This is a genomic window from Bradyrhizobium sp. SZCCHNR1098 (assembly GCF_032489375.1).
Lineage (GTDB): Bacteria > Pseudomonadota > Alphaproteobacteria > Rhizobiales > Xanthobacteraceae > Bradyrhizobium.
Map to the genome: position 1 here is coordinate 115,344 of NZ_JAUEXY010000003.1, position 57,671 is coordinate 173,014.

General features: G+C 65.4%; 43 protein-coding genes (2 of these 43 cut by a window edge). 22 read left to right on the top strand and 21 right to left on the bottom strand.

The annotated features are described in order from the left end of the window. The 6 genes from QX135_RS08675 to QX135_RS08700 form a co-directional block, all read right to left on the bottom strand. Nucleotides 1-1,310, bottom strand: partial view of a PQQ-dependent sugar dehydrogenase gene (locus tag QX135_RS08675; RefSeq protein ID WP_316234029.1) — the 5' portion only. It extends 739 nt beyond the left edge of the window; 1,310 of the gene's 2,049 nt are visible here — the first part of the coding sequence; its start codon is at nt 1,308-1,310; its stop codon lies off the left edge, out of view. A gap of 13 nt (nt 1,311-1,323) precedes the next feature. Beyond that, nucleotides 1,324-2,607: a sodium:proton antiporter NhaD gene (gene nhaD / locus QX135_RS08680; RefSeq protein WP_316234030.1), complete on the bottom strand. Its 1,284-nt coding sequence runs from the start codon at nt 2,605-2,607 to the stop codon at nt 1,324-1,326. Between the two features lie 486 nt (nt 2,608-3,093). Further along, nucleotides 3,094-3,744: a ChrR family anti-sigma-E factor gene (locus QX135_RS08685; RefSeq protein WP_316234031.1), complete on the bottom strand. Its 651-nt coding sequence runs from the start codon at nt 3,742-3,744 to the stop codon at nt 3,094-3,096. After that, nucleotides 3,741-4,286 carry a sigma-70 family RNA polymerase sigma factor gene (locus QX135_RS08690; protein WP_315772520.1) on the bottom strand — a complete coding sequence of 182 codons (546 nt, stop codon included), beginning with the start codon at nt 4,284-4,286 and terminating at the stop codon, nt 3,741-3,743. The genes QX135_RS08685 and QX135_RS08690 overlap by 4 nt, the downstream gene beginning before the upstream one ends. A 204-nt stretch (nt 4,287-4,490) precedes the next feature. Then, nucleotides 4,491-5,111: a GTP cyclohydrolase I FolE gene (gene folE, locus QX135_RS08695; RefSeq protein WP_316162218.1), complete on the bottom strand. Its 621-nt coding sequence runs from the start codon at nt 5,109-5,111 to the stop codon at nt 4,491-4,493. An 89-nt stretch (nt 5,112-5,200) separates the two neighbouring features. Next, entirely contained in the window at nt 5,201-6,937 is a 1,737-nt protein-coding gene (locus QX135_RS08700; RefSeq protein WP_316162219.1) for a methyl-accepting chemotaxis protein, read from the bottom strand. Nucleotides 6,938-7,520: 583 nt separating this feature from the next. Between QX135_RS08700 and QX135_RS08705 the strand changes: the two genes are divergently transcribed. Further along, complete coding sequence (locus QX135_RS08705) at nt 7,521-9,107, top strand: B12-binding domain-containing radical SAM protein (RefSeq protein ID WP_315813069.1); 1,587 nt, start codon at nt 7,521-7,523, stop codon at nt 9,105-9,107. Nucleotides 9,108-9,501: 394 nt separating this feature from the next. Further along, complete coding sequence (locus QX135_RS08710; RefSeq protein ID WP_315737292.1) at nt 9,502-11,859, top strand: efflux RND transporter permease subunit; 2,358 nt, start codon at nt 9,502-9,504, stop codon at nt 11,857-11,859. Between the two features lie 306 nt (nt 11,860-12,165). Here the strand turns inward: QX135_RS08710 and QX135_RS08715 are convergent, their stop codons facing one another. Then, nucleotides 12,166-12,660, bottom strand: coding sequence for a hypothetical protein (locus tag QX135_RS08715; RefSeq protein WP_315737293.1), 495 nt, complete (start codon nt 12,658-12,660; stop codon nt 12,166-12,168). Nucleotides 12,661-13,136: 476 nt separating this feature from the next. Here QX135_RS08715 and QX135_RS08720 point away from each other — a divergent pair, with 476 nt between their 5' ends. The 5 genes from QX135_RS08720 to QX135_RS08740 all read left to right on the top strand — a co-directional run bounded on the left by QX135_RS08720 (nt 13,137) and on the right by QX135_RS08740 (nt 17,670). Then, nucleotides 13,137-13,373, top strand: coding sequence for a hypothetical protein (locus QX135_RS08720; RefSeq protein ID WP_315714894.1), 237 nt, complete (start codon nt 13,137-13,139; stop codon nt 13,371-13,373). A 223-nt stretch (nt 13,374-13,596) separates the two neighbouring features. Then, entirely contained in the window at nt 13,597-14,475 is an 879-nt protein-coding gene (hpnC, locus tag QX135_RS08725; RefSeq protein WP_315757722.1) for a squalene synthase HpnC, read from the top strand. Further along, on the top strand, nt 14,472-15,311 hold the full coding sequence (gene hpnD, locus QX135_RS08730; RefSeq protein WP_315813071.1) for a presqualene diphosphate synthase HpnD: 840 nt from the start codon (nt 14,472-14,474) through the stop codon (nt 15,309-15,311). The genes hpnC and hpnD overlap by 4 nt, the downstream gene beginning before the upstream one ends. Continuing rightward, on the top strand, nt 15,311-16,561 hold the full coding sequence (hpnE, locus tag QX135_RS08735; RefSeq protein WP_316176630.1) for a hydroxysqualene dehydroxylase HpnE: 1,251 nt from the start codon (nt 15,311-15,313) through the stop codon (nt 16,559-16,561). The genes hpnD and hpnE overlap by 1 nt, the downstream gene beginning before the upstream one ends. A gap of 344 nt (nt 16,562-16,905) precedes the next feature. Further along, nucleotides 16,906-17,670, top strand: coding sequence for a phosphorylase (locus QX135_RS08740; protein WP_409998094.1), 765 nt, complete (start codon nt 16,906-16,908; stop codon nt 17,668-17,670). A 108-nt stretch (nt 17,671-17,778) separates the two neighbouring features. Here the strand turns inward: QX135_RS08740 and hpnH are convergent, their stop codons facing one another. Together hpnH and ispH are read right to left on the bottom strand one after the other, a co-directional pair. Then, complete coding sequence (hpnH, locus tag QX135_RS08745) at nt 17,779-18,927, bottom strand: adenosyl-hopene transferase HpnH (RefSeq protein WP_316176629.1); 1,149 nt, start codon at nt 18,925-18,927, stop codon at nt 17,779-17,781. Nucleotides 18,928-18,961: 34 nt separating this feature from the next. Next, nucleotides 18,962-19,888 (bottom strand): 4-hydroxy-3-methylbut-2-enyl diphosphate reductase, encoded by a 927-nt coding sequence (gene ispH / locus QX135_RS08750; protein ID WP_316176628.1) that lies wholly within the window; start codon nt 19,886-19,888, stop codon nt 18,962-18,964. Nucleotides 19,889-20,376: 488 nt separating this feature from the next. Here ispH and QX135_RS08755 point away from each other — a divergent pair, with 488 nt between their 5' ends. Continuing rightward, nucleotides 20,377-22,977: an MMPL family transporter gene (locus tag QX135_RS08755; RefSeq protein ID WP_316176627.1), complete on the top strand. Its 2,601-nt coding sequence runs from the start codon at nt 20,377-20,379 to the stop codon at nt 22,975-22,977. 62 nt (nt 22,978-23,039) lie between these two features. Here QX135_RS08755 and QX135_RS08760 read toward each other — a convergent pair whose 3' ends face one another. Continuing rightward, nucleotides 23,040-23,666 (bottom strand): DUF2147 domain-containing protein, encoded by a 627-nt coding sequence (locus tag QX135_RS08760; protein WP_410052080.1) that lies wholly within the window; start codon nt 23,664-23,666, stop codon nt 23,040-23,042. A gap of 101 nt (nt 23,667-23,767) precedes the next feature. Here QX135_RS08760 and hpnO point away from each other — a divergent pair, with 101 nt between their 5' ends. Then, on the top strand, nt 23,768-25,159 hold the full coding sequence (gene hpnO, locus QX135_RS08765; protein ID WP_315737300.1) for an aminobacteriohopanetriol synthase HpnO: 1,392 nt from the start codon (nt 23,768-23,770) through the stop codon (nt 25,157-25,159). Nucleotides 25,160-25,269: 110 nt separating this feature from the next. Here hpnO and QX135_RS08770 read toward each other — a convergent pair whose 3' ends face one another. The 4 genes from QX135_RS08770 to QX135_RS08785 form a co-directional block, all read right to left on the bottom strand. Then, a complete protein-coding gene (locus tag QX135_RS08770) occupies nt 25,270-26,058 on the bottom strand; it encodes an anti-sigma factor (RefSeq protein WP_315798074.1) in 789 nt (262 codons plus the stop codon). Next, nucleotides 26,055-26,609, bottom strand: coding sequence for a sigma-70 family RNA polymerase sigma factor (locus QX135_RS08775; RefSeq protein WP_315798137.1), 555 nt, complete (start codon nt 26,607-26,609; stop codon nt 26,055-26,057). Before QX135_RS08775 ends, QX135_RS08770 begins: the two co-directional genes overlap by 4 nt. Nucleotides 26,610-26,706: 97 nt before the next feature. After that, nucleotides 26,707-27,024, bottom strand: a complete 318-nt coding sequence (locus tag QX135_RS08780; protein WP_315776491.1) for a cupredoxin family copper-binding protein — start codon at nt 27,022-27,024, stop codon at nt 26,707-26,709. Between the two features lie 14 nt (nt 27,025-27,038). Beyond that, a complete protein-coding gene (locus QX135_RS08785) occupies nt 27,039-27,983 on the bottom strand; it encodes a metallophosphoesterase family protein (RefSeq protein ID WP_315737303.1) in 945 nt (314 codons plus the stop codon). A gap of 202 nt (nt 27,984-28,185) precedes the next feature. Between QX135_RS08785 and QX135_RS08790 the strand changes: the two genes are divergently transcribed. Next, nucleotides 28,186-29,358, top strand: a complete 1,173-nt coding sequence (locus tag QX135_RS08790; RefSeq protein ID WP_316176626.1) for an acyltransferase — start codon at nt 28,186-28,188, stop codon at nt 29,356-29,358. A gap of 268 nt (nt 29,359-29,626) precedes the next feature. Here the strand turns inward: QX135_RS08790 and QX135_RS08795 are convergent, their stop codons facing one another. Next, entirely contained in the window at nt 29,627-31,246 is a 1,620-nt protein-coding gene (locus QX135_RS08795; RefSeq protein ID WP_315776493.1) for a GMC family oxidoreductase, read from the bottom strand. Between the two features lie 174 nt (nt 31,247-31,420). On the opposite strand from QX135_RS08795, the gene QX135_RS08800 reads away from it, so the two are divergent. From QX135_RS08800 to QX135_RS08810, 3 genes are all read left to right on the top strand, one after another. Then, the gene (locus QX135_RS08800; protein WP_316176625.1) at nt 31,421-32,590 is read left to right on the top strand and encodes a M20 aminoacylase family protein; all 1,170 of its coding nucleotides are present in this window, start codon (nt 31,421-31,423) and stop codon (nt 32,588-32,590) included. A 758-nt stretch (nt 32,591-33,348) separates the two neighbouring features. Next, nucleotides 33,349-34,269: a DUF692 family multinuclear iron-containing protein gene (locus QX135_RS08805; RefSeq protein ID WP_316176624.1), complete on the top strand. Its 921-nt coding sequence runs from the start codon at nt 33,349-33,351 to the stop codon at nt 34,267-34,269. Next, nucleotides 34,269-35,201 carry a hypothetical protein gene (locus QX135_RS08810; protein ID WP_316176623.1) on the top strand — a complete coding sequence of 311 codons (933 nt, stop codon included), beginning with the start codon at nt 34,269-34,271 and terminating at the stop codon, nt 35,199-35,201. The genes QX135_RS08805 and QX135_RS08810 overlap by 1 nt, the downstream gene beginning before the upstream one ends. 53 nt (nt 35,202-35,254) lie before the next feature. On the opposite strand, the gene QX135_RS08815 is transcribed toward QX135_RS08810, so the two are convergent. Further along, nucleotides 35,255-35,452 (bottom strand): hypothetical protein, encoded by a 198-nt coding sequence (locus QX135_RS08815; protein ID WP_316234032.1) that lies wholly within the window; start codon nt 35,450-35,452, stop codon nt 35,255-35,257. A 3-nt stretch (nt 35,453-35,455) separates the two neighbouring features. Here QX135_RS08815 and QX135_RS08820 point away from each other — a divergent pair, with 3 nt between their 5' ends. Genes QX135_RS08820 through QX135_RS08830 form a run of 3 tightly spaced genes read left to right on the top strand, consistent with a single transcriptional unit; the run spans nt 35,456 to nt 39,277 of the window. Continuing rightward, entirely contained in the window at nt 35,456-36,973 is a 1,518-nt protein-coding gene (locus tag QX135_RS08820; protein WP_316234033.1) for a class I SAM-dependent methyltransferase, read from the top strand. 38 nt (nt 36,974-37,011) lie between these two features. After that, nucleotides 37,012-38,496: a coproporphyrinogen-III oxidase family protein gene (locus tag QX135_RS08825; protein WP_315779704.1), complete on the top strand. Its 1,485-nt coding sequence runs from the start codon at nt 37,012-37,014 to the stop codon at nt 38,494-38,496. Between the two features lie 40 nt (nt 38,497-38,536). Further along, nucleotides 38,537-39,277, top strand: a complete 741-nt coding sequence (locus QX135_RS08830) for a methyltransferase domain-containing protein (RefSeq protein ID WP_315757705.1) — start codon at nt 38,537-38,539, stop codon at nt 39,275-39,277. A 19-nt stretch (nt 39,278-39,296) separates the two neighbouring features. Here the strand turns inward: QX135_RS08830 and QX135_RS08835 are convergent, their stop codons facing one another. Then, nucleotides 39,297-40,781 (bottom strand): UdgX family uracil-DNA binding protein, encoded by a 1,485-nt coding sequence (locus QX135_RS08835; RefSeq protein WP_316176621.1) that lies wholly within the window; start codon nt 40,779-40,781, stop codon nt 39,297-39,299. 93 nt (nt 40,782-40,874) lie between these two features. Further along, on the bottom strand, nt 40,875-42,113 hold the full coding sequence (locus tag QX135_RS08840; protein WP_315798068.1) for a putative DNA modification/repair radical SAM protein: 1,239 nt from the start codon (nt 42,111-42,113) through the stop codon (nt 40,875-40,877). 173 nt (nt 42,114-42,286) lie between these two features. On the opposite strand from QX135_RS08840, the gene QX135_RS08845 reads away from it, so the two are divergent. From QX135_RS08845 to QX135_RS08870, 6 genes are all read left to right on the top strand, one after another. Then, nucleotides 42,287-43,075: a DNA repair protein gene (locus QX135_RS08845; protein ID WP_315813084.1), complete on the top strand. Its 789-nt coding sequence runs from the start codon at nt 42,287-42,289 to the stop codon at nt 43,073-43,075. Further along, complete coding sequence (locus QX135_RS08850; RefSeq protein WP_316176620.1) at nt 42,975-44,558, top strand: DNA polymerase Y family protein; 1,584 nt, start codon at nt 42,975-42,977, stop codon at nt 44,556-44,558. The genes QX135_RS08845 and QX135_RS08850 overlap by 101 nt, the downstream gene beginning before the upstream one ends. Before the next feature lie 340 nt (nt 44,559-44,898). Further along, the gene (locus QX135_RS08855; RefSeq protein WP_316176619.1) at nt 44,899-48,525 is read left to right on the top strand and encodes an error-prone DNA polymerase; all 3,627 of its coding nucleotides are present in this window, start codon (nt 44,899-44,901) and stop codon (nt 48,523-48,525) included. Between the two features lie 112 nt (nt 48,526-48,637). Then, nucleotides 48,638-49,165 carry an REP-associated tyrosine transposase gene (locus QX135_RS08860; RefSeq protein ID WP_410052095.1) on the top strand — a complete coding sequence of 176 codons (528 nt, stop codon included), beginning with the start codon at nt 48,638-48,640 and terminating at the stop codon, nt 49,163-49,165. Between the two features lie 1,149 nt (nt 49,166-50,314). Next, nucleotides 50,315-51,553: an efflux RND transporter periplasmic adaptor subunit gene (locus QX135_RS08865; protein ID WP_410052026.1), complete on the top strand. Its 1,239-nt coding sequence runs from the start codon at nt 50,315-50,317 to the stop codon at nt 51,551-51,553. Between the two features lie 42 nt (nt 51,554-51,595). Next, nucleotides 51,596-54,718, top strand: coding sequence for a CusA/CzcA family heavy metal efflux RND transporter (locus QX135_RS08870; RefSeq protein WP_315779718.1), 3,123 nt, complete (start codon nt 51,596-51,598; stop codon nt 54,716-54,718). Here QX135_RS08870 and QX135_RS08875 read toward each other — a convergent pair. The 3 genes in view from QX135_RS08875 to QX135_RS08885 are tightly spaced (at most 34 nt apart) and all read right to left on the bottom strand, a layout consistent with a single transcriptional unit that may run on beyond the window. Next, nucleotides 54,715-55,416, bottom strand: a complete 702-nt coding sequence (locus tag QX135_RS08875) for an ABC transporter ATP-binding protein (RefSeq protein WP_316176616.1) — start codon at nt 55,414-55,416, stop codon at nt 54,715-54,717. The genes QX135_RS08870 and QX135_RS08875 overlap by 4 nt on opposite strands. After that, nucleotides 55,413-57,188 carry a branched-chain amino acid ABC transporter ATP-binding protein/permease gene (locus QX135_RS08880; RefSeq protein ID WP_316176615.1) on the bottom strand — a complete coding sequence of 592 codons (1,776 nt, stop codon included), beginning with the start codon at nt 57,186-57,188 and terminating at the stop codon, nt 55,413-55,415. The genes QX135_RS08875 and QX135_RS08880 overlap by 4 nt, the downstream gene beginning before the upstream one ends. Nucleotides 57,189-57,222: 34 nt before the next feature. Then, nucleotides 57,223-57,671, bottom strand: partial view of a branched-chain amino acid ABC transporter permease gene (locus tag QX135_RS08885; protein ID WP_315772549.1) — the 3' portion only. 388 nt of this gene lie beyond the right edge of the window; 449 of the gene's 837 nt are visible here — the last part of the coding sequence; its start codon lies beyond the right edge, outside the window — the gene reads right to left on this strand; it ends in the stop codon at nt 57,223-57,225.

The following is a 57,671-nucleotide window of genomic DNA, read 5'->3' on the forward strand; positions in this document are numbered from 1 at the left end:
ACGCGATGCCAGCCGGTGATGATCTCGTCGAACGCCGCGGCCGGCGCGGGACCGGCTGCGGTCTGGAAAGCGCGGGTCGGCTCGGCGGCGCAGCTCACATGATAGCGCACCGGCGCCGGGCTCACTTTCGGGAAGCCACGCTCATCGACCTCATAGGCGAGCAGCCGGCTGCCGGTCGGCCGGTAGCCGTGCAGGCCGACCAGCAGCCTGCCTTTCAACTCGTCGAAGCGATCGCCCGTGTAGTAGAGCATGCCGAGCGGCGCGCCATGCGGCGGCAGCAGCGACCAGGGCTGCTTGTAGAGCGTGGTGGTGTTGCAGAGGTTCTTGAGCGCGCCGGATTGCAACACGCGCTTGAATTCCGGGCTCGGCGTCGTCAGGTCGTAGCAATAGGGCCAGCCATAGTGGCGGCCTTGCTCGATGGCGTTGATCTCCTCGTTGGGTGCGAACACGTCCTGCAGATCGCGCGCGTTCTCGCCCTGCAGGAAGGCGGTGCCGGGATCGGGAAAACGCGGATGCAATGCCAGCGCCATCGAGTTGCGCAGGCCGCGCGCGTAGACCTCGTGTGGCGGCGACGGATCGCCGGATTTCAGCGCCGCAAAGACGCCACCGGCCGGTGGCGTGAACAGCCAGATCGCGGCGAGCGCCGAGGTGCCTTCACCGGCGGCGCAGGGCTGCGTGATCGGCGCCGGCGACAGGCAGTTGTCGCTGGGCGAGCCGATGTTGACGAACAGCCGTCCGATGCGGTCGAAGGCGAATGCCTTCAGCGGATGCGCACTTTCCGATAGGCGCGTGCCGTCGGGCAGCGTGAGGCGGCGTCCCGGCAGGTCGCGGATGATGGTCTCGATCGTTGCTTTCGGGTTGCTCGCGAGCGGATCGAAGCGGAAGATCGACGTATCGGTGGCGGCGTAGATCTTGCCGTCGGGACCGGCCGCAAGCCCGAACGGATAGGACAGCCGCGTGATCGCCTCGCGGAGGCGCTGGCCGGCCGGCGCCGCGGGATCGAGGATCAGCAGCCGGCCGTCGTCATGGCCCCAGCCGCCCATGTCCGCGATCACGAACAGCCGATGGCCGGGGATCTGCACGATGCCGCGCGGAAATCTCAGGCCATCGTCGCGGCTGGCGACGAGACCGGCGCAGAAGCCGGCCTTCATGTCGATCTGGAGGCGCGGAAAGGCGAGGGCGCCGTCGCCGCAACTGGCCGGGCCGAGCGCGTAGCCGCTGCGGACCGTCGCGTTGTCGGCGCGGCAAGCTCCGATGCCGATGAGCATGGCAGTCGCGACGGCTGCAAGACTGTGCCACGACCATCTCATGCGTTGGTCCCGATCAATGAAGCAGATTGTATTGGATGACGTAGGCGGCGGCGCCGGCAAAATAGCCAAGCAAGGCGATGCCGCTGATGCGCCGCACGTACCAGAAGAAGTGGATGTTCTCGAGCCCCATCGCGGCGACGCCGGCCGCCGAGCCGATGATCAGGATCGAGCCGCCGGTGCCGGCGCAATAGGCGACGAACTCCCACAGAAAACTGTCGGGCGGAAACTGGCTCAGGCTGTACATGCCCATCGACGCCGCGACCAGCGGCACGTTGTCGATCACGGCGCTGGCGAGCCCGAGCACGATCACGATCAGATCGAGCCGGCCGACGCTGCGGTCGAGCCATTGCGCCAGCGCCTCGAGGATGTGGGTGTGCTCGAGCGCGGCGACTGCCAGCAGGATGCCGATGAAGAACACGATCGAGGGCATGTCGATCCGGGTCAGCGCATGCACCAGGGTCAGGCGCTGCTTCTGCTCGGAGGCCTTCTCGCGATGGACGATCTCGCCGACCATCCACAAGAGGCCAAGGCCGAACAGGATGCCCATGAACGGCGGCAGGTGGGTCGCCGCCTTGAACACCGGCACGGCGACCAGGATGCCAAGGCCCATGAAGAACATCAAATTGCGCTCGAACGGCAGGATCGGGCTGATCGAGGCGAGGCCGGCGCTCGCCGGCGGCACCAGCTGCTTGCCGCGCAGGGTGAAGCTGACGACGGCGAGCGGGACCAGCAGGTTCAAGAGCGAGGGGATGAAGACCGACTTCATGATCGCGAGCGGCGTGATCTGGCCGCCGATCCACAGCATGGTGGTGGTGACGTCGCCGATCGCCGACCAGGCGCCGCCGGCATTGGCGGCGATGACGATGATCGATGCGAAGACCAGGCGGTCCTCGTCGCGGCCGGACAGCTTCTTCATCAGCGACACCATCACGATCGCGGTGGTGAGGTTGTCGAGCATGGCGCTGAGAAAGAAGGTGACGAAGCCGACCAGCCACACCAGCGTGACCTGGTTGCGGGTGCCGATCATCGAGGTCACGACCTCGAAGCCGTTATGGGCGTCGATGACCTCGACGATCGTCATCGCGCCGATCAGGAAGAAGATGATCTGGGCGGTCGAGGCCACGGACTCGTTGAGCTCGGTCGCGACCGCCGGAGCCGTCCCGCCCATGACGGCGTAGACGGTCCACATCAGGCCGGCGCCGACCAGGGCCGTGGCCGCCTTGTTGATCCGGAACGGGTGCTCCAGCGCCACCACGGCATAGGCGAGCGTGAAGACGGCGACGATGGCAGCGGTCATCGCGGGGGATTTCCGGTCATGAATCTCGGCATGGGCAGCGTGGAACCGCCCCAGATATGACCGATCGGCGGTCCGCCAGCAAGCAGGGGACCGAAACCGCGTCGGGTCCTACACCACGGCCGACGCGATCGCGTCGGCGTGGCTGCGGATGGCGCGGATCTCGTCCGCGCTGCGGCGCGCACGGTCTTCCGCATCTTCAAGATCGTTGCAGCATGGAGCTCGGCAAAAGCTTGCTCATCGTTGCGTCCGGCACGGGCCAGAAGTCTGCTGAGATGCGCAACGTAATCCTTCTGATCCGCTGATCCGCGCTTGCTGATCGCATCCTTCTCCTCCATGCGCTCTCTCTGAGCGGAAACGGGTCAGAGTCAGATGCGGATCACCCGAATGCTTGCGGTCGTCATTGCGAGGAGCGAAGCGACGAAGCAATCCAGGCCCTTCGCGTCGCCCTGGATTGCTTCGCTGCGCTCACAAGGACGGCGGAGGAATTCAGAGCCGGACGAACGGGCTGATGAGGCGGCCGAGCAGGCCGTGCATGCGCAGGTCGCCGGTCATCGCGACGAGGCAGAGGCAGGGGCCCTCGTCACCGACCACCGGACGATGGTCGACCTCGTCGTCGCCATAGTCGAAGTCGCCGGGTCCGTAATAGCCGCCGAGATGGCTGAAGCTGCCCTTCAGCACGCAGGTCAGCTCATTGCCGGAATGCGTATGCTCCAGCATCCGCGCCCCGGGCTCCGAGCGCAGCAGGAAGGCGCGCGATTTACCTGTGCCCGGTAGCAGGATCGGGCGCATGCTGATGCCGGGCGCGACGCGCCGGCGCTTGCCGATCTTGCAGCGCTTGACCATCTCGGGCAGGTCCGCGAGCTCGGGATCGTGCTCGGCGACCTCGCTCACCTGCGGCGCCGCATGCGGGCGTCGATCGATGCGTGCCATCACGGCATCGAAAGCATCTGCGCCCGTCGCGACCGGCTCGGCCGCGTCCAGCGAGGCGCCGGCGAGCTGCTCGATGGCGCGGACGAAGCGCTGGCATCGGCCGCAATCGGCGACATGGACACCGACGACCAGCCGCTCGGCCTCGTCGAGCGCACCAGTGGCGAAGTCGGCCAGCAGGTCTTCCGGCGGGTGGTGGCTGATCGTCATGTCGCGTCGTCCAACAGGTCTCTCAGGCGATTCATCGCCAATCTGATTCGTGACTTTACCGTACCAAGCGGCAGGCCGAGCACTGCCGCGATTTCCGAATGCGGTCGTTCTTCAACGAACGACAGGCGGATCACGGTGGATTGCTCCACCGATAATCTTTCGATCGCGGCCGCCACCCGTGTGGCATCTTCGACACGCGAGACGATCTGGTCGGCTGCGGGCGTCGGATCGGCTTCCTCGTCGCGCCCCACTTCTCTGCTCAGCCGGCTGTCGCGGGCGGCCTTGCGCGCGGCGTCGATCCGCTGGTTTCGCGCGATCGTGAAGATCCAGGCGGCCGCGCCGGCCGTCGATGGATCGAATTGCCCCGCCTTCGTCCACACCGCCACCATGGTGGATTGGGCGATTTCCTCAGCGTCGTCGGCGTTGCAGCCGGTCTTGATGAGGAAGCCTTTGATGCGGGGCGCAAAATGCGCGAACAGGGCCTTGAACGCCTCGCGGTCGCCGCGCGCGGCGACGCGTCCGATCAATTCAGCCCAGTCCACAGTCGCCTTCGGCCCTCTGCTCACATTCACCCTGGTACGGGCACCGAACGCCCGTGCAAATTTCTGCCGGGACGATGCCACGTTCCATTGCGCTAATCCAGCCGCTCTCATCGCGTGGTCATGGTCCCCGGCACGCATGCTTGATCCCGGATAACGTGGATCATGGACGGCTGGATCACAGCGGGCCGAGGATTTTCCGGACCCTCAATCCTTCAGGTCGGAATTGACCATCGCCAGGAACTCCTGGCGGCTCATCGGGTCGGTGCGGAAGCAGCCGAGCATGCGGCTGGTGGTGAGATCGACCCCGTGCTTCTTGACGCCGCGCGAGCTGATGCAGTGATGGGCTGCCTTGATCACGACCGCCACGCCCTGCGGCTGCAGCACCTCGTCGATGATGTTGGCGATCTCGGCGGTCATGCGCTCCTGGATCTGCAGCCGGCTGGCATAGGCTTCGACGACCCGGGCGAGCTTGGAAATCCCGACCACGCGGTTGCGCGGCACGTAGCCGACCCAGGCGCGGCCGATGATGGGCGCCATGTGGTGCTCGCAATGGCTCTGGAACGGGATGTTCCGCAACAGCACCATTTCGTCGTAGCCGGCGGTCTCCTCGAACGTCTTGCGCAGATACTCCTCGGGGTTCTGCTCATAGCCGGAAAAATAGCTCTTGTAGGCCCGCGCGACGCGGGCCGGGGTCTCGGAGAGACCCTCGCGTGACGGGTCCTCGCCGATCCAGGTCAGGATGGTGCGGATGGCGTCCTCGACGTCATCCTGGGTGACGTGGACCGGGTCGCAGGCGAACGGAAGTTTCTTGGCTGTCTGGCGCACGAGGGCTCTCCAAAAACCAAGAAACGGTTCCGATATCGGAACGGATCACGTCTTGCGGGGCGATTTCCGCGACCGATGGCTCGCCGCCGTCAGCTCGCCTTGCGCAGCCGCATCTCCGCGGAGGGACCCGAGCGCAGGTTCTGGAAGAACTTCTCGACCTCGTTGGCGAGCGTCTGCGCGGTGGCGTTGAGGTCGCCGGACGCCGACAGGACGGAGGCGGCGGCCGTCGAGGTCTCACTGATGGCGTCGCGGAGCGAGCCGATGTTCATGACCAGCGTCTGGTTGCCCTGGGCGGTCGACTGCGCGTTGGCCGAGATCTCCCGCGTCGCCTGGTCCTGCTGCTGGATCGCATTGGAGATGTTCGAGGTGATCTCGTTGATGCCGCGGACCGCCTGGCCGATCTCGCGGACCGCGTCGACCGCGGTCTTGGTCGAGGCCTGGATCAGGCCGACGTTCTGGCTGATCTCCTCGGTCGCCTTGGCCGTCTGCCCGGCCAGCGCCTTGACCTCGTGAGCGACCACGGCAAAACCACGGCCGGCCTCGCCGGCGCGGGCGGCCTCGATGGTCGCATTCAGAGCGAGGAGATTGGTTTGCTCGGCGATGGTCTGGATCAGGGTCAGCACGCCGTCGATGCGCTGGGTGGCGGCGGCAAGGCCCTCGATTTCCGTGACCGACTTCTCGGTGCGTTGGCCGGTCTGCTCGACGGCGCCGGCCGACTGCCGGATCTGCCGGCCGATCTCCTCGACGGACGTCGACAACTCCTCGGCGGCGCTCGCGACGGCGGAGACGTTGGTCGACGCCTGCGACGTCGCGCCGGCGGCGGTGACCGCGCGCTCGTTGGCATCGGCCGTCAGCCGCGTGATCATCTCGGCGGTTTGGCGCATCGCGGCGGCGTTCTCGGTGACGGTCCGCATCACGCTGCCGATCGCGGTGCGGAATTCCTCGACCGCGGTCTCGATGTGGCGGGCCCGGGCTTCGCGGATTTCGGAGTCCTGCGAGACCTGGACATTGAGGTCGCGGTTATGGGCCATCGCCTGCTGGAACACGCCGATGGCGCGAGCGAGCTCGCCGACCTCGTCGGCGCGCCCGGCATACGGCACTTCGACGTTCTCGGCGCCGGTGGCGACCCGGCGGATCGTATCGGTGATCTGAGACAGCGGCCGAGCGATCGAGCGAGCGATGATCACCACGCCGGCTGCGACCAGAACCAACATCAAGCCGCCAAGGCCGGTCAGCACGAGCGAGAGCTTGTTGTTCAGCGCCGTTTCCTCGGCGATCTTTCCTGCGCGCTCGACATAGACTTTGGAGAGCGCCTCGAGATCCTGGTTGAGCGCCTTGCGCACGGAGCGATTGGCGTCGTTGTCGCCCCACTCGCGTCCCGCGGCCGGGCTGATTTCATTGGCGCGGCGGACCAGTTCGGCGCGGAATTCGACGAATTGCTCGATCCGCTTCTTGAATGTTGCGAATTGCTGGGCGTCGTCGGCCTGTACGATCGCCTGCCACTTGTCGACGACCTTCACGATGTCGGCATTGAACTTGAGCAAGCCGTTGCCGTATTGTTTTACGACGGCGGGGTCGGTCGACATATAGACGCCGCGCGACTCCATGACGACGGCATAGACGAGGCCGTTGACCAGCTGAACGTTGTGAGCGGCGAGATTGGCCGTCTCGATGGCCTTGATGAGCTCCGTGGCCCGCCGCGAGTTGTAGTCGGACAGCCAGGTGATTGCGGCGGTCAATAGCGCAAACAACGCGAAGATTGCATAGAGCTTGACTGCGATGGATTGGCGCGTGGCCGTATTCGTTGACGTCGGGCGTGAGGTCATGAGGTGAGATACCGCGAGTTTTTGCTACGACGCAGGGGGCGCTTGATTGTTAATAGTTATGCAAAACCTTCATGGAGAAAGCGTTAAGTTGACGCCGTCAGTATTATGCAACCCCCGCGTACTTCGCTTGGCGTTTCAATCGATTAGTTGGTGCTCCGCAGCAGGGGCGGGCGCCGGGGCATCCGGTTGACTACGGAGGGCATGCGCCATTTCGAGGCCCCTCGTTCCCCTGCAAATGCATTGCAACCGGTGGCCGGCCGCGCACGCGCTCCCCAATTGGTTCGCCGATCGGAGACCGGCCGGGAACGGTCGTTGCGCTCGATCGATCAATTCTCCATCTGATTGGAACTTTAGATCGCCCTTCGCATTCCGCCATCCGCATTGCGATGCATCGGATCAGGTCGCCTCGTCGGGGCGCGTCCGATCAGGCCAGACGGCGCGAGCATCCGGCATGCGAAGGGGACGTTGCGCCCTGCGACAGGAGCGGAAGGCTCGATCGCACTCAACTTTTCCGGAAGGGGTGGCGAAGCCTTATCTTCGGCCGTAAGGTAACCAGTTAGCGGGTTGTCGCGAGGGGCAGTCGATGAGATTCGAGGGCATCGAAACGGTACGTCGCATTCTCTGTGTGTTTCCGCGCTACACCTCGTCGTTCGGAACCTTCGAGCACGCCTATCCGCTCACCGACGGCGTCCAGGCCTTCATGCCGCCGCAGGGGCTGCTGCTGATCGCGGCCTATCTTCCAAGTTCCTGGCAGGTGCGCTTCATCGATGAGAACATCCGCCCGGCGCAGGACGAGGATTTCTCCTGGGCCGAAGCGGTGTTCGTCAGCGGAATGCACATCCAGCGTCAGCAGATGAACGACATCTGCCAGAGGGCGCATGCGTTCGACCTGCCGGTCGCGCTGGGCGGCCCCTCCGTCAGCGCCTGTCCGGACTACTATCCGAGCTTCGACTATCTGCATGTCGGCGAGCTCGGCGATGCCACCGACGAGCTGATCGCGCGGCTGGCGCGGGATCCGTCGCGGCCTGCGCAGCAGGTCGTGCTGCGGACCGACGAGCGGGTGGCGATGACCGATTTCCCGGTGCCGGCCTATGAGCTCGCCGAGGTGAAGAAGTACTTTCTCGGCAGTATCCAGTATTCCAGCGGCTGCCCCTATCAGTGCGAGTTCTGCGACATCCCCGGCCTCTATGGACGCAACCCGCGCATCAAGTCGCCGCAGCAGATCGTCGCCGAGCTCGACAAGCTCAGGGAATGCGGCGTCACCGGCTCGGTCTATTTCGTCGACGACAATTTCATCGGCAACCGCAAGGCGGCGATGGACCTGCTGCCGCATCTGATCGAATGGCAGAAGCGCACCGGCTATGTGATGCGGCTCGCCTGCGAGGCCACGCTCAACATCGCCAAGCGGCCCGAGATCCTGGAGAAGATGCGTGAGGCCTATTTCATCACGATCTTCTGCGGCATCGAGACGCCCGACCCGGATGCGCTGACGGCGATGCACAAGGACCACAACATGATGGTGCCGATCCTGGAGGGGATCAGGACCATCAACGGCTATGGCATGGAGGTCGTCTCCGGTATCATCATGGGGCTGGACACCGATACGCCGCAGACCGCGGACGCGCTGCTGCAGTTCGTCGCGGAGAGCCGGATCCCGCTGCTCACGATCAATCTGCTGCAGGCGCTGCCGAAGACGCCGCTGTGGGATCGCCTCGAGCGCGAGGGCAGGCTGGTCCACGATGACGGCCGCGACTCCAACGTGAAATTCCTGATGCCCTATGACGAGGTGGTCACGGCGTGGCGGCGCTGCATGGAGGTAGCCTATGAGCCGGAGCGGCTGCTCGCACGCTACAAGCACCAATGCGACACCACCTACGCCAACCGCATCAAGGTGCCGGTCAGCGACGAGATGAAGAGCTGGCCGAACATCAGGCGCGGCCTGGTCATGATGGGCAAGATCTTCTGGAAGGTGGGCGTGCTCGGCGACTACAAGCGGCCGTTCTGGCGCTTCGCCTGGAGCCAGCTGAAGCGAGGCGAGATCGAGAATTTCATCGCCGTGGCGCTGATCGCGCATCACCTCATCATGTTTGCGCGCGCCGCCTCGCGCGGGAATCAGAACGCGTCGAACTACTCGATCCGGCTGCGCGAGGCCGCCCTTCCCGCAGGGTGATGGTCCTCTCTGGGGCAGGGGCGGTGAGTGGCGCTCGCCGGCACCGGTCCGCGGCCTGCCCCGGGCAAGGGACGGCTCGGTCGGATACCGGTCCTTGAGTCGTTCAGGTTTTTGAGCCCAGCGCCCGTCCGGGCCGTCCACGCTCTTTTCAAGCACGGCAGAATCGTGGCGTGATCGGAAGCCATGCCGGCTCGCCGTCTTGTGTGGCCGGGCATGGTTGCGGCCGGGGAGCGAACCCTGCTAGACCCGGCCTCGACGAATTGTCACATGTTTTCAAGGATTAGCTTCGGCTGCGGGCCACAATGCGGTCATCTCTGCTTCGCTGAGCGGCCTTATTTCTGCCCTATGCGCTCAGGCCTTCCGAATTAGGCCGCCCCCAACCACTGGACACCGCATGCTGGAAGTCAGGCACGACAACGAAGTCCATGTCGAGAAGGTCGAGCACCGGCCGGCCGACAGCATCGCTTTCGGCATCGAGCGGCTCGGCCTCCTCGCGGTCAAGGCGCCGATCTTCTCCTGCGTCGTCCTGCTCGTCCTGATCGTGGCGGCGGTGTTCGGCATCAAGCGGATCCAGATCGACGATTCGCTCAGCCAGCTGTTTCGCTCCGACAGCAAGGAATTCCACCAGTACGAGGAGGTGACGAAGAAGTTCCCGGCCGAGGAATTCGACGTCCTCGTCGTGGTCGAGGGCAAGACCTTGCTGGCCCGCCAGAACCTCGAGAAGCTGCGTGACTTCGTGACCGACCTGCAACTGGTCGAGGGCACCCGTGGCCTGGTGTCGCTGTTCTCGGCCCGTCAGGCGCCGGCGCCCGGCAAGCTGCCGGCAGCGCTGTTTCCGTCGGATCTGCCGGAGGGCGAGGCCTACGACAAGTTCATCGAAACGGTGAAGTCCAACGAGATCATCCGCGGCAAGCTGTTGTCGGAGGACGGCACGCTCGCCCTGATCGTGCTGTCGCTCGAGCCCAAGGTGGTGGCCTCGAACGATCTCGGGAAGGTGGTGGGCGACATCCGGAAGCTGATGGCGGAGAACCTCGCCGACACCGGCCTGAATGTCCAGCTTTCCGGCGTGCCGGTCATGCAGCTCGAGATCCGCAACGCGGTGGAACGTGACGGGCTGACCTACAACATTCTCGGCATTCTCGCCGGCTGCATCATCGCCATCATCTTCTTCCGCAAGGTCTCCTTCATGATCGCGGCGGCGTTTCCGCCGCTGATCGCGATCATGCTCGCGCTCGGCGCGCTCGGCTGGGCCAATTTCAATCTCAACATGTTCCTGAACGTGATGACGCCGCTCATCATGGTCATCAGCTTCTCCGATTCGATGCAGCTCACCTTCGCCGCCCGCGACCGCCTGATCGCAGGGCAGGACAAGGTGACGGCGTTCAAGAACGCCGTGCTGGTCGTCGGCCCGGCTTGCGTGCTGACCCACGCCACCGCCGGCATTTCCTTCATCGCCCTGCAGTTCTCCGACAGCGACCTGATCCGCAAGTTCGGCGAGGCGGGGCTTGCCGCCACCATCATCGCGCTGGTCGCGGTGCTGTCGCTGGTGCCGGTGTTCGGCGTGCTGCTGGTGCGCAACGAGAAGACGTTCGCGGTCAAATTCCAGGGGGCCGATGCCGGCGTGCAGGCGCTGCGCAATTTCTGCTACTGGATCGCGGTGCGCATGGTCGGTCGTCCCGGCCTGTTCAGCCTGATCGCGGTGGTGTTCGTCGGCTCGCTCGCGGTGGTCTATGCGAGCCTGGAGCCGCGCTACCGGCTCGCCGACCAGGTGCCGGACAAGCGCCAGGCAGTGGCGGCGAGCAACCGGCTCGATGCCAAGCTCACCGGCGCCAATCCGGTCAATGTGCTGGTCCAGTTTCCCAAGGGCGCCTCGCTCTATGCGCCGGAGACGTTGCAGACCATCGCCGACGTCCATGCCACCGTCGAGAAGACTGCCGGTGTCGGCAACGTCTGGTCGGTCGAGACGCTCAGGCGCTGGCTGGCCGAGAAGGCCGGCTCGTCCGATACGACGACGCTGCAGGAATACGTCAATCTGATCCCCGAGCATCTGGTGCGCCGCTTCATCGACAAGGAGCAGGATGCGGTGGTGGTCGCCGGCCGCGTTCCCGATCTGGATTCCAGCCAGCTGCTGCCGGTGGTCGACAAGCTTGATCATGAGCTCGACACGGTCAGGAAGAAGCACCCCGGCTTTGAGATCGCGGTCACCGGCCTAGCCGCCATCGCCGCGCGCAACTCCGCCAGCATGATCCAGAAGCTCAATCACGGGCTCACCATCGAGTTCGCGCTGGTGGCGATGTTCATCGGGCTCGCCTTCCGCTCCTGGGTGGTGATGCTCGCCTGCATCCTGCCCGGCATCTTCCCGGTGGTGATGTCCGGGACGTTGTTGTGGGCGATGGGGGAGGGGCTGCAATTTGCCAGCGTGGTGGCGCTCACGGTCTCCTTCGGCCTCGGCCTGTCGGCCACCATCCACTTCCTGAACCGGCTGCGGATGGAGAGTGCGCCCGGCGTCAGCGCCGCGGTCGCGGTGGAGCGTGCCACCGTGCTGGTCGGACCGGCGCTGATCCTCACCACGGTGGTGCTGGCCTGCGGCCTCGTCGTCACCGTGTTCTCGGATCTGCCGTCGCTGCGGCTGTTCGGCTGGCTCAGCGCGTTCTCGATGGTGGCGGCGCTGTTCGCGGACCTCTTCATCCTCCGCCCGACCGCGATGTTCCTGATCAACCTGTCGCAGAAGCTGAAGCGCAAGCCGGTGTGAGGGGCGTGATCTAAGCCCAGTCCAACACTGTCATCGCCCGCGTACGACGCGGGCGATCCAATACGCCGCGGCTTATCGGCTTAGTCACGACTGCCTCTGGATGCTGGGTCGCCCGGTCCCGTCTGCGCCTTCGGCTTCGACGCGGCCATGAGTTCAAGGGCGCGCCGGAGCTTTAGCGAAGGCGGCGAGCCGGGCGACGACAGCGGGGGGCCCAATGCTCATGGTCTCTGATGTCTCAAAAAACAAAACGGCCCTGACGTCGTCAGGGCCGTTCGCGCATTCCGTTGCTGACGATGTCGCGACCGTTCAGGTCTTCGACATCGTGATGTTGACGCCGCGGATCTCGCCCTTGGAGGAGATCTGCACGACCTGCTTGTTGCCGCTGGTCCTCAGGGTGATGCTGGCGGCGAAGCCGGCGGCCTGCACGAACACGTCGATCTGGCCGTTGCCGGCGGTGCCCTGCAGCTCGCCGTTCACGTTGCGGCTGGATTCGCTCCAGTTGCCGGAGATGCGATCGCCCTGGCTGGTGACGTCACTGGTCAGGAGGAACTTGTAGCTGTCGCTGGCGCATTGCAGACTCTGCTTCAGATTGGCGCCGGCCACCTTGTAGCTGGCCTTGCAGCGGATGCGCTCGGTGGTGCCGTCGGACAGCGCGACCGTACCGTTGCCCGACCACGACCCGTCGAAGCCGGCGAACGGGCCCGACTGAGCCTGAACCGCGGTCGCCGCCACGAACAATGCCGCTCCGAGACCGGCGGCCTTGACGACGCGCCCAGAGAAAGGTGAGCCGAACAGTTTCATATCGAGTTTCCCATCCAAAATGACACCGCTGTGTCGGCGTACGCCGCCGCTTCGAACACTTGGTGTTCTCGCCGAAGGTTAGGTTCAAATGACGGCCGGTCGGGCGCTGCGACCGGATGCCATGATGCCCGCCGACACCGTGCGACGGGTCGGCGCCGAATGGTCGTCCTCGCAAGACGGCTGCACGCAAGCCGCCTCGACGGCGCTGCATCTAACGGTCCGCGCGGCATGCTTGCAACAGCCAAATGCGAAAAACGTGTTCCGAGAATAACGCCCTAGTATCAACGCCTTGTTTGTGCCAAAGCTGTGATCTCCGAGCTCGATCCGCTCGGGATCATAGGGCGCAAATTTGGCCGCATTTGGCAGCGTACCTCCGGCGCTGGGGGGCTTGCGGTCCTTGCCAAACCAAACAGGTGTTTCCCGGGCAGCATCGGCGATCCGGGAGGTCTCCTCTGCTGTCAAAATGAAGGAACACGATGCGTAAGATTTTCCTGGCACTTTCCCTGCTGTCGTCGGTGTCCGTTTCCACCGGCGCGTTCGCGCAAGGCCGCGGCGGCACGCCCGAAGAGCAGGCGGCCTGCACGCGTGACGTTCAGAAGTTCTGTCGTGCCGTCATCGATCAGGGTGACTTCACGATCCTTGCGTGCCTGAAGGAGAACCGCCCCAAGATCAGCCCGGCCTGCGATCAGGTGCTGAAGACCCACAACCAGTAAGCGGTTGCCGTTCGGAACGGTTGTTTCCGAACTCTTTTGGTTAACGACCGCCGGCCCGCCCCTCAGGGCAGGGCGGCGGTTCGATCCTATGGGTTGCCCGACATCGATTGCATTGGTTTTGGCTGGATCTTCGCCTATATGGGGGCGAGCAATCCGTTCGCATGAGCGAAGCGGCGGGCATTGTTTTCGGTAGCGCCCTTTCAACCTGATAGCTGTTTCGTCCATGACCACCGCGAGCGATTTGCGATCCGGCAAGACACACCGGGACGAGAACTTTCCGGTGGCCTCCTGGATCATCCGTCCAGAGCATCGGGCGCTGATCCTCGCCTTCTACAATTTCGTGCGCACCGCCGACGACATCGCCGATCATCCGAGCCTGCCGGGCGAGGAGAAGCTGCGGTTGCTCGATCTGCTCGAAGCCGAGCTGACCGGGACCGGCGAGACCCAGGATGTCGCCGTCAGCCTGCGCCGGGCGCTCGCCGAGCGCGGCATGCCGCCCCGGCATGCGCTCGATCTGCTGGTTGCCTTCCGGATGGATGTGACCAAGCTGCGCTACGAGAACTGGGACGAGGTCATCCACTACTGCCGCTACTCGGCGATGCCGGTCGGCCGCTTCATGCTCGATGTGCACGGCGAGTCCACCGCGACCTGGCCGGCCTCGGATGCGATCTGCGCCGGGCTGCAGATCAACAACCACCTGCAGGACTGCGGCAAGGACTACAAGGCGCTCAACCGCGTGTACCTGCCGCGCGATGCGCTGGCGGAAGCCGGCGCCACCGTCGAGATGCTCGGCGAGTCCAGATCGCCGCCGCAACTGCTGGCCTGCCTGCAGAAGCTCGCGGTGCGTAACGCGGCGCTGCTCGATGAGGGCAGGGACCTCAACAGCGGCGTCAAGGATTTCCGCTTCGGACTGGAGATCGCCGTGATCCAGGCTTTCGCCGACCGTATCGTGGCGCTGCTGAAGGTGCGCGATCCGCTGAGTGAGCGCGTGCACCTGTCGCCCGTCGGCATGCTCGGCCTCACCTTCACGTCGGTGATGGGCGAGATCGGCCGCCGCGTGGCCGGGCGCCATCCCGTCACCAAATCGGCAGCCGGCGCATGACCCTCGAGGCGACCGCAGACAATATCGATCACGGCACGGCGGCCTCCGGCAGCTCGTTCTATGCCGCCATGCGCATCCTGCCGCGCGCCCAGCGCGACGCGATGTTCCAAGTCTACAGCTTCTGTCGCGAGGTCGACGATATCGCCGATTCCGACGGGCCGCGGCCCGAGCGACTGGCGGCGCTGCAGAAATGGCGCGACGACATCGACGCGCTCTACCAGGGCAACCCGCCGCCGCGGCTGCGCGACTACGTCGCCGCGGTGAAGACGTTCGGCCTGAAGCGGGAGGATTTCCTCGCCATCATCGACGGCATGGAGATGGACGTGCCGCAGGAGATCCGCGCGCCAGATCTCGCCACGCTGGACCTTTATTGCGACCGGGTCGCGAGCGCGGTCGGCCGCCTCTCGGTGCGCATCTTCGGCATGCCCGAGGAGGACGGCATCCTGCTGGCCCACCATCTCGGCCGCGCGCTGCAGCTCACCAACATCCTGCGCGACATCGACGAGGACGCGGCCATCGGCCGGCTCTATCTGCCGCGCGAGGCGCTGCTGTTCGCCGGAATCACCGGCGATGATCCGGCCAAGGTGACGCAGGAGCGCGCGCTTCCCAAGGTCTGCAACTCGGTTGCCGTCAGGGCGAAGACGCATTTCGAGAAGGCCGACGAGATCATGCGGCGCAATCGCCGCCGCGCGGTGCGTGCGCCGCGCATCATGTCGAAATACTACCGCGCCGTGTTCGACCTCCTGCTCGAGCGCGGCTTCGCGCTGCCGCGCGAGCCCGTGCGCGTGAGCAAGCTCACGAAGATCGGCATCATCCTCCGTTACGCAATCATCTGATGCAAAAGACCGCTCACATCATCGGCGCCGGCGTGTCCGGCCTTTCCGCCGGCGTGCGGCTCGCCAATGCGGGCTACATCGTGCACGTCCACGAGGCCACGCAGCAGCTCGGCGGCCGCTGCCGGTCCTATTACGACGCCGCGACCGACCTGGTGATCGACAACGGCAACCATTTGCTGCTGTCGGCCAATCATCACGTGCTGTCCTATGCCCGCGCGATCGGCTCGGAAGCGGGGCTGGTCGGGCCGGAGAAGGCGCAGTTCGCCTTCGTCGACATCCGGAGCGGCCAGCGCTGGCTGCTCGATCTCGGCAACGGCCGCCTGCCGCTGTGGGTGTTCGACGAGGGCCGCCGCGTGCCGGATACCAAGCTCGGCGACTACCTCGCGCTGTCGCCGCTGATCTGGGCCGGTACGTCCAAGACGATCGGCAGCACGATTCCCTGCGAGGGTACGCTGTACGACCGCCTGGTGCAGCCGCTGCTGCTCGCGGCACTGAACTGCGATCCGCCGGAAGGATCGGCGGGGCTTGCCGGCGCCATCGTCCGCGAGACCTTGCTCGCCGGCGGCCAGGCCTGCCGGCCCCTGATCGCGCGCGATGGATTGTCGGGCGTGCTGATCGATCCGGCCGTGAAATTCCTGGAAGGCAAGGGCGGCAGCGTCCGGATCGGCCGCGAGCTACGTGGCCTCGACGATGCGGGTGGTCGCGTCACCGGGCTCAGGTTCGGCGGCGATGAAACCGTTGCGCTCGGTCCGTCCGACGTCGTGGTGCTCGCCGTGCCGCCGCGGCCGGCGATGGCCCTGCTGCCGGGGCTCACGGGGCCGACGAAATATCGCGCCATCGTCAATGCCCATTTCCGCATCACGCCGCCGCGCGATGCACCAGCTCTGCTCGGGGTGGTCGGCGGTCTGGTCGAATGGCTGTTCGCCTTCCCGCAGCGGCTCTCGGTCACCATCAGCAATGGCGATCGGCTGGTCGACATTCCGCGCGAGGAGCTCGCCGCCGCGATCTGGGCCGACGTCTGCAAGGCCGCCGGGATCAAGGCGGAGCTGCCGCCGTGGCAGATCGTGCGCGAGCGTCGCGCCACCTTCGAGGCGACGCCGGAGCAGAACGCGCTCCGACCGGGAGCGAAGACGGCGTTCGGCAATCTCGCTCTGGCGGGGGACTGGACCGATACCGGCCTGCCGGCAACCATCGAAGGCTCGGTGCGCTCCGGCGACCGCGCTGCGAATCTCCTGCTCGGGCACGGCTGACCGGCGCAGGGCAGCCGAATCTGGCCGCGCCGTCATGCCGCCTGCGCCGCGAGTCTCACATTTTCGTGGCGTAGTTCTTGCTTAAAGTTCCACGCCTGGTGGCGCCGGCGCAATTTGTTCCAGGGCGGAACAGGGATCGGCGGGGCCAAATGGCAACACCAGGCAAAAAACGCATCGGGTACGGGTGCAGTGCGGCGCAAACGGGGTTTCCTCGCGGAATTTTTCTGCGTAATCCTCGGTTTGTTAAGGTCTTTCCGCTCTGGCGCCGCCGCGGCTGAGGCTTTGGAACAAGAGACGGAGACGTCGGATCACGCGACGTCCGAGAAGGTGTCAGGGGTCGGATTGTGAAGTTGGGGATGGGGGACGATACGTCCGCGGATCGCCCGATTGATCCGCGGCCGGTCTTGGTCGTGACGGGCTTGGTGCAGGAGGCCCGGATTGCTGCCGGGCCCGGCATGATGGTGATCTGCAGCTCGAGCGACCCCAGGCAGTTGCGCTCGCTGCTCACCGTGTTCGATCCGACCTCGATCCGCGGCGTCGTCAGCTTTGGCGTGGCCGGCGGCCTCGATCCCAGCCTCAAGGCCGGCGACATCGTCGTCGCCACCGAGGTGACCGCGGGCGATGCCCGTTGGCTGTCTGGGCTCTCCCTGCGTGAGGAGCACATCGCCCGCGCCGCCCTGAAGAAGCGCCGCGTCGTGCGCGGCGTGCTGGCCGGGGCCGAAGAGGTGGTCGTGGCCCAGGCCCGCAAGGCGGCGCTGCGCATGAAGACCGGGGCGGCCGCGGTCGACATGGAGAGCCACATCGCCGCCGCCTATGCCGCCGAGTATGGGCTGCCGTTCGCGGCGCTGCGGGTGATCTCCGATCCCGCCCATCGCACCCTCCCGTCGCTCGCCAAGGACGCCATCAAGCCGAACGGCGACATCGACCTGCCGATGATCCTGCGCGGCGTCGCCCGCAATCCGGCCGTGCTGCGCGGCCTGGTGTCCACGGGCATCGAGTTCAATCGCGCCCTGCGCTCGCTGCGCGGCGCCCGCGACCTGCTGCTGAGCGGCATGCTCGCAGCCGAGCACTTCCTCGAGACCGAGACGCTGGCCGCTGCCGAGGCGTGAGCCGTTTGCTCATCGCGGAGCGTAGCGTCCATCCCGATCCAGAGATCAGTTCAATGAAAAAGGCCGCCGATCACTCGGCGGCCTTTTGGTTGATCAGAGCCGTGAAGATCAGGCGGCGGTCGAGGCCTTCTGCTGCGCCTCGATCGCCTCGTCGTGACGGATCTCGGAGAGGCGCTTTTGCACCTCCGACGAGAACACGTACTGCGCCGCGCGCTGCTTGGAGAGATCGATCTCCGGCGCCATCGGACCCTCGGTCTTGATGCCGCGCAGCGACACGAACATCGCCTTGATCGGGTTGGTCAGCGCCGCATTGGCGGCGGTCGCCTCGTAGCCGCAATGCGCCATGCAGTCGGCGCACTTCTCGTACTTGCCGGTGCCGTAGGAGTCCCAGTCGGTGGTCTCCATCAGCTCCTTGAAGGTCTTGGTGTAGCCTTCGCCGAGCAGATAGCAGGGCTTCTGCCAGCCGAAGATGTTGCGCGCGGGCATGCCCCAGGGGGTGCACTCGAACTCCTGGTTGCCGGCCAGGAAGTCGAGGAACAGACCGGAATGCATGAAATTCCACTTCTTGCCCTTGCCGAGCTTGAAGACGTCGCGGAACAGCTGCTTGGTCTTGGTGCGGTTGAGGAAGTGCTCCTGGTCCGGCGCGCGCTCATAGGCATAGCCGGGCGACATGGTCACGCCGACGCCGAGCTCGGTCGTGAAGTCCAGGAACTTTGCGATCTCCTCGGCGGGATGGCCGTCGAACACCGTGGCGTTGACGTTGACGGTGAAGCCGCGCGCCTTGGCGGCCTTGATCGCGGAGACGGCGCGGTCGAACACGCCCTTCTGCGAGACCGCCTTGTCGTGATGCTCGCGCAGGCCGTCGAGATGCACCGAGAAGAAGAGGTAGGGGGAGGGCTCGAACAGATCGAGCTTCTTCTCGAGCAGCAGCGCGTTGGTGCAGAGCGAGACGAACTTCTTGCGGGCGACCAGGCCGCGCACGATCTCGCCGATCTCCTTGTGGATCAGCGGCTCGCCGCCGGGGATCGCCACCATCGGCGCACCGCATTCGTCGGCCGCGTCCCAGCACTCCTGCGCGCTCATGCGGCGGTTGAGGATCGCGTCGGGATAGTCGATCTTGCCGCAGCCGGCGCACGCCAGGTTGCAGCGAAACAGCGGCTCCAGCATCAGCACGAGCGGATAGCGTTTCCGGCCGAGAAGCTTCTGCTTCATCAGATAGGCCCCGATACGCAGTTCCTTATGGAAGGGGATTGCCATTACGTCTCTTCTTTCTGGACCAAACGAGGACCGATCAGCCCGCGACCAGCTCGGCCGGCAGGCGGAATTCGATGTTTTCTTCCCGCCCCGGGACCACCGCGACCTCAACCGGTCCGATGCGCCGCAGGGCTTCGATGACGTCGTCGACGAGGACTTCGGGGGCCGAGGCGCCGGCGGTGATGCCGACGGCCTTGGCGTCCTTCAGCCAAACCGGATCGAGCTCGCTGCCATCAGCGATCAGATAGCTTGCGACCCCGGCCTCGGTGCCGATCTCGCGCAGTCTGTTCGAGTTGGAGCTGTTGGCGGCGCCCACCACCAGGATGACGTCCACCAGCTTGCTTAAGTCCCTTACCGCAGATTGCCGGTTCTGTGTCGCATAGCAGATATCCCGGATATCGGGACCTTGAAGGTCTGTAAAGCGGGCTTGAAGGGCTAAAATGATGTCCCTGGTGTCGTCCACGCTGAGCGTGGTCTGGGTGATATAGGCCATGGGGGTGTCGACCGGCAGGGGCAGGGTGGCCACATCGGCCACGTTCTGCACCAGGTGAACCGGGCCGGGAACTTGGCCCATGGTTCCCTCGACCTCCGGGTGGCCGGCATGGCCGATCAGTACCAGGGTACGGCCTTTGGACATGTAGCGCTTGCCCTGGTTGTGGACCTTGGTCACCAGCGGGCAGGTGGCATTGAGCACCGGCAGCCCGCGGGCGGCCGCTTCCTCCTCCACCGTCCGGGCAACGCCGTGGGCGCTGAACACGGTGACGGCGCGCGGCGGCACCTCGGAGAGGTCCTCGACGAAGATGGCGCCCTTGGCCTTCAGGCTCTCCACCACGTGCTTGTTGTGGACGATCTCATGACGCACATAGACCGGCGGGCCATACTTCTCCAGCGCGCGCTCGACGATCTCGATCGCACGCACGACTCCAGCACAAAAACCGCGCGGCTGCGCGAGATACACCTGCATGGGACGTCCAGCCACGTTGCCTCACTTTCGACCCGGCACCTCCGTGCGTGCGACGGGGCTGCAATATTCGCACCAGCGAATGCCCCAATTGCCCGCCACACCGATGGAAGCGCAGGGCTTTGTGTCAAAAATCGAGCGAAGAGGAAAGCCAGTCTGCAAGTCGCTCGCATGTGACCCGTCGCACACAGCCCGCGACAGGCCGCAGGTAATTTAGTAATTATAAATTAGATCAATTAATTGAGTTGGTTATGCTCTCACTCGTTCGTCACTTTACCGCCGAGAACAGCCGCTATATCAGCCGCCCCGACGGTTCCGTGCATCGTTCGACCTGATCCGCCGTCGAGGGACCATCCTCGTCTTCAAAGGTTGGGCCAGGCCGGGTCGGGGCGCCGCTCAGGATGTGTGCGTCCGGGGCTCGCCCTGATCGGGGAACTCCGCCATGAAGCGGACGTTTCCGCCCAGCTCTCTAAACATTAGAAAGTCACGAAGTGCTGACCACGTTTGTCGTCTCGATCGTCAAGGCCTGCACCCGGTTTGCCTGGCCGACATTGATTGCGGCCCTGCTGCTCTCCGTAGGCGCGGGCTTCTATACGGCGCGTCATTTCTCCATCAATACCGACATCAACAAGCTGATTTCGCCCGAGCTCGACTGGCGCAAGCGCGACCAGCAGTACGAGCAGGCCTTCGATCGCGATCGGATGATCCTGGCGGTGGTCGAAGCGGCGACGCCCGAGATGACAGGTGTGGCGGCCGATGCGCTCGCCAAGAAGCTCAAGGGCGACACCGCGAACTTCTCGTCGGTCGAGCTGCTCGGCGGCGGCGAGTTCTTCGCCAGGAACGGCCTGCTGTTCCTGCCGACCGAGGAGGTCAAGCAGCTCACGGACCAGTTCGCGGCGGCGGCGCCGCTGGTCGAGATCATGGCCGGGGACCCCTCGATCCGCGGCCTGACCGGTGCGCTGGAGACCGGCCTTGCCGGCGTCAAGCGCGGGCAAGTCAAGCTCGACAACGTCGCGCGGCCGTTCGACTACATCTCCCAGACCGTCGAGACCGTGCTCGACAAGGGCGATGCGACCTTCTCCTGGCGCCAGTTGATCTCCGACAAGCCGCTCGAAGACAGTGACAAGCGCGCCTTCATCCAATTCAAGCCGATCCTCGACTACCAGGCGCTCGAGCCGGGCAAGGCCGCCACCGATGCGATCCGGCAGGCCGCGGTCGAGCTCGATTTCCCGAACCGTTTTCATGCGCGCGTGCGGCTGACCGGGCCGGTGCCGATCGCCAACGAGGAATACGCCACCGTGCAGGAGGGCGCCGTCGTCAACGGCATCGGCACCGTGGTCGTCGTGCTGATCATCCTGTGGCTGGCGCTGCATTCGGCCAAGATCATCTCGGCCGTGTTCATCAACCTGTTCATCGGCCTCGCCCTCACCACGGCCGTTGGCCTGATGATGGTCGGCTCCTTGAATCTGTTGTCGGTCGCGTTCGCCGTGCTGTTCATCGGCCTGGGCGTCGATTTCGGCATCCAGTTCAGCGTGCGCTACCGTTCCGAGCGCTTCAAGAACGACAATCTGCCTGAGGCGCTGGCGGAAGCTGCGCGTCGCTCCGCCGTGCCGCTGTCGCTTGCGGCGATGGCGACGGCTGCCGGTTTCCTGTGCTTCCTGCCGACCGACTACAAGGGCATCTCCGAGCTCGGTGCCATCGCCGGCGCGGGCATGATCATCGCGTTCCTGTCGTCGATCACGGTGCTGCCGGCCTTGCTAAGGATTCTCAATCCGCCCGGCGAGAAGGAGCCGGTCGGCTACGCCTTCCTGGCGCCGGTCGATCATTTCCTCGAGAAGCACCGCGTGCCGATCATCGTCGGCACCCTCGGCCTGGTCGTCGCCGGCCTGCCGCTGCTCTACTACATGAAGTTCGACTTCAACCCGATGAACCTGCGCAATCCGCGCGCCGAGTCGATCGCGACCTATCTCGACCTGCGAAAGGATCCGAACACGGGCGCCAACGCGATCGACGTGCTGACGCGCTCCGAGACCGAGGCCAAGGCGATCGAGGCCAAGCTCGAGAAGCTGCCCGAGGTGGCGCGCGTGATGTCGCTCGACAGCTTCGTCCCCCAGGACCAGCCGGCCAAGCTGAAGCTGATCGCGCAGGGCGCGAAGCTGCTGGGGCCTGCGCTCAATCCGGACCAGATCGATGCGGCGCCAAGCGACAAGGAGAATGTGGACGCCCTGAACTCGACCGTCGACAATCTCCGGCGCACCGCGGGCGAGAGCAGTGGGCCGGGCGCGGTCGCGTCGCGGCGGCTCGCCGACGCGCTTGCCAGGCTCGCGGGTGCCAGCGAAGCGGTGCGCAACAAGGCGCAGGCGGTGTTCGTCGAGCCGTGGAAGATCACGCTGGCGCAGCTTGGCGCCACGTTGCAGGCGCAGCCCGTCAGCCTCGCGAACCTGCCACCGGAGCTGGTGTCGCAGTGGAAGAGCAAGGACGGATTGATTCGGGTCGAGGCGCAGCCGAAGGGGGATCCGAATGACAACGACAATCTCAGGCGATTTGCCAACGCGGTGCTGGCGGCCGTGCCCAATGCGATCGGCGGGCCGGTGTCGATCCTGAAGTCAGGTGACACGATCGTGAAGGCATTCATCCACGCCGGCATCTACTCGCTGGTCGTGATCAGCCTCCTGTTGTGGGTGACCTTGAAGCGCTTCACCGACGTGCTGATGACGATCGTGCCGCTGCTGGTCGCAGGCGCCGTGACGTTGGAGATCTGCGTGCTGATCAAGCTGCCGCTGAACTTCGCCAACATCGTCGCCCTGCCGCTCCTGCTTGGCATTGGCGTCGCGTTCAAGATCTACTACGTGGTGGCGTGGCGCGGCGGCCGCACCAACCTGCTGCAGACCAGCCTGACCCGGGCGATCTTCTTCAGCGCGCTGACGACGGCGACCGCGTTCGGCAGCCTGTGGCTGTCGAGCCATCCCGGAACGTCCAGCATGGGCAAGCTGCTGGCGCTGTCGCTGGTCACCACGCTCGCCGCCGTGCTGCTGTTCCAGCCGGCGCTGATGGGCAAGCCTCGCGAGATCAAGGAGCAAGAGGGCTCGTGATCCCGGAATAGAAAAAGCGGCCGATCTCTCGGCCGCTTTTTTGTTCGGGTGACGGACGCCAACTAACGGGCGCGCGCGATATCGGGCAGCAGGCAGATATCGCCGACCTGGTCCGCGGGCTTTTGTCCCGGCTTGGCCGATGCGGTTGCGCCACTGCCGACGCCGGTCGTCGTTTTGGCCGCCGGGGCAGGGGCTGGCGCGATTGGTTTCTGTGTACCTTTAGCCATGCTGTTCACGGGGCTCGACGGGATCGGCGGAGCGACCCGCGTCCAGGTCTCGCCGCCGCACAGGAAGCCGAGCACGCAGCCCTTGATCTCCAGGTGATCGGGATCGATCGGCGTGATGGTCGAGCTGTAGAGCTGCCCATCCTTGGCGTTGTAGACTTGGCCTTCCCACGCGTCTGCGCCGGGCTTCTTCTTCATGTCGATCAGGATCGGCATGCCGAGCGTCGGACGGCTCTGGCGGGCCGGATCGGGGTTGTTGCTGTCGCGTCCGCCCGGGGTCTTCTCCCAGGCCACGACGCCCCACATGCTGCCATTGCATTGTGCGACTCGGATGTTCGCGACGCCGTCGGCGACCCGCCAGTCGCCGGTGGGGTCGGCCGCGAGCGCGGAAGAAATTCCTGCTGCGAACACGACTGCAGAGTATGCTAGTGTCGTCGACATGAGATATCTAAGGCGATGCAACATTGGCAGAAACCCGTGCTTGCTTTGATGGTGCGAATGAGGGCAAAACGCCGCATTGCGCGTTTTCAGTTGACGTCACGTCCATCAACCGAAGTATGTAGCCGATGCTAAAACCCAATCTAGACGTTTCCGAGATGTTTGTGGAGCGCCAAGCGCAGCGCAGCACGATGCATTCTCGGCATCTGAACGAGCAGCTTGTCCGCGTTCTAAAGACGATTGGATATGATGTTGGGTTCCAGAAGGGACAAGGGCAATATCTCTACGATCGTGATGGGGCCCGTTATCTTGACCTGCTCAGCGGTTTTGGCGTCTTTGCAATCGGCCGCAATCATCCGACGCTGCGCGCCGCGCTGAAAAGCGTCCTCGACAGCGATCTGCCGAATCTCGTTCAGCTCGACGTCTCGACCTTGGCGGGTGTTCTTGCCGAGCGGCTGCTGGAATATGTCCCGTATCTGGACAAGGTGTTCTTTGCCAATTCCGGCGCAGAGACCGTGGAAGCCGCGATCAAATTCGCGCGTGGCGCGACCGGCCGGCCTGGTATCGTCTATTGCGGGCACTCCTATCACGGCCTCACCTACGGCGCGCTGTCGCTGACCGATGATTCGAACTTCCGCAACGGCTTCGAGCCGCTGCTGCCGGGCTGCACGGCCATCCCCTTCAACGATCTTGCCGCGCTCGAGCAGGCGCTGTCGTCGCGCGAGATCGCAGCCTTCATCGTCGAGCCGATCCAGGGCAAGGGCGTCAACATGCCCTCCGACGAGTTCCTGCCCGGGGCCGCCGCGCTCTGCAAGAAATATGGCACCATCTTCATCGCCGACGAGATCCAGACCGGCATGGGGCGCACCGGCCGGTTCCTGGCGGTGGAACATTGGAACGTCGAGCCCGACATGGTGCTGCTGTCGAAGGCGTTGTCCGGCGGCCATGTCCCGGTCGGCGCACTGCTGACGCGCAAGCAGATCTTCGACAAGATATTCAACCGCATGGACCGCGCCGTGGTGCACGGCTCGACCTTCGCCAAGAACGACCTCGCGATGGCCGCTGGCATTGCCACGCTCGAGGTGATGAAGGCCGAGAAGCTGGTCGAGGCCGCCGCCAAGCGCGGCGCCGAGCTGCGGCTGGCGCTGACGCGGATGGTGCCGGGCTACGAGCTGCTCAAGGAAGTGCGCGGCAAGGGACTGATGATCGGCGTCGAGTTCGGTCCGCCGAAATCGCTGCGCCTCAAGGCCTCCTGGACCATGCTGGAGAGCGCCAACAAGGGCCTGTTCTGCCAGCTCATCACGGTGCCGCTGTTCAAGGATCACAAGATCCTGACCCAGGTCGCCGGCCATGGCCTGCACACGATCAAGCTGCTGCCGCCGCTGACCATCACCGAAGAGGACTGCGCCTGGATCGAGCGCGCCTTCGACGACGTCATCGCGCAGAGCCACAAAGTCCCCGGCGCGATCTGGTCGCTCGGCAAGACCCTGGTCGACAACGCGATCCGCAAATCGGCGTGATGTTCGCATCGGGTGGGCAAAGGCGCGTAGCGCCGTGCCCACCGTTTCAGTTCGTCTCCGGACAGACCGTGGGCACGCTTCGCTCGCAATGACTGAAGCGCGAGAGCGCGTCATCCCTCCTTGTTCGCACCCATCGCGCGCTCGAACCGCTCGCCGAACTCGTTGAGTTCGTCGGCGCCGATATCGCTGACCGCCCAATAGCTCAGGCCGCGGTCGCGCCAAGAGCGAATGTTGAAGCCCTGGACGGTGTCCATCCGTGCGGCGCGGCGCTCGGTAGACGCGGTCTGCGCCACGAACAGGTTGATGACGTGCTGGCGGCGGCGATAGACCACGGCGCCGATCGCGCGTGCGTCGACGTAGTCGAGCCGCCCGCCGATCAACGTGAAGCCTTGTGCGGTGAGGTCGATCACCGGAGGCGCGACGTCGAGCTTGCCGTTGAACCAGGGCTTGACGGTGTGCTGATCGGTCGAGATGACGTCGGTGAGGTGGCCGGCCTGCAGCGAGCGCAGATGCGCCGAGACGATCTCGGCCTCGATCCGCTGCTGGTCGTCATTGCGCAGCACGATGGCGACGAGGCCGGTGGCGGCCAGCGCCGACACCGCCGAGCCCAGGGCGAAGCCTCGCAGCAGCGTGCGTCGGCTCGGCACTGCAGCGAGCGGGGTGATGGAGGCCGCATCGGCCGGCGGCAGGGTGGCTTCGATCCGCTGGCGCAAGGCAGGGGACGCCTTGTAGCTGAGGTCGGTGCCGGCGAGCATCTGCTTCATCTGCCGGATTGCAGCAAGCTCCGCGGCGCAGCGCGGGCAGCTCGCAACATGGGCTTCGACCTCGCGCGCGTGGCCGGCGTCGAGCTCGCCATCGGCCAGCGCGTGGATCAGGATCTCGGCTTCATCGCAGGTCATCGTTGTGGCTCCTCCCGCGCGAGCCAGGCGGCGCGCAGCATCGCGCGGGCGCGGGCGAGGCGCGACATCACGGTGCCGACCGGCACGCCGGCCGCCGCCGCGATCTCGCGATAGGACAGATTGTTGACCTCGCGCATGACGAAGGTCTCGCGAAACGGCTCGGCCAGCGTGTCGATCAGCCGGCGGATCGCCGAGGCATCACGTTCCCGCAATACGGCGCCTTCCGGCGTCTCGGCGCTCTCCTGCCACAGCGGGGGCTGCTCGGCCGCTTCCGGCGCGTCGTCGAGCGCCTTGGCCGGCGCGCCGGCGCGGCGCGCGAATTCGGCGTGGCAGACGTTGCGCAGGATCGCGAACAGCCACGGCTTCATCGCCGGGCCACGGTAAGTGTCGAAATGCTTCAGCGCACGCAGGTAGCATTCTTGGACGGCATCCTCGGCATCGGCAGGGTTGCGCAGGAGATAGCGCGCCAGGGTGTAGACGTCGTCGAGATAGGGCAGCGCCGCCTCGCGGAAGCGTCGCGCCCTCTCGGGATCGTCATTGGCTGTTGTCACCGGCGTGGTCTCCGGCTCGGTTCGCGGTCGCACGGCGCGGCCGGCGCTGCGCCGCCGACCGGTCCATGTGACGATGCTCATGCCCTGGTTCGCGATGCTACTCAACCTTGACCAGTCCCGTCATGTGCGGATGCAGCGAGCAGAAATATTTGTAGTCGCCGGCGGCTGCGAAGGTGAAGGAGAAGCTGTCGTCGGTATCGAGCGTCTTCGACCTGTATTTCCCGGCCGACACCACCGTGTGCGGGATGTCGTCATGGTTGGTCCAGGTCACCGTGTCGCCGACCTTCACCGTCAGCGCAGCCGGGGTGAAGGTGAAATTGTCGATCGTGACCTTGATGGTCTCGGCGCGCGCCGGCGTGGCGCAAACAAGCAGTACGGCGGCCAAGCCGGCACCGCGAAGAACAAGCTGGATCATCGCGTTTTCGTCCCTCAGCCCGCAAGCGGCGTATCGATGATGGCGAGGCGCTCGTCACCGACCTTGAAATCGATGCTGGCGATGCCGAGCAGGCTGCGCAGCCTTGCGTCCTCGACCTTCATCGGGCCGGGCGAGGGCGCCGTGCCCGGCGCCGGTTGCGGGAACGCGGTCGAGCGCGCGGTGTGGAAGGTGACGTTGCCTTCGACCTTCTGCATCACCTGGTGGATATGGCCGTTCAGCACCGTCACCGAGCCGAACCCCTTCAGGGTGTCGAGCGCGCGGCCGCCATCCTCGGTGCCCCAGCCCCATTGCGGATACACCGTCCACAGCGGGATGTGCGCGAACACCACGATCGGCGTGGATCTGGAGCGGCCCTTGAGATCCTGCTCCAGCCAGGCAAGCTGCTCGGCGCCGAGATTGCCGAGCCCGCCGGCCTTGAGATCGACCACGTTGACGAGGCCGATGAAGTGCACGCCATTGGCGTCGAACGAATACCAGCCGGCGCCGCGGCTGCCCTTGCCGTAGCGCTCCTTGTAGAGCTTGACGTCCTCGTCGAGGAAGTCGTGCTCACCCGGCACGTAGTGCACGTCGAGCCGGGATTGCGAGATGATGCGGTCGGCATCGTCGAACTCGGCCGCCTTCGACAGATGCGAGATGTCGCCGGTATGGATCATGAAGGCCGGCTTCACCGGCATCGCCTTGATGCGATTTACGGCCTCTTCCAACGTCCCGATCGCGTTGGGATTGGCCGGCTTGTCGAAGCCGACATGGCTGTCGCTGATCTGCAGGAAGGTCAGGCCGGAGGCGGGCTGCTCGGCCGCCCGCGCCGCGTCGACCAGGCCGAGCGAGCGTGGCACGCCGCCCGACAGCGTCCAGAGCACGCCCGTGCCCGCCCATGTCATGCACTCCAGCACCTTGCGGCGGCTGACGCCGCTCTCGTCATGATCACCAAGGCTCATCGTCATCTCCCGTTGCCCGTCATCGAGCTTGCGGGTGAGAAGAGCGGTGGTGGCCCGGGTTTATTCCCGGCTTCTCGCGATCCAAAAGCGATGACGTGTTCGTGATCATGCCGGCAATGGCCGACGGCTCACCTGTTCACGCAGGATGTGGCGCAGGGCCGCGCGAAAGATATGAGCGGCTGATGGACCGGATGCGACGTCGATGCATGAGCGCGTGACCCCGACCCTGCAACGAACCGAGACGTCGCGCGATCGGATCGTGGCGCTCGACCGCGCCAGGACCTTCATCACGCTCTCGGTCGTGCTCTATCACTCCGCGATCAACTACACCGATTTCGGCCAGGGCGGCGACCGCATGCACTGGCTCGGATTCGATCTGGTCGCGCTGTTCAACGACAGCTACTTCATGTCGTGCATGTTCCTCATCTCCGGCCTGTTCGTGCCGGCGAGTCTGGCGGGCAGAGGAGCGTCGGACTATGTCGGGCGCCGCGCGCTGCGGCTCGGCGTGCCCTATATCGTTTCGATCTTCGTGATCATGCCGATCGCCTACTACCGTTACGATGTGGCCGAGGATCAGTTCAGCGCGGTGTGGTGGCGGATGATCATCGAGGGGCCGTGGCCGTCCGGCTCGGCCTGGTTTCTCGGCGTGCTGCTGGGGTTTGATATACTGGCTGCGCTCGTCTGCGTCCTGGCACCGCAGGCGGTCGGCGCATTCGGGCGCTGGGCCGGAACGTTGCGGCACTATCCGCTCACTGGCTTCCTGATCTTCCTCGTCATCGCCAACCTGGCCTATCTGCCGCCGCATCTCGGCTTCGGTGACGGATTCTGGTTCATGCCCGGACATTTTCCGCTGCCGCTGCAGGCGAGCCGGGTGCTGCTCTACCCGACCTTCTTCGTCGCCGGCATCGCGATCGGTGCCGCCGGGCTGCGGGCGGGGCCGTTCGCGGCCGATGGCGCACTGGTCCGGCGCTGGTGGATCTGGTTCGGTCTTTCCTACAGCTGCTACGGCGCGATCCTGTTGCTGGCCTACGCGCATCACAACTGGATCGCCGATTTCGATTCACCGCCGTTGTGGTGGCGCACGGCCTATGGCATGGCGGTCGCGAGCTTCTGTGCTGCGATGGCGTTCGCCGTGCCGACCTTCTTTCAGCGCTGGGCAAAGGCGCCGCTGGCGCTGATGGATCGCGTCCAGCCCTCCGCCTACGGCATCTACCTGCTGCACTTCCTGCCGCTGCTATGGCTGCAATATCTGGTCTACGACCCGGCGTGGCCGGCCGCCGTGAAGTTCGCGATCGTGCTGATCGGCACGCTGTCGGTGAGCTGGCTCGCAGCAGCACTGTTGCGCCGGGTTCCGCTGGTGGCGCGGATCATCTAGGTCAGCATGCGGCGATGCGTAGGGTGGGCAAAGGCGATGCCGTGCTCTCTGACATCCGAGATATTAGTGGCGCCGTGCCCGCCGCCGTGCCGCCGAGTCTGCCGCACGACGGTGGGCACGCGCCGCCTTCGGCGCCGCTTTGCCCACCCTACGATTCCCGCATCATTGCGAGGAGCCCAAGGCGAAGAAGCAATCCAGAGTGGGGTCGGGACCCTGGATTGCTTCGCTGCGTTCGCAATGACGGGAATGAGGAGTCGGACGTGAGCGCCTAGCGCCCATCCTCCAAGATCATCGACGCCGCCTTCTCCGCGATCATCGCCGTCGGCGTGTTGGTGTTGCCTGACGTGATGGTCGGCATGATCGAGGCATCGGCGACGCGCAGCCGTTCGATGCCGCGGAAGCGCAGCCGCTCGTCGACGACCGCCATCGGATCGTCTGCGGTGCCCATCCTGGCGGTGCCGACGGGATGGAAGATCGTGGTGCCGATGTCGCCGGCGGCCTTGGCCAGCGCGGCGTCGTCATCGCCGACCGACGGGCCGGGCAGATATTCCTGCGGCCTGTAGGCCGCAAGCGCATTCTGCTTCATCAGCCGGCGCGTGACGCGGATGGCATCGGCCGCGACCTGGCGGTCGTCCTCGGTCGCCAGATAGTTCGGCGCGATCGACGGCGCTTCGTCGATCCTGGCGGAGCGGATGCGAACGGTGCCGCGCGAGGTCGGGCGGAGGTTGCAGGCGCTGACGGTGATCGCGGGAAAACGATGCAGGGGATCGCCGAACTTGTCGAGCGACAGCGGCTGCACGTGAAACTGGATGTTGGCGCGGTCGCGCCTCGGGTCCGAGCGCGTGAAGATACCGAGCTGCGACGGCGCCATGGTCAGCGGCCCGCGGCGCCGGAACGCATAGTCGAGCCCCATCAGGCCGCGGCGGACCAGCGAGTAGTAGGTCTCGTTCAGCGTCTTCACGCCCGTGACCTTGTAGATCGCGCGCTGTTGCAGGTGGTCCTGCAGGTTGCGCCCCACGCCTGGCTTGTCGAGGACGACGTCGATGCCGAGCTCGCCGAGCCACTCGGCCGGGCCGATGCCGGAGCGCTGCAGCACCTGCACCGAGCCGATCGAGCCGGCGCTGAGGATCACCTCGCCCTTGGTGCGCGCCTCGATGGTCTCACCATTCTGCTGGAAGCGCACGCCTGTGGCACGGCCGTTCTCGACGATCAGGCGGTCGACGAGGACGTTGGTTTCGAGCCGCAGGTTAGGCCGCTTCAGCGCCGGCTTGAGGAAGCCCCGCGCGGAGGACCAGCGCCGGCCGCGCTTCTGGTTGACGTGGAAATAGCTGATGCCTTCATTGTCGCCGGTATTGAAGTCGGGGATGCGGCGGATGCCCATCTGCTCGGCGGCGTCGCCGACCGCGTCCAGCACCGCCCAGGACAGCCGGGGCGCCTCGATGCGCCAGCCGCCGCCTGTGCCGTGATGCTCGCTCTCGCCGAGAAAATGATCCTCCAGCCGTTTGAACACCGGGAGCACGTCGGCATAGCTCCAACCGGCGAGACCGAGCTGGCGCCAATGGTCGTAGTCGGCGGCCTGGCCGCGCATCGAGATCATGGCATTGATCGCCGAGCAGCCGCCGATCACCTTGCCGCGGGGGTAGGCCAGCGAGCGGCCGTTCAGGCCCGGCTCGGCCTCGGTGCGGAACATCCAGTCGGAGCGTGGATTGCCGATCGCGAAGAGGTAGCCGACCGGAATATGGAACCAGATCCAATTGTCGTTGCCGCCGGCCTCGAGAATCAGGACGCGGCTGTTCGGATCGGCCGACAGCCGGTTGGCGAGGATGCAGCCGGCAGTGCCGGCGCCCACCACGATATAGTCGAAATCCCCCTCGAGCTGTCTCGGCATCGGCATTCCCTTCCCATCATTGCTAGGCTTTTAGTCAGCCCGGACGGGCCCGGACAAGCGCCACGTTCATGGCTGGTTGACCGAGCCATGAGACGGGCGCAGCCCTTATCTTGGGCGGTGCGGCTTTTGCATGCTAAACAGGCGCAAAGTCCCATTGGAGTTACGAGATTCCCCATGCCCATCGTCAACCGCGTCGCCGATCTGCAGCCCGATATCCAGGCCTGGAGGCGGGATATCCATTCGCATCCGGAGCTGCTCTACGACGTGCACCGGACGGCGGCCTTCGTCGCCGAGCGGCTGCGTGAGTTCGGCTGTGACGAGGTCGCGACGGGCCTCGGCAAGACCGGCGTGGTCGGCGTCATCAAGGGCCGCAAGCCCGGCCATGGCGAGGTGAGGGTGCTCGGACTGCGCGCCGACATGGACGCGCTGCCGATCGAGGAGGCGACCGGGCTGCCCTATGCCTCGAAGACCCCGGGCATGATGCATGCCTGCGGCCATGACGGCCACACCGCGATGCTGCTCGGCGCGGCACGCTATCTCGCCGAGACCCGCAATTTCGCGGGCGAGGTCGCCGTAATCTTCCAGCCGGCCGAGGAGGGCGGTGGCGGTGCGGACGCGATGATCAAGGACGGGCTGATCGACCGCTTCAAGATCGATCAGGTCTACGGCATGCACAACGGCCCCGGCCTGCCAGTCGGCGCGTTCGCCATCCGCCAGGGGGCGCTGATGGCATCGACCGACGCGGTCGACATCACCATCGAGGGCCATGGCGGTCACGCCGCCAAGCCGCATAATTGCATCGACTCTCTTCTCGTCGGCGCCCAGCTCGTCACGGCGCTGCAGCAGATCGTGTCGCGCAGCGTCGATCCGCTGGAGGCCGCGGTGCTGTCGATCTGCGAGTTCCACGCCGGCAACGCCCGCAACGTGATTCCGCAGAGCGCGGTGCTGCGCGGCACGGTGCGGACGCTGACGCCGAAGGTGCGCGAGCTGATGGAGAAGCGCGTGCGCGAGGTCGTGACCGGCGTCGCCCAGATGACCGGCGCCAAGATCGACCTGAACTATGCGCGCGGCTATCCCGTCGTCATCAATCACGCCGAGCAGACCGAGATCGCGATCCGCGCCGCCAAGGAGGTCGCGGGCGACGCCAACGTGCACGAGATGCCGCCGATGATGGGCGGCGAGGACTTCGCCTATATGCTCGAAGCTCGTCCCGGCGCCTTCATCTTCGTCGGCAACGGCGACAGCGCCGGCCTGCATCATCCCGCCTACAACTTCAACGACGAGGCGATCGTCTACGGCACCTCGTTCTTCATCAAGGTGGTGGAGAACACGCTGGCGGCGTGAGCCGCGGCCCAGCCATCTCAGATGAACTGATCCATAAGACAGGGGCGCCGACCGGAGTCGGCGCCCCTGTCTTATGGATGGGGCGCCTGTTTGTTATTTTGCCGCCTCTGGCGCTGACAGGCGCAGCGCGTATTGATTCGATCCGCCTGCATCGATCGTGCGGCTTGTTTGTTACGAATTCTCCTCACGTCCCAACGACAGGCATCGCTGCAACGATGATCTGTATCGGCGCGCGTCACGCGATGCGCAGCTGACGACGCGCGCCCGTCTGCGGAGCTGAAATAAATTTCCGCCAGCGTCACTGTCGTAACAGGCAAGTGTTTTCAAAGACACAACCTAAGGTATTTACAACAAAAGCGAGTAAGTTATAGTCATTCGCGTTTCTGCTCACTGCTCGTGATCGAGCGTTCATTGCCTGTCTGAAATTTCCTTGTTCACCAGTTCGATTCCACAGATGGAGAACCCCCATGGACGTCAAGAAGCTCTCCGTGAAGGAAGCGGCTGCGGCCGCGGCCAAGTGTGCGGCAACTGCGGCGCAATGCGCGGCAAACTCGGCCAAGTGCGCTGCAACGGCAGCGCATGCCCAGGCTAAGGCGGCGTCGGCACGGTGTGCGGCCACCGCTGCGCGATGCGCAGCAACTGCGGCGCGCTGTGCGGCCACAGCCGCAAAGTGTGCTGCCTCCTGAAGCAGATCTCCTGCAAGAAATCCCGGCGCGCTGGCTGAGCCGGCGTGGTCGGGCTGGTCGGAGATGAGACCTATGAGCTTTCCGCGTCTTGGAGTGGGACTCCAATTCAACCCGGAACTGATCGGCTGGTTTCCCTTCCTCGACCAGCCGCTTGATGCGCTCGAAATCCTGTTCGACTCGATCATGAGCCCCCTCGATGGCCCGGGGGTGTTGTCTCCCCGTGCCATCGAACTCGTCCGTGATGTCTCAGGCAAGTTTCCGCTGCTCGGACATTCGAACTATGGCGGAGATTTCGGCTTCGAGGATCTGACGGCGACAGCCGCGGTGCGCCGACACGTGCCGCTGGCCAGGAAGTTCGGCGTGGCCTGTGTTGCCAATCACTGCTTCTACAGCGATGCGTCCTGGGCGGATGTGTGGAGCAGTCCGCTGCAGTTTTCTCGCGCGGAGGTCGTGCGGCTCGCCGAGCGGGCGCGCACGCTGCAGGCGCTCTATGGCGTCCCGCTCGCGCACGAAAACGCAGCCTATTATCGGACCTGTCCCGGCAGCGAGATGCCCGAGGAAGAGTTCCTCGCGGCAATCCTGGAACTATCGGGGACCTATCTGCATCTCGATCTTCACAATCTGTATGCGAATGCGCAGAACCACGGCTCACGCGGCTACTCCATTCAACGCTTCCTGGCGACGATCCCGTCCGAGCGCATCGTCTCCATCCACCTCGCAGGCGGGCGTTGGATCGGTGGCCAATATCACGATCTTCACGACACGCAGGTCACCGAAGAGGTGTGGGACCTTCTCGATGACGTTCTGGCGCGGGCGCGCCCCGGGGCCGTCATCCTCGAATACGAGACGCAATCCCTCTATTGCGCGGGGGAGCGGGTCGATACGGACCGCACCACTGACTTGATCCTCTCCGACCTGGAGCGGGCGCGGAATGCCTGGGATCGCGCCTATGGACCGGCGAGCCGCCGTACCACCCGCAGCGAGGCCGCGTGATGAATGCCGAGCTGGTATGGAGCACTTGGCGTCGCGTGTTGAGAGACGATGGTCTCGTCACATGGATCACCCGATCCGACGCGCGAACCGCAGATCCGGATGGCCTCTCCGTGGAGGAGAGAGCGATCGTCACCGACTACGCGGGCACGCCGGCGGCCACGAACGCCAATATCGGCATGTACCGGCGCGGACTCGTCAGGAATGCGTTGGGGGCGCTCGATCTGGTGCCGCTGACACGCCGCCTTCTGAACATGAGCGGTCGCGACGTCGATATTGTGGCCGAGGATTTCGTCAGATCGACCGGCTATCCGGACGACGGACCGAATTTCTGGCGCTGTGCGGCCGGCTTCGTCGCCTATCTGACCAGGCTTCCGGAATTTGCGTCCCGCGCCCATCAGGATGTCATGGCGATTGATGACGCGACGATCGCCTTGGCGCGCAGGCTCGGCCGGTCGGCGCCGCCGGCGTGGCCCGTCGACGCGGCCCGCCACGCGGGCGTGGCGGCGCGCAGCGAGGGTGAGGCGGCTCGCGTCCGTCGCAATCCGGCTGCGGTCGTGGTTTCGTCATCCTGCGATCTCACGCCCTGGATCGAGGACCCATTCGAGTTCGATCCGTCCGACGATCTCGAGGCCTCGTCGCGCCATTGGCTGGTGTATTTCCCGGGGCCCGAGCTAGCGCATGAATATGCAGAACTGTCGGAGCGGGGGGCCCGGGCGTTCGACCTGCTCGGCACGCCGCGGACCGTTGACGAGTTGGCTCTGGAAATGCGCGATCTCTCGCGTGACGACGTGCAGGCCGTGGTCGGATCGCTGATGGAATTGGGCGTCCTGACGAGCGGGGCGGACGGGCTAGCATCGGGAAACATCCTGACGATGGAGGGCTGCACCGACCGTTCAGTTCAGTCGCGCATTGAATGGGCGCCAGTCCCATGAGACCGCTTGAAAAGCCCTTGCGTTCTGCTCCCGACAGCCTTCCCGGCCGGCTGTCAGACGATACCTTCGTCATGCTGGATCCGGCCGTCGAGGTGGTGGACGCTACAGTTTCGGGCCATCATTTGTTGAGCCACGGCCATTTCGATGCGGGGATGGTCGTGCCGCCCGGCGATGGTCTGCTCGATTTCGTGACGACGCTGATGCCGCGGCCGATCAGGCTTGCCGCGCTGCGGGCGCAATATGACGATCAAGGGATGATCGACAAGATGCTGGCGTCCCTGCACGGCCAGGGCTTCATGCATGTCACCTCGGCTGAAACGCCATCGGCGCAACAGCTCGCGCTTCTTCGGCGCAAGGCATGGCAGATGCGAGAGCCGATGCTGCGCCGGTCCATTGTCGTCGATCTGGATACTCTGGAATCGATCGAGCAGCTGACCGAGCGCCTGAGCGCTGAGCCGCTTCCCCCGGAAGTTCTGCTGCGTTGCTCGAGGTTGTCGGACCATCGCAAATGCTTCGATCGACTGGCAAGGTTGCGGCAGGGCGGTGCATTGCGGATGCACCAGACGGTGGTGCAGACGTGCGATCTGGTCGCCGATCACCAATTGCGCCAGTCGCTGCTGCATCTGGACGCGTCGGTGACTGTCGAGGACGTGGCCTGGCCCGTCCCCGATCGTCCGATCGCAGGGCTCGACGAGATCGTCCGGGCCTGCATTCCCGTGCATGTGCTGATGGCGCCGGATCAATCGATCTGCGACGAGGCGGCGCGAAGCCGGATGCTCGGCTGGGCAGCATCCAGGTTCATCTCCGGCCTCCGGCTCGTTCTGGACGTGCGGACGCTATGGCTGGATGGCGATGCCGGCGACGACGACTTTGCCCGCGTCTTCGACGCGCTGAGCATCATCGAGAACGAGTTCGGAGATGTTCTGATCCAGAACCTGCCGAGCGATGAGGTGCTGCTCGGAAACACGGCGACGAGTCTGCCGTCCGGTCCTGGTCTCGAACTCGCCGATCGTTTTCGGCGGTCATATCTGCGCTGGCGCCTGCCTCTGCTCAAGTCTTGCGAAAACGACAATAGCTGGAGCCAGACGCCCGAAGTCGAAGACAAGCTGGTCCGTGCCGGGGATGACCTGCTGCCCAATCATCCGGAGCTGCTGAAGCTCCAGCCCGGCAGCATCGTGGTCGACGTGTGCGGCGGCCTCGGTCGCGTTGCGAGGCGGCTTTCGCCCGCCGTCGGCAGGGACGGACTGGTCATCTCCATCGAGATGTTCCGCTGTCTGAGTGATCGGGCTCGTCGCTTCGCATGCGAGCGGGACATCACCAATCTGCAATTTCGTCCCGGCCTCGCGCAGCGCATTCCGCTGCCCGACGCCACCGCCGACGCTGCCGTCAACGAGTGGACCGGCGGCATCTGGGAGCTCGGGATGGGACCCGTCATGGTCAGGGAAATGGCCAGGGTCGTCCGTCCCGGAGGCCGCATCGCGGCGACGCATCGGCTGGTCCAGCTGCAGCTGTCGGCCCTGGCGCAGCCCTGGGTGCAGTACGCCAGGATCTATGCCTGGATGCGCGAAGCCTTCGCGCAGCCGGAGCTGACGATCGTGACCGAGCGCATATGGGGGCAGATCGTGCCGTCGCTGGTGGGCGAGAACGCCACGCTGTGGCGCAAGCAATACATGCCGCGGCTGATCAATCCCTTCGACGTGACGTACAGACAGGACGAGAATCCGGATACGCGTGCCGACGTTTACCTGACGATCATTGCGCAACGAAATTGACGTTCGTTTTCATTGAGTTGATTGCTCGAGGTGCTCAGATGCGATCGCAAGAAACCGCCTTCGAACGAGCCCGCGCGTCGTTGCATCGGCTTGGAATTCCGCTCGTCCTTCCCGCGCTCCACGCCGCCGGCGTGGGTATCAGCCGGACGGTCCTGGGCGGCTCGCATTCGGTGGCCATCTATCCGCCGATCAACTCGCTGACGCCGCTCGATCCGTCCTGCCTGGAGCGGGGGATCGACTGGGGCCGCGAGATCAGCCTCTACGTGCACATCGCGTTCTGCGAGACGCGCTGCACGTTCTGTCACTATACGGTCGAGCACTACGCCGGACGGAACAGCAAGTCCGCCACGGACGACGACAAGGTCGTTCGCTACCTCGATGCGCTCAAGCGCGAGCTGGCGGCCTGGGAGCCGCAGCTGCGCCGATCCGGAACGGTGGTGTCGTCGATCTATATCGGGGGCGGCACACCGCTCGTTCTCGATGAGGACGCATTGACGGATCTGATCGCGACGATCCGCGATACGTTCGACGTGCGGCCCGGCGCCGAGATCTGCATCGAGGGCAGCCCGCTCACGATCACCGCGCCCGAGGGAGAGCAGAAGCTGCGCTCTCTGAAGCAGCAGGGCGTCACGCGCCTCAGTTTCGGCGTGCAATCGTTCGACGATACCGTGCTCAAATATGCCGCGCGCGGCTACAAGCGGGACGTTCCACTTCTCGCGTGCTCGATCGTCGCCGACATCTTCGAGAACTGGAATCTCGACCTGATCCAGGGGTTGTACAAGGGGTCGCCGTCCGAGACCTGGAACAATTTGGCGATGGTCGCCGAGATCCGGCCCCCGCACCTCACCTGGTATCACGCTCGGTTTGCCGATCGCCCCCAGGGACACTGGCTCAAATCCGACCTGAAGCAGGCGAGCTTCGAGAGCGAGTTCGCGACCTTGTTCGGACGCATGCTGATCTGGCAGGAGATGGCGGCGCTCGGATATGACCTGACCGACGGCAACCGCTTCGTGCGCGCGCGCCGCTATGCCGACCCGTTCAAGACGATCCGGACCTCGCCATCACGGGATCTTCTCGGGATCGGTGCGGGCGCGTATTCGCATGTCAGTGCCGGGGCCGCGAAGAGCGGCTACGTCTTCCGCAATGTTCCCGACGTGCGCGCCTATGTCGAAACCGTCCTTGCTGGCAACAGTCCGATCACGGCGGGGCGCGCCGTCGACCGGCAGGAATTGCTGGCGACGTCCTATGCCACAGGGCTCCGGACCGGCCGGGTCGAGGATGCCGATCGCCGTGCCATGCGCGCCGACAACCGGGAGCTGTCCGCCCATTATGACAAGCTCGTTGCCAGGCTGAGCAGCGTCGGCGCCCTGGAAGCGTATCGCGACGGCGACGGCCATGCGGGGCTGCGGCTTTCGGAGCTCGGCCGGCTGTTCGAGGATGAGATGCTGTCGCTGTTCTTCAGTCCGGCCGTCAAGGACGCGTTGTCGCCGAAAGTGACGGAGCGCGCGCTTCAATACGGTTAGATCGGGAGTTTCAACACGTCGTCGACCAGGGAGGAACGTCATGGTTGTGTCTGGGCAAGCAACCCTCGAGCGGGACAACGCGACCGGTGACGGCATCCGCGCCGCGCGTGCCGGCTGGAGCTTCGGCGGCGACACGCCTCAGCACTTCGATCTCCACGTCGCGAGGTCGGTTCCGAACTACGAAGCCGGCCACAAGCTGGTCGAGCAGGTCAGCGATTTCTTCGTGAAGCGGGATTCCGTCGCCTATGAAATCGGAACGTCGACGGGGACGCTGCTTCGGCAACTCGCCAAGCGCCATCCGCACGGCACGCGCTGGATCGGCATCGATACCGAGCGGGCCATGATCGATTACGCGCGGGCGCACAGCAGGGATGTGGCGAACGTGGAATACCTGGCGGCCGATGCCTGCGAGGTCGGCTACGAGGCGAGCGACTTCATCGTGTCGTACTACACCGTGCAGTTCGTGCCGCCGCGCTATCGCCAGACCCTGATCGATGCGATCTATCGGTCGCTCAATTGGGGAGGCGCGTTCCTGTTCTTCGAGAAGGTCAGGGCGCCGGACGCGCGGTTCCAGGACATCATGACGTCGGTCTATATCGACTACAAGCTCGACAACGGCTACTCGCCGGACGAGGTGCTGGGCAAGGCCAGCAGCCTCAAGGGCGTGCTGGAACCGTTCTCGACCCAGGGCAATCTCGACATGCTGCGGCGGGCCGGGTTCGTGGACACGATGACGATCTACAAGCACGTCTGCTTCGAGGGCTTCCTGGCGATCAAGTAAGGGCCGGTTGGGGGCAGCCTCACGCCGCGTGCGCGGCGCGCTTGATCGCGGCGGCGGCGATCTTCAGGTCTTCGACGAAGCGCTCATACTCCCGCGCCTTGGCGTGGGCATCCGGCAGCCGCAGCAGGTAGGACGGGTGCACCGTCACCATCGCCTTGGGGCCGTCTGCGAGGTCGACGACATGGCCGCGGCTCTTGTTGACCGGCGTGATCTTGCCGAGCACGGACTGCGCCGCGGTGGCGCCCAGCGCCACGACCAGGGCCGGACGCACGGTGGCGAGCTCGCGCTCGTACCATTGCCGGCAGGCCTTGATCTCCGGCGTGTTCGGCTTCTGGTGCAGCCGGATCTTGCCGCGGGGCACGAACTTGAAGTGCTTCACCGCATTGGTGACGTAGACCTTGCTGCGGTCGATGCCGGCCTCGGCCAGCGCGCGGTCGAGCATCTGGCCGGCGGGACCGACGAAGGGATGGCCGGTGAGGTCCTCCTTGTCGCCGGGCTGCTCGCCGACCAGCATCAGCGGCGCATGCGCGGGGCCTTCGCCGAACACGGTTTGCGTGGCGTCCTTCCACAGCGGGCAGGCGCGGCAGCCGGCGGCTTCTTCACGCAAGGTCTCGAGATCGGTGGACTCGACATCACGTGAGGTCTCAGCAGCATGCGCGTGTGTGGTTGGCTTGCGGGTCATCTCGCTCTCCTCGACGCGTTTCTGCGGCTTGTGCGGTGAGGTGCCGGGCTCGGCGATCATCTCCGTGGTGCGCCGGGAGGCGGCCGCGATCAGCGGCTGGATGAGCTTCGCCTCGGGCAGGTTCTGCCAGTATTTCTTCGGCATCTCCTTTTCCATCGCCTTCACTTTCAGCCGTGCCGGATTGAAAATGCTGGCGTAATAGCGCAGCCACACCTCCTCGAGCCGGTCTTCGGATGGCGCGTCAGCCTTGCTCACACCGGGCGTGAAGCTGACGCGGCTGCCGTCCCAATGCGCACAGAGTTCGGGCGTCAGGATCGACCACGGCATGTCGGCGAAGCGGCGGGCGAAGAACGGCGCGGCGCGTTCGACGATGTGGTGCTCCGGCTCGAACCAGGCGACGTAGCGCGTCTCGCGCTCGCGGCCGACCTCGCGGAAGCGGACGAAGGCATGCATCTTGTGGACGTCGCGGCGCACCGCTCGCGCCAGCGCGTTGGCCTGCGCGACGTCGGGATCGGTCGCGATCTCCATCAGGTCGTGATTGGTCCTGAGACGCCACAGCAGCCGATAGAGCAGGGTGAAGCGGTTGGGGTCACTGTGCAGGATCGCGCTCTCCGCGAGCTCCATGAAGCTCGCCGGCACCGAGAACGCGCCCTCCGGCACCTCCGGCAGCGTCGTCTCGGCTTCATCGTCGAACAGATCGGCCTCCGCGCCCTTGACGCGCCAGCTCACCTCGGCCGGCTTGACGTCGTTCATCGCCAGCGCCCGCGCTGCCCGGCGCCAGCCGTCGAAATCAGTGTCGTTGTCGAGGGTTACGACGTGCATTTCTCTCCTCACGTCATTGCGAGCGAAGCGACGCAATCCAGACTTCTCGTGCGGCCCTGGATCGCTTCGCTGCGCTCGCGATGACGGCTTCCGTTAGAATCCAAATCCCAGCTGCTGCGGTTTCGGCCGCAGCCGGGCCGCCAGCGCGGCGCCGTCGAGCAGGGACGGCTGTGGCCGGTGGTCGGAGAGAACGATGAACGGCAGCGCCTTGTTCCTGATGACGTTGAGCTGGGCCAGATCCGCAAAGCGGATCGTGGTGGTGCGGCGGGTCGCGAGGATGCGCTCCACCGTGCGGGTGCCGAAGCCGGGCACGCGCAACAGCTCCTCGCGGCTTGCTGTGTTGATGTCGAGCGGGAAGCGGTCGCGGTGGCGCAGCGCCCAGGCGAGCTTGGGGTCGATGTCGAGCGGCAGCATGCCTTCGCCTTCCTCGACGATTTCATCGGCGTCGAAGCCGTAGAACCGCATCAGCCAGTCGGCCTGGTACAGCCGGTGCTCGCGCACCAAGGGCGGCGCCTGCAGCGGCAGCGCGCGGCTTGCATCGGGGATCGGGCTGAAGGCGGAGTAATAGACGCGCTTGAGCTTGTAGGCGCCGTAGAGATTGGCCGAGGTCGACAGGATGACGCGGTCGTTGGCGTCGTCGGCGCCGACGATCATCTGCGTGCTCTGGCCTGCAGGGGCAAAGCGCGGCGGCCGCGCCTTCCGCACCGTCTTCTTGGCTTCCACCGTCTCGTCGAGCTTGAGCCGGAGACGGCCCATGGTGCGGCGGATGGCGCGCTGGTCCTTCTCCGGCGCCAGCCTGGTGAGGCTCGCCTCCAGCGGCGTCTCGATGTTGATGCTGAGCCGGTCGGCATAGCGGCCAGCCTCGGCGATCAGCGCCTCGTCAGCCTCCGGAATCGTCTTCAGATGAATGTAGCCACGGAAGCGATGCTCCTCGCGCAATTTGCGCGCCACGCTCACGACCTGCTCCATGGTGTAGTCCGGGCTGCGGATGATGCCGGACGACAGGAACAGACCCTCGATGTAGTTGCGGCGATAGAAATCGATGGTGAGCTTCACCACCTCGTCGACCGTGAAGCGCGCGCGCGGCACGTTGGAGGAGGCGCGGTTGACGCAATACAGGCAGTCGTAGTTGCAGGCGTTTGTCAGCAGAACCTTGAGCAGCGAGATGCAGCGGCCGTCCGGCGCATAGGAATGGCAGATGCCCATGCCGGGCGCGGTCGAGCCGAGACCCTTGCCGTCGCGGGAATCCCGCATCTCGGTACCGCTGGAGGCGCAGGAGGCGTCGTACTTGGCGGCATCGGCCAGGATCTCCAGCTTGCGGAGCAGCTCCATACCTTTGAATCCTTTTGATTCCATTCGCTGAATCACATCCGGGGCAATCCCGATTGACTCTCTCGAAGGCGTTAGCTTTATATTAGAACGTATCATGAACAAAGAGGGCCGTCGTGGGTTCAACTGCAACAACGGCAGCGCCCGCACGATGGATGGAAGAGGAGCGGCGACGGATGACCGGCGCACGCATGGATACGCTCGCGCGTCTGCGCGGCCGCATTGCCCGTCTCGAGGCGGGAGATGGCGCACATGACCTGCGCCGGGTCGCGCTCGGCCATGACGAGGCCGACGCCGTGCTGCAGGGCGGGCTGGCCACCGGCGCGCTGCATGAGGTGTTCGCCGAGACCGGCCGTCAGGCGACGGCCGCGACCGGCTTCCTGTGCGGGCTCGCCGCGCGCGTCGCGGCGCGCCGCCCGCTGATCTGGATCCGGCAGGATTTCGCCGAGCGCGAGATGGGCGCGCTGTCGATGAGCGGGCTCGCCGAGCTTGGCCTCGACCCGCGCCGCATCGTGATCGTGCGGGCGCCCGATCTCGATCACGGCTTGCGCACCGCGGCCGACGCGCTCGCCTGCGATGCGCTGGGCGGGGTGATGCTGGAGGTGTGGGGCGAGACGCAAAAGCTCGATCTCGTCGCCAGCCGCAAGCTGACCCTGGCCGCGCAGGAGTCCGGCGTGACCGCGCTCGTGTTGCGCATTGCAGCCACACCCGAACCTTCGACCGCCGAGACGCGCTGGATCGTCCGCACCGCGCCGTCGCTGCCCTCGGCGCCCTGGATGGCCTGGGGCGCGCCGCGTCTCGACGCCGAGCTCATTCGCAATCGTCACGGCCAGACCGGACGATGGATCATGGAGTGGACCCCCGATGCGTGCCGTTTCAGCGAACCGGCGGCGGATCCTCAGCCTGTGGCTGCCGCGCCTGCCCATCGATCGGATCAAGCGAAACTGCTCCGCCGATCGGCGTGACGACCTGCCGCAGGTCGTCGTCATCAAGGACGCCAATGCGCTCTTGATCCATGCGCTGGACGAGGCAGCGGCGTGCCATGGCGTCAGCCTCGGCCAGCCGCTGGCGAACGCCCGCGCGGTCTGTCCCGACCTCGTCGTCCAAGAGGCCGACCTCGCGGCTGACGCCAAGATGCTCGAAGGCATCGCCGACTGGTGCGACCGCTTCACGCCGCTGGTGGCGCTGGATCCGCCGCATGGGCTTTCGCTCGACATCACCGGCTGCGTGCATCTGTTCGGCGGCGAAGCCAAACTGATGCGGTCGCTCTGCGATGCGCTGACCGCGCACGGTCTCACCGTGTCGGCAGCGATCGCCTCCAACGCCGTGTGTGCGCGCACGCTGAACCGGCAGGTGCATGGCCGCATCGTGCCTGACGGCGAGGAGGCGGCCGCGGTGGCGCCGCTGCCGGTGGCAGCCCTTGGCGGCAGCGAGGCGATCACGCTCGGCCTGCGCCGCGCCGGCTTGAAGACGATCGGCGACGTCGCGTCGCGCGGCCGCAACGAGATCACGGCGCGGTTCGGTGTCGCCTTCACCCGCGTGCTGGCCCAGGCGCTGGGCGAGGCCGATGCGCCGATCAGCCCGCGCAAAGTCCCGCCGGACTACATCGTCGACAAGCGCTTCGCCGAGCCGGTCGCGACCGATACGGTGATCGCGGCCAGTCTCTCCAGTCTCGCCGCGATGCTGGTGGCGGCGATGGCACAGCAGGGCAAGGGCGCGCGGCGGCTCGAGGCCTGCTTCTTCCGCACCGACGGCCTGGTGCGCGTCATCGCGGTCGACACCGGCCAGCCGGTCACCGAGGCCGCAATCATCGACCGTCTGTTCCGCGAGCGGCTCGACGCCCTGAATGATCCGCTCGATCCCGGCTTCGGCTTCGACATGATCCGGCTGTCGGCGAGCCGCAGCGAGATCGTGGTGCAGCAGCAGCGCGATCTCGACGCCCATGTCCACGACAATGACGAGCTGTCGGCGCTGATCGACCGCATCGCCGCGCGCATCGGCGGCAAACGCGTGGTCGTGCATCTGCCGGTCGACACCCACATCCCGGAACGTGCGGCGCTGCCGCTACCGGCGCAGCCAAATCTCACGGCTGCCACCGCAGCCGCCTGGCCGGAGCGCACCGAGGGCGAGCCGCCACTGCGGCCCTTGCGGCTGTTCGCGCAGCCGGAGGCGATCCAGGTGATCGCCGGGGTGCCGGACGGCCCGCCTGCGCGCTTCGTCTGGCGCCGTGCCGCGCATGCGGTGGTGCGCGCCGAAGGCCCGGAGCGCATCGCCATGGAATGGTGGCGGCCGGGCGGGCAGGGCCTCACGCGCGACTATTTCCGCGTCGAGGACGAGCACGGCCTGCGCTTCTGGCTCTACCGCGACGGGTTGTATGACCGCGAGCTCGATCAGCAGGAGGGCCTGCCCGTACAGCCCGCCTGGTACATGCACGGTCTGTTCGCATGAGGGTGGGGGAGATGGCACACATCCCGCGCCGACCTCGCTGCTCACCCTCCCCTGGAGGGGGAGGGTCGGCTCGCATGCGTGCATGCGAGCCGGGGTGGGGTGACAGACCATCCGCGTTTGCGCTGCCCGTTGTCCTCGAGGCCAACTTACCGGCAGCTGAGAAGAGCTGGCGCAATGACAACCGGTTGCTGGGCTCACCCCACCCCGCCGCGCGCTCTGCGCGTGTCGACCCTCCCCCTCCAGGGGAGGGTGGGCAGCTGTGCAAGCCGGTGCGTTGGGGCAAATCACCTGCAGGAGGCGGGCAACGCGCTGTCACGGAAACAGCCTGCGCGGTCGCGCCATGACCCCCGTCCCCTATGCCGAGATCGGCATCACCACCAACTTCTCCTTCCTGCAGGGTGGCTCGCATCCGCAGGACTACGTGCACCAGGCCGCCGTGTACGGCCTCGAAGCCATCGGCATCGCCGACCACAACACGCTGGCCGGCATCGTGCGCGCCTATAGCGAGCTCGGCAATGACCGGCTGAGCTACAAACCGCGGCTGCTCTACGGCGCGCGGCTCGTCTTCAGCTGCGGCACGCCGGACATCCTGGTTTATCCGCGCGACCGCGCGGCCTATGGCCGGCTGTGCCAGCTGCTCACCCGCGGCAAGCGCGGCAGCGATCTCGACAAGGTCGCCAAGGGCGACTGCCGCCTGACCTTCGAGGATCTGTTTGATTTCATCGAGGGGCAGCTCCTGGTGCTGATGCCGCCGCATCGCTTCGACGAGGCTGTCATCAGCGAAGTCCTGACGCGGCTGAAGGACAGCCGCGCCGAAGGCGTGTGGCTCGCCGGCAGCCTGCTCTATCGTGGCGACGACCGCCGCCGGCTGGCGCGGCTGGCGCGTCTCGCCGCATCGGTCAAGGTGCCGCTGATCGCCACCAATGACGTGCTGTATCATCATCCCCAGCAGCGGATGCTGCAGGACGTGCTGACCTGCATCCGCGAGAAAGCCTCGATCGAGGCCATCGGCCGAAGGCTCCAAGTCAATGCCGAGCGCCACCTCAAGCCGGGACACGAGATGGCGCGGCTGTTCCGCGATCATCCCGGTGCGATTGCCGAGACCATCCGCTTCACCGACCGCATCGTCTTCTCGCTCGACCAGCTCAAATACCAGTACCCCGACGAGCCGGTGCCGCCGGGCAAGACCGCGCAGGGGCATCTGCAGGACCTGACTTGGGCCGGCGCCAAAACCTATTTCGGTGATGATCTCGACGACCGCCTGCGCGCAGTCCTCGACAAGGAGCTGGCGCTGATCGCCGAGCTCAACTACGCGCATTATTTCCTCACGGTTCACGACATCGTCCGCTACGCCCGCAGCCAGGGCATCCTGTGTCAGGGCCGCGGCTCAGCGGCGAACTCGGCCGTGTGCTACGTGCTCGGCATCACCTCGGTCGATCCGACCAAGATCGATCTGCTGTTCGAGCGCTTCATCTCCAAGGAGCGGCTGGAGCCGCCCGACATCGACGTCGATTTCGAGCATTCGCGACGCGAGGAGGTGATGCAATATGTCTATCGCCGCTACGGCCGGCACCGCGCGGCGATCATCGCCACCGTCATCCATTATCGCCCGCGCAGCGCCATCCGCGACGTCGGCAAGGCGCTGGGCCTGACCGAGGACGTCACGTCGGTGCTCGCCGACACCGTGTGGGGCAGCTGGGGCGACGGCCTCTCCGACATGCAGGTGCGCCAGGCCGGGCTCGATCCAACCAATCCGATGATCCGCCGCGCCGTGGAGCTGGCATCGGAGCTGATCACCTTTCCGCGGCACCTGTCACAGCATGTCGGCGGCTACGTGCTGACCCAGGACCGGCTCGACAGCTACGTGCCGATCGGCAATGCCGCGATGGACGACCGCACCTTCATCGAATGGGACAAGGACGACGTCGACGCGTTGTCCATGATGAAGGTCGACGTGCTGGCGCTGGGCATGCTGACCTGCATCCGCAAATGCTTCGACCTGATCGCCGATCACAAGGGCCAGCGATACGTGCTTTCCGATATCCGGTCGGAGGACGACAACGAAGTCTACCAAATGCTGCAGCGGGGCGAGTCGCTCGGCGTGTTCCAGGTCGAGAGCCGGGCGCAGATGAACATGCTGCCGCGGCTGAAGCCGCGCACCTTCTACGACCTCGTCATCGAGGTCGCGATCGTCCGGCCCGGACCAATCCAGGGCGACATGGTCCATCCGTATCTGCGGCGCCGGAACGGTCTCGAAAAGGTCAGCTATCCATCGCCGGCAAACGGCCCGAAAGACGAGCTTTACAAGGTGCTGCATAAGACGCTCGGCGTGCCGCTGTTCCAGGAGCAGGCGATGCGGATCGCGATCGAGGCCGCAAAGTTCTCGTCGGAGGAAGCCAACGGCCTGCGCCGCGCGATGGCGACGTTCCGCAACGTCGGCACCATCGGCTCCTACGAGGAGAAGATGGTCGGCAACATGATCGCGCGCGGCTACGATCCGGCCTTTGCCAAGAACTGCTTTGACCAGATCAAGGGTTTTGGCTCCTACGGCTTTCCGGAAAGCCATGCCGCGAGCTTCGCCCAGCTCGTCTATGTCTCGTCCTGGCTGAAATGCTTCCATCCCGACGCGTTCTGCTGCGCGTTGCTCAACTCGCAGCCGATGGGCTTCTACGCACCGGCGCAGATCGTCGGCGACGCCCGCAAGAATGGCGTCGAGATCCGGAACATCGACGTGTCCCACAGCTTCGCCGACAACACGCTGGAGGAAATGGGTAGCAAATACTGCGCCGTCCGCCTCGGCTTCCGCCAGATCGACGGTTTCCGCTGGATCGATCGCGACGAGGAGCGGATCAAGCGATTGTCGGAGGCGATGCGGAGCGAGGCACAAGTCGCTTCCGCATTGTCATTGCAGGATGATGTGCAAGCTCTCTCCCCACCGTCATTTCGGGGCGATGCGACGAGTCAAAACAGCGAAGCTGTTTTGACCGGGGCATCGAACCCGGAATCTCGAGATTCCGGGCTCGCCCTCCGGGCGCCCCGGAATGACGCTGCGGAAGGAGGCGTTCTTTACTCACAAGCCGTTGATACGTTTCGAGCGCTCGACGCTGTCGCGTTGCCCAGGAATGACAGCGAGGGACAGGCCGGCATCTTTCTCCAGGACGACGACTGGGCCGACCGCATCATCAAGGCGCGCGCCCGCGGGCCCTTCACCTCGCTGGAAGACTTCGCCCGCGACACCGCTCTGCCCAAGCGCGCGCTGCTGCTGCTGGCCGATGCCGATGCGTTCCGCTCGCTCGGGCTCGACCGTCGTGCCGCGCTCTGGGCCGTGCGCCGGCTGCCCGACGATGTGCCGCTGCCGCTGTTCGAGGCCGCGATCGCCCGCGAGCAGCCGGACGAGGGCGCCAAGCCGCTGCCGGAGATGCCGCTGCCCGAGCACGTGGTCGCGGACTATCAGACCATCCGCCTGTCGTTGAAGGGACACCCGATGGAGTTCCTGCGCCAGCGCTTCGTTACGGAAGGCGTGCTGGCCTGCCGCGACGTCAACCACGCCAACGACCGCCGCCGCGTCCGTTGCGCCGGCGTGGTGCTGGTGCGGCAGCGGCCGGGCAGCGCCAAGGGCGTCGTGTTCATGACCCTGGAGGACGAGACCGGCATCGCCAACATCGTGGTGTGGCCGAAGGTGATGGAGACCTTCCGCAAGGAGGTGATGGGCGCGCGCCTCGTGCTGGTCGAAGGCCGCATCCAGAGCAGCCCCGAGAAGGTCGTGCATCTCGTCGCCGAGCGCCTGGTCGACCGCAGCGCCGATCTCGCCTTGTTGTCGAACGATCGTCTCGGTGTCGTGCCGCACGGCCCGATGCCCGCCGAGCCGCTCAACGACGACCGCCGCGATCACCTCGACACTCCCTCCCAGCGCGTCAGCCACCCCCGCAACGTCCGCATCCTGCCGCGCTCGCGCGATTTTCATTGAGGTGCTGTCGTGTTCACTCCGGTTGAACATGATCTCGTAGGGTGGGCAAAGGCACGGCGCGCATCGCGCGTCGTGACGTGCCCACCGGCCGCAGAGCGAGATGGAGCTGATGATGCCGAACTATCGCAGAGCGTCCATCAAAGGCGGCGTATTCTTCTTCACGGTCGTCCTGGAAGATCGCACGAGTCATCTGCTCGTCGAACAGATCGATCGCTTCCGATCTTGCTATCGCGTCGCCCAAGAACGACGCCCCTTCGAAACGATCGCAATCTGCGTGCTGCCTGATCATCTTCATGTGGTCTGGGCATTGCCAGACGACGACGCCGACTATCCGATCCGCTGGGCTTTGATCAAGAGCGGCTTCTCTCGTGGTCTGAAGTCTCAGAAGCATTCGCGCAGCCTCTCAGCCAAACGCGAGAAGGGAATCTGGCAGCGCCGCTATTGGGAGCATGCCATTCGCGATGATGCCGATCTCGCGCGCTATATCGACTACATCCATTTCAATCCCGTCAAGCATGGTCATGTCTCCCGGGTCGCAGACTGGCCGTACAGCAGCTTCCATCGCTTCGTCGAACGCGGCTGGCTCGCCGCCGATTGGGGAGGAGACGTCAAAGCTATTGCTGGTTCGTACGGTGAGTGAAGACCGTGGGCACGGCACCTCGTGCGATGCTTCGCATCGCCCGAAGCGCCTTTGCCCACCCTACGGCTTCATCATGAGCCGCCGTGATTGCGTAGGGTGGGCAAAGACGCGGCGCGCATCGCGCGTCGCGACGTGCCCACCGGCCACGGTACGATACCCGCCGTTATCTGGGAGCGCAGCGACGCGATTCAGAGTTCCAGAAATTTCGACGTGCGCGCCCAAAATTCTACTTTCTTTTTTTCAGAAACTATGCTCTATTCCGCGCATCCCGCTCCATGAAGAGGGGCGTTGCGCGCGATCGTCACGACACGCGGGGCGGGGAGCGATGGCTGTGAGATGCCGCAGCGTGGGGCGAGGCCTTGCGCGGACGAACGGCAGGCTTGCGGACGTGAAGGCGTATGGTCCTGGCGCCCCGATGCTGGCGCCAAGTCCGCGGGTGATGATCCCGCCGGCGACGGTGGCTAAAAGCCGGACACCGGGGAGAGTACGCAGTAAACGTGAAAGCCATCGCGCAGGGAAGGCCGGGCGTTCTCGGCTGCACCTGTGGTACCTGCCGCCTGCATTTTTTCTCGCAGGCGGGCCGCAGGCGTCAGCCGGCGCCTGGCCTTCCCTGCGCCCTCTTCACGAGAGGGTGAAACGATCGGCAAGACTCGGGCGCATCCGCGCCGCGAGACGACGTCTTCATGTGCGTGTCACAGTCAACGGATCGAAGCTGCAACGGATGATCGCACGATGGACCGTCACCCATCGCAGGGCCTTGAAAACCATGACTCGATTTTTGCGGACACGCGCAACGTTGCGAGCCCGTCCGAGCTGGAACGCAAATCCGGAGCATGGGCGTCAGGCTGGAGTAGGCGCGTACCCGCGGAGGTTGGCCTACAGACTGGCAACACCGTCACGGCGATCCGCCGCGCGCTCGATGCGTCCATGGTGCGTCGCGGTGAAACCGCGATTGCCCGGAACCAGCTGAATGCAGGCTGAACGGCTGTCGTTCAACTTTCAAATTTTTAAAGCAAAACAGAGGCGGGTTGGGCGATTTTTAGGTTGTTTAAAGCTCCAGTTCCGCACTATTAGCGCAACGATGAGACCGCCAGAGCCGGAATCGTCGACCGATAAAGCGAGCCGATCTGACCAGCCATGGCGTCTGACATGAACCCATCTCCGCAGATGCTCAGCACCAAGCGGCTGCTGATCGGCCTTGCTGCCCTGGCGATGGCCGGCGCGGGCGGCTATGGCTACATGCAGTTCCGGTCGGGAACGGCTGCGAAGGACAATATCGAGCTCTCCAGCCAGTCCAAACGCAACGGCACCAGCTTCACGCCATCGGCGGCGGAATGGTCGACGCTGACGATCGAGCCGGTGTGCGAGAAGATATTCCGTGCCGAGCATATTACCGAGGGCAAGGTTGCCGTCGACGAGGATCGTTCGACACCGGTTTTCTCGCCCTATGCCGGCCGTGTCACCAAGCTGCTCGCCCGTCCCGGCGAAACCGTGCGCCAGGGCCAGCCGCTGTTCGTGATCGAGGCCGCCGACACCGTGCAGGCGCAGAACGATTTCATCGCCGCCATCACCGCGATGAACAAGGCGAAGTCAGCCCTCGACCTCGCCGACATCCAGTACAAGCGCGCCAAGGACCTGTTCGAAGGCCGGGCGATCCCGCTGAAGGATTTCCAGCAGGCGGAGGCGACCTCCGTTCAGGCTCAGAATGACATGCGGTCGTCACAAACGGCGCTGGAGGCCGCGCGCAACAAGCTGCGCATCCTCGGCTTCACCGAGGCCGCGATCACCGATTTCCAGAGCAAGGGCGTGATCGATCGCGAGATCACCATCTACTCGCCGATCGCCGGCACGGTCGTGCAGCGCAAGGTCGGCCCTGGACAATATGTCAATTCCGGTGCGAGCGACCCGGTATTCGTGATCGGTGATCTCTCCACCGTCTGGCTGACGGCCTTCGTCCGCGAGAGCGATGCGGCGCTGGTGAACGTCGGCGAGGAGATTCTCGTCAACGTGCTGGCGCTGCCCGGCCGGCCGCTCAAGGCCAGCATCAACTACGTTGCCGCATCGATCGACCCGGCGACACGGCGGCTCCTGGTCCGCGCCACCATCGACAACAAGGATGGCCAGCTGAAGCCGGAGATGTTCGCCAACGTGACGATCTATTCGCCAGGCGAACAGCCCGCGGTCGCGGTGCCGCGGCAGGCGCTGATCTACGAAGGCAATCAGGTCCGCGTCTGGGTCGCCCGCCCCGACAAGTCGATCGAGCTGCGCAAGATCAAGACCGGCTTGATCAATGGCGATCAGGTCGCGGTCGAAAGCAATCTGAGCGCCGGCGAGCAGATCGTCACCAAGGGCAGCCTGTTCATCGATCGCGCAGCCTCGGGCAGCTGACATGCGCTTCTCCCGCCTGTCTTCCTGAAAGTGCCGATCTGAATGGACCGTCTCGTCGCCATCGCCGTTCAGCGGCGCTTCCTGATGGTCGGAATGTTCGTCGCCGTCCTGATCGGAGGTCTGATCGCATTCCGCCAGCTCAACATCGAGGCCTATCCAGATCCGACCCCGCCGATGGTCGACATCGTGACGCAGAGCCCCGGCCTCTCGGCCGAGGAGATCGAGCGCTACATTACGATCCCGATCGAGACCCAGGTCGCGGGCATCAAGAACCTGCGCACCATCCGCACGATCTCGCTGTATGGCCTGTCCGACGTCAAGCTGCAGTTCTCGTTCGACTACACCTACGATGAAGCCTTGCAGCAGGTGCTGAATCGCCTGTCGCAACTGTCGCCGCTGCCGGGCAACGTCACGCCGCAGATCTCACCGCTCAGCGCGGTCGGCGAAATCTATCGCTATCGCTTGCGCGGTCCGCCGGGCTACAGCGTGCTCGACCTCAAGACCTTGCAGGACTGGGTGCTACAGCGCCGCTTCCGCGCGGTGCCTGGCGTCATCGACGTCACCGGCTGGGGCGGCAAGACCAAGACCTATGAGATCCAGGTCGACTTCAACAAGCTCGTCGCGAACGGCCTGACCCTGCCGCAGCTCTTGCAGGCGGTCGGCAACTCCAACATCAACGTCGGCGGCAACACGGTCGAGATCGGCACGCAGTCGGCGGTCGTGCGCGGTGTCGGCCTGATCCGCTCGATGGACGACCTCGCCAACACCATGGTGTCGCAGAGCGGCGGCAACCCGGTGCTGGTGAAGGACGTCGCCAACGTCACGGTGGCGGAGAAGCCGCGGCTCGGCATCGCCGGCCTCAACAACAATGACGACATCGTCCAGGGCATCGTGCTGATGCGGCGCGGCGAGCAGAGCTCGCCGACGATCGCCCGCGTCGAGCAACTGGTCGATCAGATCAACAATTCGACGATCCTGCCGCCGGGCGTGCGTATCGAGCGCATCTACGACCGCAAGGACCTGATCGACACCACGACCCACACCGTGCTGCACAACATGGTGGTCGGCATCGGCCTGATCGTGCTGCTGCAGTGGATTTTCCTGGGCAATCTGCGCAGCGCGCTGATCGTCGGCGCGACCATTCCGTTCGCGCTGTTCTTTGCCGTCATCATCCTGGTGCTGCGCGGCGAGTCCGCCAACCTGCTGTCGGTCGGTGCAATCGATTTCGGCCTGATCGTCGATGCCACCGTGATCATGGTCGAGGCGATCTTCCGCCGGCTGACGCAGACCACGCCGTTATCCGCCGCCGAGGAGAGCCACATCTCGCCGGAAACGATGATGGGCATGAAGGGCCACGCGATCCTGTCGGCCGCGGCGGACGTGTCGCGCTCGATCTTCTTCGCCGCGGCCATCATCATCGCCGCGTTTCTGCCGCTGTTCACGCTCAGCGGCGTCGAGGGCAACATCTTCGGGCCGATGGCGCGCACCTACGCCTATGCGCTCGCCGGCGGTCTGCTCGCGACCTTCACGGTCACGCCCGCGCTCAGTGCGATCATCCTTCCGGCGCATGTCGAGGAGACCGAGACGCGCCTGATGCGACTGCTGCACGCGATCTATTCGCCGGTGCTGCGCTGGGCTGTCGGCAATCGCAACCTGGTGATGACCGGCGCGATCGGCCTCGTATTGCTGACGGTGGTGGTTGGCCGACTGCTGGGCCTGGAATTCCTGCCCAAGCTGGAGGAGGGCAATCTCTGGATCCGTGCGACCCTGCCGCCGACGATCTCGCTGCAGGAAGGCAACGCCTACGTCAACGAGATGCGCAAGATCATCCGCGCGCGGCCCGAGGTCGATGCGGTGGTCTCGCAGCACGGCCGTCCCGACGACGGCACCGATGCCGCGGGCTTCTTCAATGCCGAGTTCTTCGCGCCGCTGAAGCCGGTCAAGGACTGGCCCGGCACCAAGGACAAGGACCAGCTCACTGCGGAGCTGCTGAAGCAGCTCGACGACCGCTTTCCCGGTGTCGAGTTCAACTTCTCGCAATATCTGCAGGACAACGTCTCGGAAGCCGTCTCCGGCGTGAAGGGCGAGAACTCGATCAAGCTCTACGGCAATGATCTGCAGGCGCTGACGGACACCGCCAACAAGATCAAGCAGGTCCTGTCCACCGTGCAGGGCGTCACCGACCTTGCGGTGTTTACCTCGCTCGGACAGCCGACGGTCCAGATCGACATCGACCGCGCCAAGGCTGCACGCTATGGGCTGGCGCCCGGCGACATCAACGCCACCATCAAGGTCGCGATCGGCGGCGACACTGCGGGCGATCTCTACGAGCCGGGCAGCGACCGGCATTTCCCGATCATCGTCCGTCTGGCGCCGGAATATCGCAAGAGTGCGGAGGCGATCGAGAATTTGCGCATCGGCGCGCAGGGGCCGAACGGCATCACCCAGATTCCGCTGAGCGAGGTCGCGACCATCAAGCTGGTCTCGGGCGCGGCCTATATCTATCGCGAGCAGCAGGAGCGCTATCTGCCGATCAAGTTCTCGGTGCGCGAGCGCGATCTCGGCAGTGCGATCCAGGAGGCGCAGCAGAAGGTCGCCGAGCAAGTGCAGTTGCCGCCGGGCTCACGCGTCGAGTGGGTCGGCGAGTTCGGCAATCTGCAGGACGCAATCAAACGGTTGTCGATCGTGGTGCCGATCAGCCTCGCTCTGATCGGCGTGCTCTTGTGGTTCAATTTCGGCTCGATGGTCGACACGCTGCTGGCGATGAGCGTGATCCCGATGGCGATCTTCGGCGGCGTCGTCGGCCTCGTGTTGTCGGGCATTCCGTTCAGCGTGTCGGCCGCGATCGGCTTCATCGCGCTGTTCGGCATCGCCGTGATGGACGGCATCATCATCCTGTCGCAGTTCAACCAGCTGATCGACGAGGGCGTCGACCGCATCGAGGCGGTCATCCGCACCGGCGAATTGCAGCTTCGTCCGGTGCTGATGACCTGCGTCGTCGCCGGCATCGGCCTGATGCCGGCCGCGGTGTCGACCGGCATCGGCTCGCAGGTGCAGAAGCCGCTTGCGATCGTCGTGGTCACCGGCATGATGCTGGCGCCGGTGGTCATCCTCATCACGCTGCCGGTCCTGATCTCGCTGTTCTCGCGGCGACGGGTCCGCTAGATGCGCATGTGCTCGTCGATGCGCGCGGCGGAGTCACGATCGACCGCGGCGGCATCAACGATCTCGCCGCGCTTGAACACGAGGTATCTGTCGCTGATCGAAAGCGCGAACGGCAGATGCTGCTCGACCACGATCATGGAGGTGCCGATCTCGCGTCGGACGCGCACCAGCACCTCGGACAGCCGGTCGACGACGGAGGGCTGCAGACCTTCCGTGACCTCGTCGAGCAGCAGCACGTCGGGCTTCGCCATCAGCGCGCGCGCCACGATCAGCATCTTCTGCTCGCCGCCGGACAGCGTGCCGGCCCGCTGGCTCAGCCGCTTGGTCAGCACCGGAAACCAGCCGCCGACCTGCTCGAAACGCGCGCTCATGTCATCGTCCGTGAGCACGCCAAGTCTGAGATTGTCGCGCACCGACAGGTCCTGGAACAGCGCATGTTCCTGGGGAACATAGACCAGCCCCATCTTCCGCTTCAGATGCGGCGCCACCCGCGTCACGTCCTTGCCTGCAAGTTTCACTCGGCCGCGCCAGGCCGGCAGGAAGCCGACGATGGCCTTGAGCAGCGAGGTCTTGCCCATGCCGTTCTTGCCGACGATGGCAAGGGTTTCGGCTTTGCCGAGTGCAAAGCCGACATTGCTGATCACCTCCGACGAGCCATAGCCGCTCGCCAGCTCGGTGACTTCCAGCGTCGCGCTCATGCCGTGGCCTCCGCATGCGGCGCGTGCTGGCCGGTATATATCTCGCGTACCAGCTCGCTGTTCACGACCTCGTCGACCGAGCCGTCGAGCGCGAGCCGGCCCTGGTGCAGTACGATGATGCGCGAGGAGATCTCGCGGACGAAATCGAGATCGTGCTCGACCAGGAGTATGCAGAGGCGGTCGCGACGGGCGAGGGCGGTGAGGATATCGGCGAAGCTCTGGCGCTCTGCGCGCGTCAGTCCGGCGGTTGGCTCATCCAGCAGCAGCACGTCGGGCTCGAGCGACAGCATCATCGCGAGCTCGAGCGCCTGCTTCAGGCCATGGCTGAGATTGCGGGCCTCCTCGTCGAGGCGCTGGCTGAGCCCGGAGCGTTCGACGACCGACATGGCGGCAGGCGGCAGCACCAGCGTCACCGCGCGCGACGTCAGCGCAGGAGGATCAGCATGTGTCCGCGCGACGCGCAGGCACTCGGCGACGGTCAGCGTCTCGAACACCGAAGCCGTCTGGAACTTGCGCCCGAGACCAAAACGGACGACGCGATCCGGCGGCAGTCGCGCAATGTCACGGCCGGCGATCGCGACGTCGCCGGTCGAGCGCTCGCGGCCGTCGGAGAGGCAACGGATTAAGGTGGTCTTGCCGGCCCCGTTGGGACCGACGAGGCTCAGCAATTCGCCGCGATATGCCGTGAACTGCACGCCGTCCAGCACCGCGAGACTGCCATAATGCTTGCCGAGCGCGCGAACTTCGATTGCAACGGCGTCCGGATGACTGACCGCCGTGGCGGCGGCGGCCGGGCGCAGCGTCGTCGCAGTGCTCCGTCCCGAACCACCGCGCTTGAACAGGCGAATCACAGCGCCGAGCAGGCCGTCGGGGAAGACAAGGATCACGATGATCAGCGCAAGCCCGACGATCAGCTCCCACACATAGGGGAGGCTATTGGCAAGGTAGGCGCTCGCCACCTCCATGCACAGCGCGCCGATCACCGGACCGATCACGGTGCCGCGGCCACCAAGCGCGACCATGATCACGAGGTTAGTGCCGAAAGTGAAGCTGGCGTTCTCGGGCGCGGCGACGGCGCCGAAGCCCGCGTAGAAGAAGCCGGCGAGCGCAGACACGATTGCGGACAGCACGAGCACGATGATGCGCAGCCGCGAGGTGTCGATGCCGAGATAGCTGCAGCGCGCGTCGTTGTCGCGCAGCGCTGCAAGCAGGCGCCCGGTGTCGCTGCGCATCAGGATGAGCGCCAGCACTGCCGTGGCAAGCAGCCCGAGACCGGCGAGGCGCAGCCAGGTCTCGATCTCCAGATCGAAGCTCTCGAAGCCGACGAGGCCGCTGGACGAGCCGGTGAAGGTGCCGCCGGAATAGAGGATCTGCACCAGCACGATCGGCACTACCAGAGAGATCACCGAGGCGTAGAGCGGTGTCGAGCCGGGATAGAACGACAGCCAGCCGGTGAAGGCAGCCACCGCCGCAGCGACGGCAACCGCGGCGGCGATCGCTGCACACACCTGCCAGGTGCCGAATCCATATTCGGTGAACATGATTGCGAGCGCATAGGCGCCGATGCCGAAGAACGCGGACTGGCCGAAGGTCAGCGTGCCGCAATAGCCCCACATGATGTCGACGGTAATGGCGGCGATGGCGACGAAGCAGGCACGCACCAGGATGTTCACGAGGTAGGTATCGAGCAGCAGCGGCGCGATGACGATCACGCCGGCCGCGATGGCCACGAGCACCACCGGGACGATCATGCGCGGCATCGCACGGCTCATTGCGGGCGTCTCGGGCGAGGCGAGGGGACGCGCATCAGGCACGGGCAAAACCCTCCGGCCGGATCCGCAGCACGATGGCGGCGCAGATCGCAATGGTAAGGCCGCCGAGGATCGGATTGACAAAGGTCGAGACCAGCACCTGCAGCGTGCCGAGCACGGCACAGGAGCCGGCCAGTGCCAGCAGCGAGCCGCCGGACACCATGACCAGCATGAACGCGCCGATCAGCCAGGGCACGCCCATGTTTGGATCGACGCTCGACAGCGGCGTGATCAGCGCGCCCGAAAGCGCAGCGAGCCCGCTGCCGAGCGCGAAGGTGATGAGCCTGACGCGCGAGGAATCGACGCCGAGGCCCTGCGCCAGCATTTCGTTCATGATCACGGCCTTGGTCGACAGGCCGAGCCGCGTCCCGTTGAGCAGGGCGGTGAACAGCAGGCCGACAATGATGGCCGCGACGATCATCACCAGCCGGTAGGCCGAATAGT

Excerpts from the sequence above, each read along its gene's own strand:
- nhaD (WP_316234030.1), bottom strand. The coding sequence starts at position 2,607 with ATGACCGCTGCCATCGTCGCCGTCTTCACGCTCGCCTATGCCGTGGTG.
- QX135_RS08685 (WP_316234031.1), bottom strand. The coding sequence starts at position 3,744 with ATGACGATCAGCCACCACCCGCCGGAAGACCTGCTGGCCGACTTCGCC.
- QX135_RS08700 (WP_316162219.1), bottom strand. The coding sequence starts at position 6,937 with ATGACCTCACGCCCGACGTCAACGAATACGGCCACGCGCCAATCCATC.
- QX135_RS08705 (WP_315813069.1), top strand. The coding sequence starts at position 7,521 with ATGAGATTCGAGGGCATCGAAACGGTACGTCGCATTCTCTGTGTGTTT.
- QX135_RS08710 (WP_315737292.1), top strand. The coding sequence starts at position 9,502 with ATGCTGGAAGTCAGGCACGACAACGAAGTCCATGTCGAGAAGGTCGAG.
- QX135_RS08715 (WP_315737293.1), bottom strand. The coding sequence starts at position 12,660 with ATGAAACTGTTCGGCTCACCTTTCTCTGGGCGCGTCGTCAAGGCCGCC.
- QX135_RS08720 (WP_315714894.1), top strand. The coding sequence starts at position 13,137 with ATGCGTAAGATTTTCCTGGCACTTTCCCTGCTGTCGTCGGTGTCCGTT.
- hpnC (WP_315757722.1), top strand. The coding sequence starts at position 13,597 with ATGACCACCGCGAGCGATTTGCGATCCGGCAAGACACACCGGGACGAG.
- hpnD (WP_315813071.1), top strand. The coding sequence starts at position 14,472 with ATGACCCTCGAGGCGACCGCAGACAATATCGATCACGGCACGGCGGCC.
- hpnE (WP_316176630.1), top strand. The coding sequence starts at position 15,311 with ATGCAAAAGACCGCTCACATCATCGGCGCCGGCGTGTCCGGCCTTTCC.
- hpnH (WP_316176629.1), bottom strand. The coding sequence starts at position 18,927 with ATGGCAATCCCCTTCCATAAGGAACTGCGTATCGGGGCCTATCTGATG.
- ispH (WP_316176628.1), bottom strand. The coding sequence starts at position 19,888 with ATGCAGGTGTATCTCGCGCAGCCGCGCGGTTTTTGTGCTGGAGTCGTG.
- QX135_RS08760 (WP_410052080.1), bottom strand. The coding sequence starts at position 23,666 with ATGTTGCATCGCCTTAGATATCTCATGTCGACGACACTAGCATACTCT.
- hpnO (WP_315737300.1), top strand. The coding sequence starts at position 23,768 with ATGCTAAAACCCAATCTAGACGTTTCCGAGATGTTTGTGGAGCGCCAA.
- QX135_RS08770 (WP_315798074.1), bottom strand. The coding sequence starts at position 26,058 with ATGACCTGCGATGAAGCCGAGATCCTGATCCACGCGCTGGCCGATGGC.
- QX135_RS08780 (WP_315776491.1), bottom strand. The coding sequence starts at position 27,024 with ATGATCCAGCTTGTTCTTCGCGGTGCCGGCTTGGCCGCCGTACTGCTT.
- QX135_RS08785 (WP_315737303.1), bottom strand. The coding sequence starts at position 27,983 with ATGAGCCTTGGTGATCATGACGAGAGCGGCGTCAGCCGCCGCAAGGTG.
- QX135_RS08790 (WP_316176626.1), top strand. The coding sequence starts at position 28,186 with ATGCATGAGCGCGTGACCCCGACCCTGCAACGAACCGAGACGTCGCGC.
- QX135_RS08795 (WP_315776493.1), bottom strand. The coding sequence starts at position 31,246 with ATGCCGAGACAGCTCGAGGGGGATTTCGACTATATCGTGGTGGGCGCC.
- QX135_RS08800 (WP_316176625.1), top strand. The coding sequence starts at position 31,421 with ATGCCCATCGTCAACCGCGTCGCCGATCTGCAGCCCGATATCCAGGCC.
- QX135_RS08805 (WP_316176624.1), top strand. The coding sequence starts at position 33,349 with ATGAGCTTTCCGCGTCTTGGAGTGGGACTCCAATTCAACCCGGAACTG.
- QX135_RS08810 (WP_316176623.1), top strand. The coding sequence starts at position 34,269 with ATGAATGCCGAGCTGGTATGGAGCACTTGGCGTCGCGTGTTGAGAGAC.
- QX135_RS08820 (WP_316234033.1), top strand. The coding sequence starts at position 35,456 with ATGATCGACAAGATGCTGGCGTCCCTGCACGGCCAGGGCTTCATGCAT.
- QX135_RS08825 (WP_315779704.1), top strand. The coding sequence starts at position 37,012 with ATGCGATCGCAAGAAACCGCCTTCGAACGAGCCCGCGCGTCGTTGCAT.
- QX135_RS08830 (WP_315757705.1), top strand. The coding sequence starts at position 38,537 with ATGGTTGTGTCTGGGCAAGCAACCCTCGAGCGGGACAACGCGACCGGT.
- QX135_RS08835 (WP_316176621.1), bottom strand. The coding sequence starts at position 40,781 with ATGCACGTCGTAACCCTCGACAACGACACTGATTTCGACGGCTGGCGC.
- QX135_RS08840 (WP_315798068.1), bottom strand. The coding sequence starts at position 42,113 with ATGGAGCTGCTCCGCAAGCTGGAGATCCTGGCCGATGCCGCCAAGTAC.
- QX135_RS08845 (WP_315813084.1), top strand. The coding sequence starts at position 42,287 with ATGACCGGCGCACGCATGGATACGCTCGCGCGTCTGCGCGGCCGCATT.
- QX135_RS08850 (WP_316176620.1), top strand. The coding sequence starts at position 42,975 with ATGCGTGCCGTTTCAGCGAACCGGCGGCGGATCCTCAGCCTGTGGCTG.
- QX135_RS08855 (WP_316176619.1), top strand. The coding sequence starts at position 44,899 with ATGACCCCCGTCCCCTATGCCGAGATCGGCATCACCACCAACTTCTCC.
- QX135_RS08860 (WP_410052095.1), top strand. The coding sequence starts at position 48,638 with ATGCCGAACTATCGCAGAGCGTCCATCAAAGGCGGCGTATTCTTCTTC.
- QX135_RS08865 (WP_410052026.1), top strand. The coding sequence starts at position 50,315 with ATGAACCCATCTCCGCAGATGCTCAGCACCAAGCGGCTGCTGATCGGC.
- QX135_RS08870 (WP_315779718.1), top strand. The coding sequence starts at position 51,596 with ATGGACCGTCTCGTCGCCATCGCCGTTCAGCGGCGCTTCCTGATGGTC.
- QX135_RS08875 (WP_316176616.1), bottom strand. The coding sequence starts at position 55,416 with ATGAGCGCGACGCTGGAAGTCACCGAGCTGGCGAGCGGCTATGGCTCG.
- QX135_RS08880 (WP_316176615.1), bottom strand. The coding sequence starts at position 57,188 with ATGAGCCGTGCGATGCCGCGCATGATCGTCCCGGTGGTGCTCGTGGCC.